The organism is Bacillus sp. MYb78 (assembly GCF_002975115.1).
Taxonomy (GTDB): Bacteria; Bacillota; Bacilli; order Bacillales; family Bacillaceae_G; genus Bacillus_A; species Bacillus_A cereus.
Window position 1 is genome coordinate 138,886 of sequence record NZ_PCOB01000011.1, and the last position, 41,053, is coordinate 179,938.

Below are 41,053 nucleotides of genomic sequence, written 5' to 3' on the forward strand. Positions count from 1 at the left end.
ATTCATAAGAAGTTTGCTCCACTGTTTTCCAATTGACTTTTACTAAACCATTTTTTATGAAAGGTTGTACTTTCTGTCTAGATAAATGTAACATTTCAGCTAACATAACATCTAAACGAAGTGAAGAAACCGTTCCAGATTTCTCCCCCCACGTTTCATGTATTTGTAGAATTTGTTCTCCTTGCACTGCTGATAAGGAGACTTTTACTTTTCCTATTGCTTGTAAGTTCATCTCAATGTACGATACGATTTCTTTCGCAACTACAATTTGGGCACGATTTTCTTGCAGCAAAATATCACCACATTTTTCTCTCGTTAAACCAAGAGACATAAATGTACCTAATATTTGCCTATGTTCTAGCGTATAAAACTTGGAAGGATAGTCAATTTCTAATACTTCTACTTGAAATTCTTCTTCATTTAATTCTAGATAGTCTGGATAAATGAGTGCTCTTTTACGCTCTGCATTAGGCGTTGCACCACCAAATTGCACAGCGCCATCTCCTTGTCCAATTACCATAGAAACAATTTGTTGCTGTCTTGGATCAAGGAAATCTGTTAATTTCACTTGATGGTACTCCGCTGTTTGCTTCCACTCCAGCACTTTATCTACAAAGACCTCTTCATCAGGCCTAAAATGTTCGTAAATGCTCATGTATTTAACCTCTTACTATAAGAAATAGCTGAACAAACTGAACAAACCACTTTTAGCAAGTTTTAACGCAAAAATCGCAACGAGTGGAGAAATATCAATCATACCAAGCGGCGGAATAAATCTGCGGAATGGTTCTAAATACGGTTCACAAATTCGCGCCAAGAACTCTCCAAAAGATGATTCCTTTGCACCAGGAAACCATGATAGGAGAATGTAAATAATTAGTGCCCACGAGTAAATCTCGATAGCAGAACTTAACACCATTAAAACTGTTGTCATGGCGTATTACCACCTCTTTATATTTGTTTCTTCTTCTTCACCGAATAACTCTGAAATTGCACCAACAATATCAACATTTTCAGGTGTACACATAAATGTTTTCGGTCCTATTTTTTGAATGTCCCCGCCTATAGCGTATACAGTACCACTTAAAAAGTCAACGATACGTACCGCTTGATCAGTAGACATTCTCTGCAAATTAATTACAACAGCTCGTCTACCTTTTAAGTGGTCCGCAATCCCTTGTGCTTCCGAATATGTGCGTGGTTCTAATAAAACAACTTTTGAAGATTGTTTTGCTGTTTCAATACTCACAACATTTTGCTTCGGTTGCGCTTTTGGAAACGTAACATCTTGTTGTTCTGGTGGATCTTGCTGCTTTTTCATGTCTGTTTGCTCCTTTTCATAACCATATTGAGCTGCTTCTTTTTCTTCCGGTGTATCAAAAAAGAAGTATTTTACTTTTGACCAACTCATAATAAGATTCTCCTTCCTTTTACGCTTTTCCTACTAAAATCGTTCCCAAACGAATATATGTAGCCCCTTCTTCAATTGCAATCGTGTAATCGTTGGACATTCCCATTGATAATTCTTTACATGGCGCATGTAATAACTCTAGCTCCTGCACCTTTGTTTGCAACATACGTAATTCCTTAAAACAGCGTCTGATTTCTTCCTCTTCTTCTGTAAATGGAGCCATCGTCATTAGTCCAACCACTTCAATTTTATCGAATTCTTGCAAACTTTGAATAAAAGAAACAACCTCTTCTATTGCTAATCCTTGCTTCGATTCTTCAGATGAGGTTTTCACTTGAATAAAGCATTTCACTTTCTTATCAGCACGTTTCTGAATTTCTTTCGCCAGGGAAAGACGATCTAACGAATGTAAATAATCAATTTCATTAATGATTTCTTTTACTTTTCTCGTTTGTAATGAGCCAATAAAGTGCCAATTAACTTTTGAACCGAAATGCTCATATTTCTGTAAGAAACCTTCATTTCTATTTTCACCTAAATCGATAATTCCAGTTTCAATTACTTCGTTTGTTTTTTCAATCCCTACAGTTTTTGTCACTGCAACAAGTTTAATATCTTGCAACGAACGTCCAGCTCGAACGCAAGATTCTTTAATAGCTTCGTTTACAATTACTAAATTTTCTTGTACTGTCACTTGCTTCCTTCCTCCTTAAAACCTATGAAACTCAACATTCTTCCTGTCTTACCTTGATCACGACGATGAGAGAAAAATAGTTGCTCTTCACAGCTTGTACAAAGAGATGACATTACAATATGCTCTTCTTTTATGCCTGCTTGTACACATAATATACGATTAATTTCTTTTAAATTAATTGCGTACTGCCCGTCAGAAATTTTTTGATGAGGAACAGCACCGTTAATTACTTTCTGTGCTGCTGTTAATACTCGATCATCCACAACATAACAACAAGATCCAATCGACGGTCCAATTGCAACATGAATTTCATCACTTGAAATACCTTCTGCATTCCACTTTTGAATCATTTCCTTTGCAATCTCTTGTACAGTGCCTTTCCATCCAGCATGCGCAAGTCCTATCATACCATGTGATGGTGCATAAAAATAGAGCGGAACACAATCCGCGTAACAAGACGTTAACAGAACATCTTCATTACTCGTATAAATGCCATCTGTTTTTGAAATGCCGTCCTCATATGAATAAACGCCACTTCCTTTTTCCTGTTGCCCTACTTTTTCAACATGATGATCATGAACTTGTTCAGAGCAAATCCAGTTTTCTAATGGTTTTTGTAACTTATTTGCTAAAATGCGTCTGTTTTCATGAACGTTCTCCACGATATCATTCACATGTAATCCTAAATTCATCGCATGAAAGGAGCCCGTACTTATCCCACCATCTTTTGTCGTAAATCCAGCAGTAATGTTTCCAAGTTCTTTCCACGCTTGTAAATACAGTATACCGTCCACATATTTAAATGGTTCTCTCATAATAAAGCGGCTCCTTTTAATTAAAATAACAGAAAAAAGCATGGTACTTCCTGTCTATTTTACCATACTTTTATTTTTTCATAATCCTAACAGAAAAAAAAGAGGAATTTGTAATATTCTTTATGAAATTGTCGGTGTTTGTATTGATTCTGTTACAGTATTAACAGGATCTACTCTTACAAGTATGACATCCTCCCCAATTTTCACAACTTCCTTCCAAGGAATTACAATCTCAACATCTTTTCCAAAAATACCCAGCATACGTGTCTGTTTGGAAATAATAACAGAACAAACTTGCCCTGTGTTCATATCAATTTCAATATCTCCAATATTCCCAATCCTTTTTCCATCTGAAATATTTATAACATCCTTCATCTGTAACTCTGAAATTCGTATCACCATTTTTACCCTCTCCCTTATATGACGAATTGGAAGCTGTTTCTCATATTTACAGGAAGCCACCTATACGAAACACCATGCTAGTTTCATTATATGAACACTAATCCCCTACTATGAGCACAAACCATATTACATATAAAAAGGTCTCACCATAATTGGTGAGACCTTATCCTTGAATCGTTTTATTCATTTGTTTAATGGCTGACTTCTCTAAACGTGATACTTGAGCTTGGGAAATCCCAATTTCTTCTGCAACTTCCATCTGTGTCTTTCCTTGGAAGAAACGTTTTCTAATAATCATTTTCTCTCGATCATTTAAACGCTTCATTCCTTCTTTCAATGCTAGTTCTTCAACCCACTGCTCGTCCTTTTGTTTTTCATCACTTAACTGATCCATAACAAAGATAGGATCTCCTCCATCATTATAAATCGGTTCAAATAATGAAACTGGATCTTGAATTGCATCTAAAGCAAATACTATCTCTTCATGAGTTACTTCTAGCACTTTTGCAATATCCATTGCTGTTGGTTCTTTTGAATTTTCTGCAATTAACTTCTCTCTTACTTGCAAAGCTTTATACGCAATATCTCGCAATGAGCGCGATACGCGAATCGGATTATTATCACGCAAATATCTGCGTATTTCCCCAATAATCATCGGCACAGCATACGTTGAAAATTTTACATTTTGGCCTAAATCAAAATTATCAATTGATTTCATAAGTCCGATGCAACCAACTTGGAATAAATCGTCAACATATTCTCCTCTGTTATTAAATCTTTGGATGACGCTCAGTACAAGACGTAAGTTTCCATTCACTAATTTTTCTCTTGCGCTTATCTCTCCACTTTGCATTTCACGAAATAATTTACGCATCTCTTCATTTTTTAATACTGGAAGTTTAGCTGTATCAACACCGCAAATTTCTACTTTGTTTCTCGTCAAAGTGTTCCCTCCTATCGGGAGTTGCTGTACAGTGTAAAGTATTTCCTTTGAAGGGGATTTTATGCATATGGTTTTTTCACGATTTTTCATTTAAATTATCTTTCCTAATACAACTAAATAGAATAAGACCAGCCTACATAACGGCTGGTCTTATTCTTCACACCATTTTATTAAATTCTTTTCGTAATCTTTTTATAATTCTTTTTTCTAAACGCGAAATGTATGACTGTGAAATCCCAAGCATATCCGCCACATCTTTTTGCGTCTTTTCCTCTCCTCCAGCAAGCCCAAACCGAAGTTCCATAATTTGTTTTTCACGATCATTTAATTGGTGTAATGCTTTCATTAAAAGGTGACGATCTACAGTAGCTTCTAAATCTTTTGTAATAATATCATCATCTGTACCTAACACGTCAGACAACAATAGTTCATTCCCATCCCAATCAATGTTTAGCGGTTCATCAAAAGAAACTTCCGAACGATTTTTGTTATTCCGACGTAAATGCATTAAAATTTCATTTTCTATACAACGCGATGCATATGTTGCTAATTTTATTTTCTTTTCTGGATTAAATGTATTTACCGCTTTAATAAGGCCGATTGTTCCTATACTAATTAAATCTTCAATATTTATCCCTGTATTTTCAAACTTTCTTGCTATATATACAACGAGCCTTAAGTTGCGTTCAATAAGTAATGACCTTGCTGCCTGATCTCCTTTTGGCAATTTATTCAAAAGAACTTCCTCTTCTTCTTTCGTTAACGGTGGTGGCAACGCTTCACTTCCACCAATATAATAAATTTCATCGGTCTTAATTCCTAATTTCAGCAATACTTTATACCAAAGGTATACTAAATAAAATTTTAATTTCATCATATTATCCCGCCTCTCATTATTAAGCGATCACCATTTTTTGTGAAATCAACATTTTTGGATGCACAATACATTGATACTCCCCATTAGTAGACAGTTGTTGTGTATTTAATCCAATTAATACTTTGTTTACAACAATAGAACTACCTTCATGATCAACTTGCACACTGTCAGGCTTAATTGCCCACAAAAATTGACTTTCTACTCCTACTGCACGGAAAGGAATTAAACGTAATTTTGTCGCCCAACCAGAATCATTTTCTGGTATTTGAGGAATTTCTGTTTTGGAATAAATTTGTTCTGTTAACCAAGATGGTAAGCAATGTTCTAATGATGAAACATGCATAATCATAACGGGTGTTTTTGTTAATGGGTCGTAAAGTTGGTTCCCACTGTCAATAAGACCTGCCAGTTCTAGTTCTTCTTCCGCTAATTGAATTTTTACTTTCACAATTTGGTCATAGTGTATTTTCGTGACCTCTACGCTTTCAATACGCTTTTTAGAAAAATAATAAATTACCGGAAAACCAAAAATAACAAATAACCAACTAATTGGATCGCCGTAAGAAATTGACTGAGATTGAACCAATCCATTTACCATTTCATTCGTTTGCAAAAAGAAATGAGTTCCAATTAATCCTCCGCCAACCATAAAGGTTACAAAGTAAAAAGTAAAAACAGTTTGTGCATAATTTCTAAATGTTGTAAACCCAAATGCTGTATACACAATAAGTAACGAGTACAGTAGTTTCATAATTGGATGTGTCATCATAGAAGCAAAAGGAGTAAAGGCAAAAATAACAATAGTTGAACCTATAAATGCCCCTAACACAAGCCTCCATCTTTTGATCTTCTTTTTTAACACGGTAGCTGTTAATAAAAGCAAAAGAAAATCAATGCAGGCGTTTAACAACCAAACAACGTCGGCGTAAACAACCAAACAATTCACCTCTTTTTTCAAGTTGAGACTAGTATAATGCATATCCAATAGGAAAGTGTGTCAATTTGCGGAGGTGTTTTTTTGTTATTTTGTGATTTCTAGACATAATCTGTCGGTAAAAAATAAAAGTACAAATTCATAGAATGATATACTCTTATTTTCACCAACAAAATATATTGAAATATACGAAATAAAAAAAGACCTGCTTAGCAGGTCTTTTCCATTTAAAAAACAAAAAAGGAGCATGAAAGCTCCTTTTTTTATCGTCTACGACGGTTACGTAAAAATGCTGGAATATCGATATCATCTGAATCTGAATGACGCTCATGTACAACTGGCTCTTCACGCTTCATTTCACGTTTTACTTCACGTTGTTTTGAAGGTTGAGCTACTGGTTGTTGCTGTTGTTGCGTGTGGTTCGCATTCGGACGAATAATTGGTTTTGGTGGTTGAGTTGCAATGCTATCATCAAAACCAGTTGCAATTACAGTTACAACGATATCATCTTTTAATCCTTCGTTAATAACAGAACCGAAGATCATATTTACTTCTGGATCTGAAGCTGAAGCTACGATATCTGCCGCTTCTTGTACTTCATATAAGCTTAAGTTAGCGCCACCCGTAATGTTCATGATAACACCTTGAGCTCCATCAATAGATGTTTCTAGTAATGGACTAGAAATCGCTTTTTTCGCAGCTTCTGCAGCACGATTTTCCCCGTTACCAGAACCAATACCCATTAAAGCAGAACCTCTATTAGACATAATTGTCTTTACGTCTGCAAAGTCTAAGTTAATTAAACCTGGCGTTGCAATTAAATCCGAAATACCTTGAACACCTTGACGTAATACGTTATCAGCTTCACGGAATGCTTCTAACATTGGCGTATTTTTATCAACAATCTCTAATAAGCGATCGTTTGGAATTACAATAAGAGTATCTACATTTTCTTTAAATGCTGCAATACCAGATGCTGCTTGCGTCGCACGCTTACGTCCTTCAAAAGTAAATGGACGTGTTACAACACCAACTGTTAAAGCACCTAATTCTTTTGCAACTTGAGCAACAACTGGAGCTGCACCAGTTCCAGTTCCACCGCCCATACCGGCAGTTACGAAGACCATATCCGCACCACGAAGTGCTTCTTGGATCTGTTCTTTACTTTCTTCTGCAGCTTTTTTCCCTACTTCAGGGTTTGCGCCTGCACCAAGTCCACGCGTTAATTTTCCACCAATCTGCATTTTCGTTTCAGCTTTTGATAGATTTAATGCTTGTGCATCAGTGTTCACAGCGATAAAGTCTACACCTTGTACACCGTGTTCAATCATACGGTTTACAGCATTGTTTCCGCCACCGCCGACACCGATAACTTTTATATTCGCTAATTGATCTTGAGTAGTATCAAACTCTAACATGTCGAAATCCCCCTAGAACCTCATTTTTCGTGTCCAATTTTAATCCCATAAATAACGGAATACACGTTTTACTTTTGACATCATGCGGTCATCATTTTGATTATTATTGTTTTGATTACGAGTTTTTTGTTTTGCAGGTTGCTGTTGTACCGGCGTTGGTGCTGGTGCTGGTACTGGTTCAAAATGCTCTTGCTTTTCCTGCACATTTTTCCCACGTAATTTAGCTTTTTGATAAGAATGTTTAATTAATCCAACTCCACTTGTATATTGGGGCTCACGCACACCAATATAATCAGGAGTTGCTACACGAACATTTTCATGTAAAATATCATATGCAAGGTCAAGAACACCTGGCATAGAAGCAATTCCACCAGTTAGTACATAACCAGAAGCCACTTGCTTTACTCCTAACTTACGCACTTCATCTTGAACAAACATTAAAATTTCCTCTACACGAGCCTCTATTATATCCGATAATTCCAACTGAGAATATTGTTCTGTTTGATCACTTCCCATAATAGGAACCGTAAACATCTCTTCTTCAGATGCTGTATCATAAAAAGCATGTCCATATTTCAACTTAATTTGATCTGCATTTTCTGTTGAAGTTTTCAACCCAATCGCAATATCCTTCGTTATATGGTCTCCACCTAATGGTAATACGCTCGTCGCTTGTAACTCTCCATCTTTAAAAATAGATAAAGTTGTAGATCCTCCCCCCATATCAACAAGGGCTACTCCTCTATTTTTTTCATCTGAAGATATAGCAACTGTTGCAGCCGCTAAAGGTTGAAGACAAATATCAACAATTTCAAGACCTGCTTTTTCTACACAACGAAGTAGGTTATGTAGTAAAGTTCTCGAGCCTGTAATAAGTGTACCTTCCATTTCTAATCTTACACCGATCATCCCGCGTGGATCGTTAATCTCGTCAAGACCGTCTACGATGAACTGTCGAGGTACCACATCAATAAACTCACGTTCTGGAGCAATTGACACAACTTGTGCTGCATCTAGAACGCGTAAGACATCTTCATTCCCGATTTCACGATCTTCATTTGAAACAGCGACTACTCCGTGACAAGGAAGTAGCTGTACCTGGTTTGCATTGACACCTACTACAACTTGCTCAATGTGGATTCCCACCATGCGCTCAGCTTGTTCAATTGCTTTTTTAATTGATCGAACAGTCTCGTCTATATCAACTATCGATCCCTTCTTTAAACCATTTGATTTTACATTTCCAACACCAATAATGTTTAAGCTGTCATTAACCATTTCACCAATGATGACTTTAACATTGGATGTACCGATGTCAAGACTAACATATATTTCATTGCTGTTCATTCTTTGGCACCTCCTTCTTTATTTATACCATACAACTCAATATATGGAACAACAATCGCAACTTTACTATTTATAAGAAAAATATTCAACGTCTTTATACGTTTCCCTTTTTTAACCCTATATTTTTCTTATTTTTATTTAGCATTCAATTAAGAATATCGCAGTAAACTATGAATAACTGCTTATCTTGAAATAATTCTATTTCGAGTGTAAAGTTTACCGCCAAGTATAAGTCTACACTAAGATGTACTCATAGAAAAGTGAAACTTGTACCAATACTAGTATGAATCTAAGAATTTTTACATATTTTTCATCAAATGAACCATTCTTCTAAATTCGTATACATATAATAGAACATTCGTTTTGTTTTTTCTGCTATAATCAACGAAAACTACCATTCTATTCTTTTTTTTCTTCCGCACCTAATTCTTTCGTATATGCACCTACTTCTAAGTCAATTAATACCTTCTTACCTGGCTCAATTGTTTTTAAAATAAGCGGATAGGCTTCCATACGTTTTGCAAAATTTTGAATCGTAGTGCTCACTTCATAACCTTCATTCATATATAAAGTAAGATGATCTTCATTCGCATTCGTTGGTGAATAGCGAATCTCCGAAATAGATTTTAAAATAGCTGGTGTTAATTTTTCTAGTTCAGCGATTAACTCCTTCATTTTCTCTTCTTTAAAAGGTTCGAAAATCGGTGCTGCAACAGGAAGTTTTCCATTAGGTAGTACATCAAGCGTTTTTCCATTTTCTAATAACGGTTGTAATTTTCCCTCTTTATTTATATAACCAATCGTTAAATATTCTTCGATATGAATATCAATCTTGTTTGGAAAACGTTTTTTTACATTTACTGCTTTAATTTCTTTTCGCTTCGTTAAGTTTTCTTCAGCTTTATGTGCTGTCACTCGGAAATAACTTGTATCATATGTCACGCCTGAATCCTTCATTACTTGCTCATCCGTCATATAGTGATTTCCAAACACACTAATCTTTTTTATATTACTAAGCGGAGACCGAAAATAAATTAAAAAGAGCACTAATAAAAATAAAATTGATATGTATAAAATCAATCGATGATTAACATTTTTTTTGTTTTTTTTCTTTTGATTTTTCAATTTTGGTACACGATCTTGTAGTTTAATCACTTTACTATTATTCATGTACGATCCCCCTATGTAACATAAAGAACGGCATGTTCCTCATGCCGTTCTTATCTTCTTATTATAACATAAATGATAATGAGCGGAACGAATAACCGTTATCTTCCAATGATTTCTACTTCTGTATGCATATCTACATCAAATTTATCCTTAATTGTATGTTTTATTAATTCAATTAAGGACAATACATCTTGCGCTGAAGCTCCCCCGGTATTAACAATAAAATTGCCATGCATTTCAGAAATTTGAGCTCCACCAATCCTATAACCACGAAGCCCTGCTTTTTCTACTAAATCTCCTGCAAAATGTGGGATTGGATTCCGAAATACACTTCCTGCACACGGGTGATTCCATGGTTGCGTTTCACGGCGGTAATCTTTATTATTTTGCATGCTACGTACAATTTCTTCACGTTTTCCCGCCTGTAATTGAAACTCCGCCTCTAAAACAATACCAGGACGTTTCGTTTGCAATACAGATGCCCGATAAGAAAACTCCAGTTCTTTATTCATTAACCAGTCAATTGTACCGTCTTCAAACAGAATGAGAGCCTTCGATAATACACTCGATATATCCGATTTATGTGCACCTGCATTCATATATACTGCACCACCGACACTTCCTGGAATACCGCTTGCAAACTCCAATCCAGCTAACCCTTGACGACTAAGTAAAGTTGACAATTTAATAAGAGGATATCCACTACCAACTCTTACCTTATGTTTTTCGACCTCTAAGTGATCTAATCCTTCTCCTAAACGAATAACAACACCTTCTATGCCTTGATCAGATACAAGAAGGTTTGAACCGCGCCCAATTACAGTCCACTTCGTTTTGTATTGCTTTACTAACTGTAATGTTTTTTCAATACCGGCTACATGCTTTGGCACAATTAAAATATCTGCTGGTCCACCTATTTTCATAGTTGTATAACGTGCTAACGACTCGTTAACTAAAACACGACCAACGTCTGCTTCTATAAGCTCATTTACTAATTGTTCCATAGACAATCTCCCCCATATTAAGTCTCCTTATGACAATAATATGCAGGACGTTCACCTAACGTTATCCCTCTATTTACGGGCAGTACAGCTCCTAAATCAAAATTCGGCGGTAACAAAGAAGTTAGGCGAGAATCGGGATGCCAGTAAACATCCGATTAGTGAAAGGTAATAATCAACAAGAAAGAATCACTCCCCACCGATTAAAGCCTCACTTTATTTTTTTACAAGCTTATTCATTACTTCATACAGCTTATTTGCTGCATCTGGAATACCTAGTTGCTTAGCAGCTAGCTTCATATTTTGTAATGTTTGTGCATCCAATAAAATCTCATCAATATCACGAATAAGCGTTTCAGCTGTTAAATCTTTTTCAAGTAACATTTTTGCCGCTCCTTTATCAACAACTGAACGTGCATTCTTTTCCTGATGATTATTTGTTACGTACGGACTCGGTATTAACACACTTGGTTTTCCTAACGCTGTTAATTCTGCAAGTGTTGTTGCCCCAGCCCTTGAAACAACAAGGTCTACACCAGTTAGTACCTCTGGCATATTATGAATGAACGGCTTAATAATAACATTGTTCGGGTTCCCTTTTTGCTTCACGGCTTCCATCACTTTGTCATAATGTACTTCACCTGTTACATATAGTATTTCGTAGCTTTTGTTCCCAAACTGTTCAATTGCTTCAACGAAGGCATCGTTAATTGGTCTAGCTCCACGACTTCCACCAAATATAAGTACAGACTTTTTAGGAAGAGAAAGCCCAACTGAACGTTTCCCTTTCATTCCATTTTGATCCATTACCTCTGATGCTCGCGGATTACCTGTCATTACCACTTTTGACTCTGGAAAATGCTCTGTAGCTGCTTCAAAACAAACAGCAACTTTATCAACATAACGACTTAAAAATTTGTTCGTTACACCTGGTACACTATTTTGTTCATGTACAATAGTTGGAATACCTAATTTGGCTGCAGCGTATACAACTGGTCCACATACATATCCACCCGTTCCAATTACTATATCCGGATTAAAACGACGAATATATCGTTTACTATCCTGTACACCTTTTAGAAAACGCATTACTGTTTTCACATTATCTAATGATATTTTTCGTTTAAATCCACTTATAACAATAGACTGAAATGGTATACCTGCTTTTGGAACGATTGTACTCTCTAGTCCATTTTCCGTACCAATATATAAAAATCTTGCTTCTGGATTTAACTTTTTTATTTCTCTAATTAAAGCAAGAGCTGGATAAATATGACCACCAGTACCCCCACCACTAACTAATACACGCACTACTAACTCCTCCGCTTCTCTTTTCTTATTTCCATTATATTTATTTCTATATACATATTGCATTTTTACACACATACGAAAAACCCTGTCTTATAAACAGGGTTTAGTAGCGAGAATGGCGACTTATATTTAATAATACACCTACTGCCATTAACATTAATGTCAAACTTGATCCACCATAACTTAAAAACGGCAAGGTAATACCCGTAACAGGCATCAGTCCTGTTACAACACCAACATTAATCATTACTTGAATCGCAATCATCGCCACAATACCTACTGCTAAAAACGTACCATATAAATCTGGCGCTCCTAATGCGATACGAATCCCGCGCCATAATAATAGACTAAATAATAATAACACAAATGAACCACCAATAAAACCTAATTCCTCGGATAAGATTGCAAATATAAAGTCAGTTTGTGGTTCAGGTAAATAAAGAAATTTTTGTCTACTTTGTCCAAGTCCAAGCCCAAATAATCCACCAGGTCCAATTGCGAGTAATGATTGGATAATTTGAAATCCACTTCCAAGCGGATCTGACCACGGATCTAAATATGATGTAATGCGTTTCATTCGATACGGTGCTGATGCAATTAATCCTACAAATCCCGCTACACCAATCAAACCAAACATTGCAAAGTGAAAGACCCTCGCTCCCGAAATAAATATCATAATGATACATGTCCCAACCATTACCGTTCCTGTCCCAAGGTCTGGCTGTAACATAATCATCCCAAAAGCAAGAAACACAAAACTAAGAGCCGGTAATAAACCACGTTTAAAAGATGTGATCAATTTTTGCCGTTCCGCTAAAAACTTTGCCAAGAAAATAATCATCGCAAACTTCATAAATTCTGATGGTTGAATCGAAAATGCTCCGATCCCAATCCAACTTCGTGCTCCTCCTCGAACAAGACCTACTCCAGGAATAAGAACGAGAATAAGAAGAATGAAGCAAACTAGCAAAATTACTTTTGAATACGTACGCCACACCCAATAATCAATTTTCATAATAAAAAACATAGCTACTACACCAAGACCCGCAAACAGTAATTGTCTTTTTGCAAAAAAGAATGAGTCCCCCATTTTATAAGAGGCCCAAACTGCACTCGCACTATAAACCATAATCATTCCGATTGTCAACAATGAAAGTGTTACGATGATGAGCATAAAATCAGGCGTTTTCTTCATTACCCACAAACACCACCTCTTTAGGCAGAACCTTTTGCCCTATGTAACAAAACATCAGTAGGTGTTAGCCTACTGATGTTTTGATTTACTTTATATAAGTTTATGCACAGCTTGTATAAAAATGTCTCCTCTTTCTTCAAATGTTTTAAATTGATCCCAGCTTGCACACGCTGGAGAAAGAAGAACAACATCACCTTCTTTAGAATGAGCATAAGCTTTCACCACTGCTTCATCTAAAGTATCGACACTTTCAATTATATCTAATCCCGCTTTTTCTGCCGCTCTTACTAGTTTGGGAGCTGTTTGTCCAAATGTTACAATCGCTTTTACATTTTTGAAATACGGAATTAAATCATCGAATTCATTTCCGCGGTCAAGCCCACCTGCTAGTAACACAATCGGTTGTGTAAACGCAGATAGTGCTTTCTCAGTCGCTAACATATTCGTTGCTTTTGAGTCATTATAAAACTTACGGTTGTTAATCGTTGTTACATATTCTAAACGATGTTTTACACCCGTAAAACGTTTTAACACGATCGTAATTGCTTCATTAGAAGTACCTAATAATTTCGCAATACTCATCGCAGCTAAAATATTTTCTAGATTATGTTGACCAGGTAAAACGATATCGCTTACTTCAACAACTTTTTCACCTTTGAAATAAAGAGCGTTATCTTTTATACACGCGCCATCTTCAATTTCTTTCGTTGTCGAAAACAAGATTTTTTGACCTTTAGTATCCGCAGATAAAGCCATCACATCTGCATCATCCGCGTTTATTACACTATAATCGTTTTCTGTTTGGTTTTTAAAAACATTTGCTTTTGCTAAACCATATTCCTTCTTCGTCCCATGATAATCTAAGTGGGCTTCAAATAAGTTTAAGAACGCTGCAATTTTAGGCTGGAACGATTCTACTCCCATCAATTGGAACGATGAAAGTTCTGTAACTACAACTTCATTTTCTTTTGCATCCTGTGCTACTTCACAAGCTACAGTTCCTATATTCCCTGCAATAACAGGATGCTTTTGTCCTTCTTTTAACATTTCAAATGTCAGCATTGTTGTCGTCGTTTTACCATTAGATCCTGTAATTCCAACAAATGGCGCTTTTGAAATACGATATGCTAATTCAACTTCCGTAACAATTGGAATTTGCTTTTCTTTCGCAGCAACTAATATTGGATTAGAATACGGGATTCCTGGATTTTTAACGACAAGAGAAATATTTCTCTCTAATAATTCTAAAGGATGGCCACCGCATACAACGTCCATTCCTTTTGCTTGTAATTCTGCAGCAAGTACATTGTCTGCTAAAGGCTTTCCGTCATTTACAATGACATTCGCCCCTAACTTTTGTAACAATGTAGCTGCTGCATAACCACTTTTTGCAATGCCTAATACAAGAATATTCTTATTTTGAAATTCAGTTACAGTTTTCAATTACATCCACACCCCGATATAAATTCCTAACACAGCTAATAAAAATCCTGCAGACCAAAACGTCACAACAACACGCCACTCTGACCAACCACATAATTCATAATGATGGTGTAATGGACTCATTTTAAAGACACGTTTTCCTGTTGTTTTAAATGAAATGACCTGAATAATAACCGATAAAGTTTCCATGACGAATACTCCGCCAATAATTACAAGTAGCAATTCTTGTTTTAATAAAATCGCTACAGCTGCAATGGCTCCACCTAAAGCTAATGAACCTGTATCTCCCATAAACACTTTTGCTGGATTCGCATTGAATACTAAAAATCCAAGTACAGCTCCTACCACTGCCATACAGAATATCGCTACTCCAAATTGCTCTTGTGCCACAGCAATAATACTAAATGCTCCAAATGCAATAGCAGCTGTTCCTGATAATAAACCATCTAAACCGTCAGTTAAGTTAACTGCATTTGATCCACCAATAAGCATAAATAGTACAAGTACAAAATACGCCCAACCTAATTCAAACTTAACATCCGTTCCCGGAATCATGATGTATGTGTGGAACGCTTGCCCTTTTCCAATTAAAAAGAATGCAATAGCAATAACAAGCTGCCCTACTAATTTTTGTTTTGATGTTAAACCAAGATTTCTCTTCTTAACTACCTTTATGTAGTCATCTAAAAATCCGATTAATCCGTAACCAAACGTCACTAATAGTAATAACGAAACCTCTGCACCTAAATAATTAAACTTAATCGCCATAATAAGTGAAGTTACCATCATAGATACGTATATGACGATACCACCCATTGTCGGTGTCCCTGATTTTTTTTGATGTGACTTTGGTCCCTCATCACGAATACTCTGTCCGAACTTTAATTTTCTTAAAAATGGAATAAACAATGGCGAAAGGGCAACAGAAATTAAGAATGCTACCCCAGCCGTTACTAATAAACCTTGCTCAAGCACATGTAGTCCTCCTCTCACGTTGTTACTCTTCGTTGTTTAAACGCCTTGTAATTGCTTCTTTCGCAACTTCTCGATCATCAAAATGATGAACTTCTTTACCAATAATTTGATACGTTTCATGACCCTTACCAGCAATAATAATGATATCATCTGCTTTTACTTTAGTGATTGCATGGTGTATCGCTTCTTTTCTATCAATAATCACTTCATAATTATTTCCACTTGCACCATGTACCATATCATCTAAAATAGCCGCTGGATCTTCACTTCTTGGATTATCTGATGTGTAAATTGCATGAGTTGCATATTTTGTTGCAACACTTGCCATTATCGGTCTCTTCGTTCGGTCCCTATCGCCACCACAACCAACGATACAATACACATCACCTTTTGCAAATTGTTTTGCAGTTTTTAATACATTTTCTAAACTATCCGGCGTATGTGCGTAATCAACAATAACTGTATAATTTTGTCCTCCATCAACAACTTCAAAACGCCCTGGAACCCCAGCTAGTTCCTTTATAACAGCAATGATTGTTTCTAATTTCACACCCGAAACAAGTCCTGCTGCTGTTGCTGCAAGTACGTTATATACATTAAATTTACCTATTAATTTCATCGTAACATTTACACTTTCATACGGTGTGACAAGGGTAAATGTAGTTCCGCCACTCGTCATAACGATATTTTTTGCCATAATGTCACTTGTTGTATCAATACCATATGTTACAACAGTTGCTGCAGTACTTCTCATATACTCTTCTGTTACATTATCATCGCTATTCAGCACAGCGTACTTTTCACGATTATGATTATAACTATTGCCAAGCTGTGCAAATAGTAACCCTTTTGCATGTTTATATTCTTCCATCGTTTTATGATAGTCTAAATGATCTTGTGTTAAGTTCGTAAACACCGCTACATCGTAATCACATCCGTGTACACGACCAAGATCTAACGCATGTGACGAAACTTCCATTACCGTGCTGTCCACACCTTGTTCAACCATTTTTGAAAACGTCTGTTGAAGTGTTAGTGCATCTGGTGTTGTATTTTTCACCTCAAATGTTTCATCACCGATTTTCATATTAATCGTTCCAATTAGCCCTGTTTTATGACCATGTGCTCGCATAATCTCATCCATAATATGCGATGTTGTTGTCTTTCCATTTGTACCTGTAATTCCGATTAAATGTAACTTGTGTGTCGGTTGACCATAAAAATAATCAGCTAAAACCGCTAACGAACGAAAAGTATTTTTCACAAGTACAACTGGAACGTCAACATCAATTGGTCTTTCCGCAACAATAGCAGCCGCTCCTTGTGCCGCTGCTTGCTTAGCAAAATCATGGCTATCAACCGTATATCCTTTCATACATACAAATAAGCTTCCTTCTTTCACTTTACGTGAATCAGCTTCTATAGATGTGATTTCTGGATTTTCTTTTGGAACAACTGGAAAATCATGCAAACATGATAAAAGTGTATGCAACTTCATTTCACTAAACCCTCTCTACATTGTTTATTTATCTTTTTTTCAGTAAGCAACACATTACCTCCTATATAAGGAGGTAAGTGCTACTGGCCTATTTATGACTGAGACACTTATTGTCTCAAGTTAAGTAACTGTTCTATAAAGAACTCACTTCCACCAATTGTACCATAAAACGTACTATGTTACCTTTAATTCCCGAAGTAAATTCTAATTTTCGAGCCTTCTTTTACTTTAGCTCCCGCTTCTGGTGATTGCTTAATTACTTTCTCTCCATCTCCACTTATATCAAGCTGCAAATCGACGAGTTGTGTTTGTAAATCTTTCTTTTTCATTCCAATTAAATTCGGAACTTCCACAGTTGGTGTATCGCCCCATTTATATTCTTTTTCAACTTGTTCTTTTCTCGGTTTCACTCCCATAACAGGAAGCGCATCTCGAAGGATATTCCCGACAATTGGAGCTGCTACCACTCCACCAAACTGTGTAACCCCTTTTGGATTATCAACAGCAACATACACAACAATCTCTGGATCATCCGCTGGAGCAAATCCGATAAAAGATACAATATAATTATTCTCTAAATATTTACCATCTTTCACCTTTTGAGCAGTACCCGTTTTTCCACCTACACGATATCCATCAATATAAGCACCTTTACCAGAACCTTTCGCTACAACATTCTCTAATGCATAACGAACTTTTTCTGAAGTTTCCTTGGAAATAACTTTTCTTTTCTCAACAGGTGTCTTTTTACTAACAACTTGATTATTTTTCGGATCAATAAACTCCTTAGCTATATACGGCTGATACAATGTTCCACCATTTACAGCCGCCGCTACAGCTGCTACTTGTTGAATTGGTGTAACAGAAACCCCTTGGCCGAATGAAGTTGTCGCTTGCTCTACTGGACCAACTTTATCTAAATTAAATAAAATCCCACTGCCTTCACCTTGCAAGTCAATCCCAGTCTTCTGCCCAAAACCAAAATTACGAATGTATTTAAATAATCGGTCTTTACCAAGGCGATCACCAAGTTCAATAAATCCCGGGTTACATGAGTTTTGAACGACTTCTAAAAACGTTTGACTGCCATGACCTCCTGCTTTCCAGCATTTCAATCTAGCTCCACCGACTTCAGCTGCTCCATCATCATAAAACGTATCCTTCTCTAAGTCTACTAAATTTTCATTCAATGCTGCAGCTAGTGTAATGATCTTAAATGTTGAACCAGGCTCATACGTACTCCACACAGGTAGATTTCTGTTATACACTTCTGGAGAGACACTTTGAAAATCCGCTGGATCAAAACTCGGCCGACTAGACATACCTAAAATTTCACCATTTTTAGGATTCATTGCAATTGCAATCATACCGTCTGGATTATAAGTTGACTCCGCAATATTCATTTCTCTTTCCATAATCCTTGTAATACGCGCATCGATTGTTAATCCTAAATTTAAACCGGCTTCTGGCTTTTTGAAATCATCACCAACATTAGGCATCCTTTGTCCTTTCGCATCTGCAAAAAAACGCACATGACCTTTGTCCCCATTTAGCTCTTTATCATAATATTTTTCTAGTCCCATAAGACCTTGGTTATCGCTACCTGCAAAACCTAATACATGTGATAAAAAGTTTCCAAATGGATAGTACCGGATAGAATCCTCTGCGATATACACGCCCTTCAAACTTAATCCTCGTACTTCTTTCGCTTTGTCATGTGATATTTTCCTTCCGCCTTTATCTAACCTTACAATCGATTCTTTTTTTGTAATTCTTTTATAAATCTCATCTTTTTCCACACCTAATACTGCAGCTAACTTCTCTGCAGTCTCTGCTGGTTTTTCAATTTGCCTCGGTACAACAAAGACAGTTGGAGCACTTTTATTCGTGGCAAGTTCCACACCATTTCGGTCTAAAATTTTCCCACGTTCGGGTTCAAAAGTAATATTACGACTCCATGAATCTTTCGCACGATCCGTTAACATATTCCCAAGAAAAAATTGCACATATCCAAGACGAATATCGATAATAGTGAAAATAAGTATACCTGATATAAGTATAAAAATAAGTCGTTTTCTAACTGTTACATTTGATACACGCATATCGGAACAAGCCTCCCTTACGCCTAGCTTGTTCCAATATATGCTTGTACTTATTTAATTAGAACTTCTTCTCTTTTACCATTACGGCTTTTCTGCTTCTTGTTGTGGTTCGAGTGGCGGTACGAGTGTGACACCTAATTCTGTACCAGGTTGTAATAATGTTCCTTCCGCCACACTTTGTTCTGTTACGTATCCTGTACCAGAAGGTTTCAAGTTAAGCTGTAATGTCTTCGCTAAATTCATAACATCACGTAGTGCCCATCCTTGTATATTTGGCATTGTAGGCTTATCTCCTACCAAGAAGACTCGGTCGCCTTTTAATGTTTGTTCAGTCGCTTTTGGTACTTGTTGCTGTACTTTCCCTTCACCTAGTACGATTGGACGAAGTTTTGCTTTATCAATCGCTTTCCCCGCTTCAGCCATCGTTTTACCAGTTACATCTGGAACAGTAGTTTGTTGTTCTTTCAGATGTTTTTTCGGATCTTTCACTTCATTTGGCTTAATCTTTAAATACTCTAAACTATTTTTTGTTACATATTTAAAAATATCAGCTAAAGGTTGTGCGCCGTTCTCATCATCTTTTAATTTCGGCTGTTTAACAGCTACATACACAACAAGTTGTGGATCGTCCATTGGTGCCATACCTAAGAATGAGAATATATAATTCTGTCTTCCTGTCATATAGCCGCCTTTTCCATCCGGAATTTGCGCTGTACCTGTTTTACCACCAACTGAATATCCATCAATTTTATAAGCTGTCCCTGTACCTTTCGGAGATGTAACAACACGTTCTAATAACTGTCTTACTTGCGCTGCTGTTTCCTTTGTAACAGGTTTTCCTACTTCTTCTGGCTTATGTTCTAATTTTACTTTGTCTGTTATCGGATCTACAATTTTATCAATTGCATAAGGTTTCATCATTTTCCCATCATTTGCAATGGCCGTTGCAGCTTGTACAAGCTGCATAGGTGTTACAGTGGAACCTTGTCCAAAAGCTGTTGTCACCTGTTGTATTTGCTGATCAAATAAAATTGTATTCGATCCTTCACCTGATAAATCAATGTTCGTTTTTTCATCTAATCCAAAACTATGAATATATTTTCGGAAACGTTCTGGACCAAGTTTTTGATCTCCTAAAATTGCAAACGCTACGTTTGAAGAACGCTCTACCCCTTCATCAAACGTGATAGAGCCCCAACCAGCACCACCGTTATGATCTTTTATTTTCCTATTTCCGACTTGATATGTCCCGGACTGATAATAATCTTGCCCTTTGTACACACCTTCATTAATAGCTGCCGCTAACGTGAAAATTTTCATTGTTGATCCAGGTTCAAATGCATTGGCAATTGCGTCATTGAAGAAATATTTAATTTGACGATCATTAGGGTCATAACTAGGTTTAGTAGACATCGCTAATATTTTTCCGGTTTTCGGATCTGCAACAATCCCTATTAAACTTTCTGGCTCATATTGCTTACTTGCTGCTTTCATCGCGTCTTCTAAATAACTTTGGACACGTTGATCAATTGTTAAATAAGCGTTATCTCCATTTTTAGGTGCCTTTACATTAACTTTTCCACCATCAAGGGATACACCTTTACGATCACCTGTATACGCTACTTCTCCATTAGAAGCACTTAAGTATTTATCCAAGCTTTTTTCTATGCCAAATTGACCTACCGAGGTTCCATTCTCATTTGGTTTTGCATGACCTATAACGTAAGATGCAAAATCACCGTTTGGATACACCCTTGCATTTTCTGTAATAAAAGATATTCCCGGCAATTTCAACGCTTCTATTTGTTCCTTCTTTTCTTTCGTCAAATCCTTGCCTAACGTTCCAAATTCGACTTGACTTCTACCTTCCTTATTTAAAGAAGCTAAAATATCCTCTTCGCCTTTTCCAAGTACTCCTGCAATTTTCTTTGCAGTATCTTCTTTATTCTCAACAGAGTTAGCACCTTTTAGCGCAGCTACTATTTTATAAGAGTTTGCGTCTTGTGCTAACACATGACCGTTTTGATCATAAATGGTTCCTCGGTTCGCTTCAAGAACTCCTTTTTTACTATGCTTTTGTTTAGCAAGTGCATCTAAATCCTGATTATGAACTGTTCCTGTTGATTGTATGTAAAAAAATCGGGCTAATAACAGCAAAAAGAGCAGGAGGAAAAATATCATAAAATAACCTGCTCCCTTATTGGTATGAAATTTAGTCATATTCTTCTTCATCGTTCCTTCACACCTATTGCCTTATTTGAGGCCTTTCACATTATTCGCATTAATTTCTAGCCCATGTTTTTTTGCAACTTCAGCGATTCGTTCATAGCGACTTAACTTCTCTACTTCAGCTTGTAATTCTTGATTTTCTTTTTGCTGCTGTACAATTTTTTCTTCTATCGTCGCTGCTTCTACATTAACTTGATAAAGGCCTGCTTTATTTCCAATAAACGCGACACAGGCATACAATAAAAAGCCAATAAACGCTACATACAACAGTTTTTCGATTCTTGTAATTTTCGCTTTAACCTTCGGCTTAGCCATCTGCTGTGGGGGCGTTTGAATTTGCACCTCTTCTTGCGCTTGTTGTTTGTACTTTACAGCTAAATTAGTCATACCTCTCTCTCCCTTTTATCGTTTTTCAGCGATTCTCAACTTCGCAGAACGCGCACGATTATTTTCTTCTAGCTCTATATCAGAAGGTAAAATCGGTTTTCTTGTAATAAGCTTTAATTTCGGCTTAAATTCATCAGGAATAATCGGTAATCCTGGTGGCAATTGTGGCGTTGTACTATTTCGCTTAAACGTTGTTTTACAAATACGATCTTCCAATGAATGGAATGTTATAACACTAACCCTTCCACCTGGCTTAACCATCTCAATAGCAGATTCCAATGCTTCTTCAAATACTTTTAATTCATCATTTACAGCTATACGAATTGCCTGAAACACCCGCTTAGCAGGATGCCCACCAGTTCTACGAGCAGGAGCCGGAATACCTTCTTTAATTAGCTCTACTAATTCTCCTGTCGTTTCAATAGCTTTATTCTCACGATAAGCTTCAATTTTTCTTGCAATTTGTTTTGAAAATTTCTCTTCACCGTATTGGAAGAAAATCCTTACAAGTTGTTCATATGACCAGCTATTTACAACATCATATGCTGTTAATGGGGCATCTTGATCCATCCGCATATCTAACGGTGCATCATGATGATAACTAAAGCCTCGCTCTGGTGTATCTAATTGTGGGGATGAAACACCTAAATCAAATAAAATACCGTCTACTTCTGTTATACCTATTTCTTGCAGTTTTTCAGCTAAATAACGGAAGTTACTCTTTACTGTTATAAACTGTTCACCGTATGAAGAGAACTTTTCTTTCGCGTTTTGAATCGCTATCTCATCTTGATCAAACGCTATTAATTTTCCACCTTCAGTTAATTGAGATAATAAATAAGAACTATGTCCTCCTCCCCCCAGTGTACAATCTACATATGTACCATCTGGCTTTATATCTAAGCCGTCTACTGTTTCCTTTAAAAGCACTGTTACGTGTTTAAACATTGTTGCACCTACTCTTTTTCCAATTAATTATGTTGAATGTATCCCTTCCTCTAAGCACATATTTCACGCTTAGAGAATGAAATAATACGAAAGAACGACTCATTTAACTTACCAACAAAGGCAACATACTATACAAATCGCTATTTTCTTTTATTATATACTAAATTTTATCATCTTTTGCGGGAATTTAAATAAAAAACTGTCGAAAAAGCGAATAATACGTTTACATTTTGTGCTATTTTGTCATATATTTAAGTATCCAACACAATTACCATATCCAACACTTTTTTTGATTGATAATTCAGAAAAAAATCACTTCACAGTAAATTCAACGGAATAAAAATAAAATCCTGCTCCAAAGAGCAAGATTTTATAGTTTTATAACATGATGTTTTCCGTCCCAAGAAAAAGGGTTTTCCATTACACGATCAACGAAATCCAAACCAAACTGATTTAAATAATAACATACATTCCACACACGTTCTTGCGGCGCACCTAATGGACGAAGTGCGAATTGTATACGGCGGAATTTATTTAGCTGAACCTCATACTTTTTCTCAACATTTCTTTTCAACATTCTTTCCAGCAGTTCAATTTGTTCATTAATTTTCAATTCGTTTTTCCCTGCAAACGCACCTAATCCTGGCTCTATTTTCTTTACAAATTGCTGTAAAGATATATGAATATCGGCAATTTCTTTTTTCGCCTTTTCAAAATGATCATCAATCGGTTCCTCTACTCGATTAGACAACCAGTTTTCACGCAGTTTATCGACATCATTTAAAAACGGATCACTTTCTCTCAATTGCAGATCGAATAAATCTGTCGCTATATCTCTCTCCACATAAGTAATTGTAAGACGAGGAACGACAGGTGGCATTTGAAAACCGACAGTATGGAATACTTGTTGTAATTCACTCCAATAAGCTAATTCCCCTGGACCTCCAATAAATGCGAGCGTAGGAAATACATACTCTTGCATAAGAGGACGCGTTACAACATTATTACTAAAACGTGCCGGATTTCTCTCCATTTCTTCAATCAACTCTTCATATGAAAAGGAATGCGCCCCATCCTTTCCAACAAACTTACCTTGATGCTCTTCAAGCAATACTCGTTCATTATCTATTTCCATGAATATATGCACTGCATGAGACTTCGTTTCAATAATCGGTTTGTATCCTAGTTCTTTAATTACTTCCTGCTGATTACGAAGCCCCTCTTGCACCTCTTTATACTTACTTATAATTCGCTTAAAAAATGGAATTTCTAACTTTCTTAATTCAGGATGATGTGAATCAACAAGGATTAAACCAGAATTAGCAAAGATTTTCGTAATAAGATGAGCAAAGAAATCTACATACGTATTCGATTTTTTCAAAGCATCATCAACAAATTTTAATACATCCTTTGTAAAATTTGTTTCTGGGTATGTTTTAAAAATCTCTTCAATCCAACTTCTACAATCTTCAACAGAAAGTTCAGACTCAGAAGCACTCGCCTTTTTCGGATTACGATCATAAAAAATAGTTTTTTTCATCTTTTTATTTTTCGCTACAAAAGTATGGTTAATCTCATCCATATCATGATCTTCACCCGCAATCCAGAAGACAGGGACAACTTTAACCCCTAAACTTTCTTCCTTTTCCTTTGCAAGCTGTAAAATTGAAATAACTTTATGAATTGTATAAAGCGGTCCAGTTAATAACCCCGCTTGTTGTCCAGCTATAACAACATATGTATTTTCATCTCCAAGCGCTTTTACATTTTGAAGTGTAGATTCTCCCGCTTGTAATTTTGTATTATATTCTAATAAATGCGCTACTAAATCTTGGCGGAAAAACTCCCTTTCACGCAAATCATGTAAACGTTGTTTAAAAGCATCTTCTGTTAACATATAATCAAAACATGACTGTATCTCTTTTTTACCGTTCATATAGTCCGCTACAACACCTTGTTGCGGAACAGAGATTTCTTTTATCTCCATATAATTCTTCCTTTCGTATCCAGTTCTCTCACCAATCCACATTGTAGTCAATGTTTCACTTAAAAGCAAAGAATAACACTTATACTCTTGTTTCTAACCCCTTTATTGCATCGAACAAAAATTGAAGTGTCGGAACTGGTCGTTGCTGTTTCTTAGCCTCTTCTAATACATACCCAACAATCGCATTAATTTCCGTCTGTCTATTCGCTCTTACATCCGCTAACATAGAGGATGTATTACGAGACGTTCCTTCACACACATTTCGTACCATTTGCCATACCATTTCTTTTTCTCCTCTAATAAGAAATGCGACCTCCTGAAACACTTGCTCCATCATTTGATAAAAAAAACGATTCGTGATTAATTCACCATTCTTTACTCCCAATAACGCTGTCAACGGATTGATACATACATTTACTACTAATTTTTTGCGCATAATCTCTTCCCAATCTGTTTCTATTTGAACTGGAAAATAAGCAACAGGAAAAGAATGAAATATTTTTTTAAAATGTATAGATTGGCCACAAACCACTCCAAATCTCGTTACACCTACTCCAGTATGATGAACGATGTGCCCTCCCTCTTTTTTCGCACCATGTTCTACAATACCAACAGCTATATTTTCACTCCCTATTTGCAGCATCTTTGGGAGATGCGACATTCCGTTTTGCAAAAAGATTAATGATGATGCACCTTCCACAAACGGTAGTATGTCATCTATATGATATTGCTTCACAGCAATAAATATATAATCTAAATTTTGCGCTACCATACTTTCTATCGGTAAAACAGGCGGATATACTGTTTCCCATCTTCCATCTCTAATACAAGTTACACCTGTTTCATTTAATTCTTCAGCCTGCTTAGCTGTTCTTGTAAACAACGTAACATCTTGGTTACTTTTTTGTAAATAAAATGTATACAATAGACCAATAGCACCTGGTCCGACAATTCCAATTTTCATTTTCACACAAGGGATTCACATTAAGTGCCCTTGCCTCCCCCCTTTTTCATATCTTTTTAAAGTACATGAGCACGCCCTATAATTTCGTTGTCCTCTGCCAAACAAATACACTCTCATTTTTCACTATGTATATACTGCCTATTAATACACTTATACTCTTAGTTTAGCAAATCCTCAAAAAAATAATAAAAGAAATATACTATCTTCTTCATAAAAATAAAAAAATGAGTTATACTATTATTATAAATATTTTTACTTTTCTGCATTCAACGAGATAAGAAAAGGATGTGATGTAATGGGATTCCCAAAAGTTGAGCGCTTGCTCATCAATTATAAAACGTTAGATGAATTCAAAAAATTTAAAGGGTGCGGAGCCCAGGAACTATCTATGCTGGAAGAATTGCAAGCAAACATTATTGAAAACGACAGTGAATCTCCATTTTACGGTATTTATTATGGCGGATCACTAATCGCACGTATGAGTCTATATATGAAAAGAAACGGCGGAGAACCATTCGAAATTACAGGTCCTTACCTAGAACTTTATAAACTTGAAGTATTACCAACTTTTCAAAAACAAGGATTCGGACAAATGCTTGTAAATCATGCGAAACAACTGCAATTTCCTATTAAAACGATAGCGCGTATTCATTCAGCTGGTTTTTGGGATAAATTAAATTTCAGCCCCGTATCAGTAACTGATGGAGATTTTTATATTTGGCATCCAGAAACAAATTTGAATGCGGTTACAAATGAAGAATCGGCTTAAGAAATAAAAAAAACAGCTGTATAACAGCTGTTTTTTTATTTCTTAAGCTTCTCTAACTTCTCAGTCGAGCGAGCATTGTTTCTTTCCGCTACCATTACACTTCTTTTTTGATCGATATAATCAAGCAATGTTCTATACTCTTCCTCATATACTGATAATCGCTCCAGAAGACGCTCTCTTTCTGTTTGTAATGATTCAACTTGTTGTTGCAACACCGTTAAAGAGTTTTCATCTTTATAATTTTGCAAGAAATCAATAACATCATTCAACGTAATTGACGTAGGTTCTAACACTTTTGTCTCTTTCACTTCATAATTTTCTACTTTACGAAGTTGCTTCGCTTCCTCAATACGTTCTTTATATTGCTTTCTTACGTAAGAATTCCACCTAAATCCACATGCTGCTGGTGTACGAGATAAATTTTTTCCCACTTCCTTAAAGGCAGAAAGTTGTGTTCCACCTTCTCGAATATGCCGGAGTACTACTTCTGCCAGAAGCAAATCTTCATCATCAGTCCAAGCATCTTGTCTTGTTGTCGCCATTTCTCTAGTCCTCCCTATGCATTTTTTATTAAGCATATGCAGTTACTAGAAAAGATAGAATACAACAACTAAAGATTAAGACAAAAAAAATAAACGCAGAAGATATCTTCTGCGTTTATTTCCCTGCAATTACTTGCTGATTACTTCTTTACCTTTGTAAGTACCGCATGCTTTACATACACGGTGAGCTAATTTCGCTTCACCACAGCTTGGGCACTCTACCATACCAGGTACTGATAATTTGAAATGCGTACGACGCTTTCTTTTTACTGTTTTAGAAGTTCTTCTAAAAGGTACAGCCATTCTTCCCACCTCCTTAAAAGAAATAGTTATTTTCATATGAAGGCCTGAACCAGTCTTCCGATTATTTGTCAAAAAACTTTGCAAGTCCTGCCAATCTTGGATCAACAGTCTTTTCTTTGTCTTCTTCCGAAATCACTTGCCAGTCTTGACCTTGCGTCGGTGCTCCACCAGAAACATCATCACTGAAAATTTGCATTGGAATCTCCAAAAGTATATTTTCCTTGATTACGGGCAGTAAGTCAAGTACTTCTCCTTCTAAACAATGAATTTCAGCTTCAGTTTCAAATTCTTCTTGTGAAGTTTGGAACACCTCAGTTGTTTTAATGTCAAATGGTAATGTCACATCTACTAAAGAACGAGAACATGGTAAAACCATGCTTCCAGTTATGTGTAGATGAAACGTAAACTTACCGGAGCCAAAATCAACTCTTCCCGTTACATGAACAGGATTAATTTCACGAATATCTTTCTCGACCTCTTTTAGCTCACTTACATCTACCATCTCATCCAATGTCAATCCTTTATTTCTCAATTTATTCAATTGATGGATGGACCATTTCATATCATATCACCTCAAGGCAACAAACAAAATTATAGCTAGCCATTTTATATTTGTCAATGTTTTTTCTTTACACTATAATGAAGTCATCATAGTAAATAATATATAGAGTATCACGTTTTTCAAAAAGATGCTACATCGAAAGGAGAGATTACCATAAAAGCTGGTGGTATTGTTGTTGAATATAACCCTTTTCATAACGGTCATCTTTATCATGTGCAAGAGACAAAAAAGTTAACACAATCCGATATAATAATTGCCGTTATGAGTGGTCCTTTTTTACAGCGTGGTGAGCCCGCACTCATTTCCAAATGGTATCGCACTAAAATGGCCTTAGCAAACGGCGTAGACCTTGTTGTAGAGCTTCCATACGTCTTTGCAACACAAAAGGCTGAAACCTTCGCAAATGGTGCTATTTCCATTTTAAATGCCCTACGTGTTTCTGAAATTTGTTTCGGTAGTGAGGATGGACAAATCGAAAATTTTTATAATACCATCTCCGTACAAAAAAACGAAGAAGAGACTTTTAACTGCCTTGTAAAACAATTCATGGACGCTGGAAATAGTTATGCAAAAGCAACATCGGATGCTTTCTCACACATTTTAACATCCGAAAAAAACATAGATATGTCACAACCAAATAATATTTTAGGCTTCCAATATATTAAAGCAATTCTGTCACAAAATAGCTCTATACAAGCTCAAACTATAAAAAGATTCGCCTCTCATTATCATGATGAAACATTTAATGACCAACATATTGCAAGCGCGACAAGCATTCGGAAACAACTCTTTAGCGAAGAAGGATCATTTACAACAATTGAACCTTTTCTCCCACAGGCAACCACTTCGCTTTTAGCAAATTACAAACAAAACTACGGGATATTACATAATTGGGAACAATACTTTTCATTTTTTAAATATAAACTCATGACGATGTCTTCAGGAGACTTACGACATATATATGAAATAGAAGAAGGTTTAGAGCATCGTATTTTATCAAAAATACAAAACAGTTCCTCCTTCTATTCATTCATGGAAGCATTAAAAACAAAACGCTATACATGGACTAGACTACAAAGAGCTTGTACACACATTTTAACAAACATAACAAAAGAGGAAATACGTAGCGCAAATATAGAACAACATGCACCATATATCCGCCTGCTAGGCATGTCACAAAAAGGACAAACTTATCTTTCAAAAAACAAGAAAAAAATCGAACTTCCAATCCTTACTCATACAAAAACATTTGACCATGCTGCTTTAGATATAGAGAAAAAAGCAAACTCTGTATATTTCTCCATCATGCACGAACCGTTACGCACGCAACTATTAAAACAGGATATAACACACCATCCTATTCGCTATGATGAAACAACTACAAAATTCCTATAAAAAACCTCTCTATTTCAGAGAGGCTTTTTCCTTATCCATCTTTTCTAAATATGTTAACGCATCATCCAGCGTATCCACTGGTACAATTTTCATTTTTGTTTTAATGTCCTTTGCAGTCTCAAGTGCATCTTTATAGTTCGATTTCTCCGCTCCTTTTTCATTTGGCGCAAAGAACACCTCAGCCCCAGCATCGCTAGCAGCCACCACTTTTTGATTTATACCACCAATCGGGCCAACTTCTCCTTTTTCATTAATTGTACCTGTTCCAGCTATTTCATGTCCTTTTGTTAAGTCTTCTTCCACAAGTTGATTATATATTTCTAATGTGAACATTAAACCTGCGGATGGTCCACCAATTTCATGAGAATTAATTTTCACTTTCGGATCGACCACTAATTCTCTTTCCGTAACGATAGAAACACCTATACCGACACGTCCATTCCCATTAGGAATCGTCTTTACATTTAAATTTTCTTTCAATTGTTTTCCATTTCTCATGTACTCAATACTTACAGCATCGCTTTCTTTTTTCCCAGTCATATATTCAATAAATTGCTCCGTCTTTTCAAATGTTTTTCCATCAACAGCTATAATAACATCACCAAGCTTAAGCTTTCCTTCTGACGGCATTCCTTTTGCCACACCAGCAACTAATACACCTTTATTTTCAAAAGAAACGGAGCGATTTGCACGTTTATATGCATTATAAATTGCTGCATTTTGTGAATCTTTCATCGCATAATTTTGGCGAAATTGATATTCTTCATTACTCTCACCTTTTTGCAATATTTCTTCCGCTTTTGAAATATGTGTATATTTATTAAACTGTGCCGCTATTAAATTCACCACATTTGCGGGTCCCATTGAAACCGTAACAAGCATAAAATCACCAGATTCTTTCGTTCCACCCTCAACTTGAACGTAAGGCTCTAATTTGGCAGCCATTCCTGGTTTTGTTACATAATACGGTAAACGCACGTAAACAAGTAACATCGCCAATATAACCCCTATTAAGATTGCATATATAAACCGAAAACGCTTAAACATTATGTTTCTCCTTCCACTGCTCAATTAATAAATAAATATTTGAAACATGTTTTTCCGCTTCTACTTCTCCAACTCGAATAATGTCTTCAATGTTTGTAAAAGCACGTGAACTAAATTGCTCTACAGCTGGTCGCATCATTAAATCCGATGCAATTTGCCGATTCATTACAAGCTCATGCTGCATAATTTCTATACTTTGCATGATTACGTCATAAATGGACGTAACATCGCCATTCACCTTAATTGGAGACACATCCACAGCGATAACAATATCGGCCCCTAATTCTTTCACAACCGATACTGGGATACGATCAATAACCCCACCATCCACTAATAATCGTCCATCTATTTTTTCTGGTACAAACACTCCAGGAACAGATATGCTAGCCCTCACCGCATCTGCAACTGGTCCACTTGTAAAAACCACTTTTTCCCCCTTCAATATGTCAGTAGCCACAACAGCCGTCGGGATATCTAACTCTTCTAAATTTTTATTATATGTAAACATTTTAATCATATCTTTGACACGTTTTCCAGCAATAAATCCCATTTTCGGTACCGTGAAATCTAAATAATACTTCCGCTTGAAAACAGATGCCAATTTATACAATCTTTCAACGTTACTACTTGCCGCATAAAACGTACCTATTAGCGCCCCCATACTACTTCCTGCAATCATATGAATAGGGATACCAGCTTCCCTTAAAACCTTTATTACACCAATATGAGCAAACCCTTTCGCTCCTCCAGACCCAAGTGCTAAACCAATCTTTGGTTCTTTCATTTTTCTCACCCTTTAATTTTTTTCATTCCTTTTTCATACTTATGGTCTAAATTCACTACGTATCCACGTATACTGAAATGAACGTTTTTTGGGACAAAGGGGGATTTACTTACATGTATGAAAAATGGAAAACCGCTTTCCTTACCATATCAACGCTTTTTTTAACCTTTTCTCTTGTATTCCACCCCCAAGCCGCTTTACAAGCTTCTATTCGCGGGTTAAATATATGGTGGGAAGTTGTATTCCCTTCACTACTACCGTTTTTCATCATTGCGGAACTTCTAATTAGTATCGGTGTTGTAAAATTTATTGGCGTTATATTAGAACCACTCATGCGCCCACTTTTTCGCGTTCCAGGGATAGGTGGATTCGTTTGGGCAATGGGAATGGCTTCAGGTTTCCCTGCAGGCGCCAAACTAAGCGCTAGACTACGAAAAAGCAACCTTTTAACTCAGATTGAAGCGGAGCGCCTCGTTTCTTTCACAAATTCTTCTAATCCACTTTTTATTTTCGGTGCTGTGTCTATCGGTTTTTTTAATAATCCGAAATTAGGGATTATATTAGCGGCTGCCCATTATTTAAGTAACTTTGCTGTCGGATTAATTATGCGTTTTTACGGCCATAATACCGCTTACAAAAATAATACACACACTACAAAAAAACGCCGCTTTCAAAACCCTTTTTTAATTCTTCACGAGACACGCTTACAAGAAAAAAGACCAATCGGTAAATTACTTGGGGATGCTATCGTTTCTTCTATTCAAACATTACTTATGATTGGCGGATTTATTATTTTATTCTCTGTGTTAAATAAAATGATTACTGTATTCCACATTACAGCAGCTCTTTCTTTTATTATGCAACATATTTTATCATTCTTCCAACTAAGTACAGATTTTAGTATACCTATATTATCAGGTGTTTTCGAAATGACACTCGGAAGCCAAATGATTAGTCAAATAAATGAAACACCCCTCTTACAACAAGCTATGGTAACAAGCTTCATTTTAGCATTTAGCGGTCTTTCTATTCAGGCACAAGTTGCTAGCATATTAGCTGAAACAGACATCCGATTTAAACCCTATTTTTTCGCACGAATTATTCAAAGTATTCTTGCCCCTATTTTTACATTTATATTTTGGACACCATTTTATGAGAAAGTAAGTTCTTTCTCACCTATGCAAAAAGATATTCCTGTATTTTTATCCAAGCATCCTTCTATACTACATGAAATTTGGACATCTTTTATACATTACGGACCAATTTTCACATTATTTTGTCTATATTTATATGTTATTTTATTATTTTTTCGCACGTATAAAGAAAAACCCCGTTCACTTTAACGGGGTTTGAAACTTTTCTTTTAAAGCACGCTCTACAATAGGAGGCACAAGATCTACTACACTTCCTCCATACCTCGCAACTTCTTTCACAATACTCGAGCTTAAAAATGAATATTGGTTGTTTGTCATAATAAAAAATGTTTCAATATTTTCATCTAATTTTCGATTCATAGAAGTAATTTGCATCTCATATTCAAAATCAGAAACTGCTCGTAAACCACGTAATATTGCATTTGCATTACGCATTTTTGCATACTCTACTAACAGCCCACTATGCGAATCTACTTTTACATTCGGGATATCCTTTGTCGCTTCTCGAATTAGTTCTAATCGCTCTTCAACTGAAAAGAATGGTTTTTTAGATGAATTGTTTAAAACGACTACGTACACCTCATCAAATACTTTTGCTCCCCTTTTAATAATATCCAGATGCCCAAGGGTAATTGGATCAAAACTTCCTGAAGAAATAGCTATACTTGTCATTCTGTCCCCTCACCTTCATACTTATAAATCGATATTGCAGTAATCCCATAATTCTCAGCTCGTACTTTTACAAGCTTTCCTATTGAATCAGGTAAAACCACATCATTACCATGCTCTGCCATAATTAATCCATCACTATGTAGCAATCCATGTTGATCCATTACACTAATTAAAGATACAATTTTTTGCTCTTTATATGGTGGGTCTATTAATATAAGATCGAATGACATTTCACGTTTTATAAGCGCCTTTACTGCACGTTCCGCATCATTTCGATATACTTCAGCTTGTTCCTGTATTCTACAACTTTCTAAATTTTGATGAATTACTTTTATCGCTTTACTATCCCTATCAACAAAAATCGCTTTATCGATCCCTCTGCTCAAAGCCTCAATTCCAAGGCCACCACTACCACCAAATAAATCAAGGGCGATACCACCATCAAAATAAGGACCTATCATATTAAAAATAGATTCTTTTACTTTATCTGTCGTTGGACGTGTTGTATTACCAGGAACCGCTTTAAGTGGGTGTCCTTTACATTTTCCTGAAACTACTCTCATCTGTTGTCACTACCTTTATTTCAATCTATCGAGCGATTATAGAAAGCCATTCCCACTTCGGTAACCGTTACCAAATTACATTCACCAAAATATTAGAAAACTCAGCATCAAATAACCACTCATTATTTTTATGTATTCATCTCATCATTCACTAATATGAATCCAATATGTATATTAGTTCCACTTTATCTTTTTTATCCTATCACAAAATAAAAAAAAGAAAAATAAAAAGCCTGACATAAAATTTAATTTCATTATGTATATCTTCATTTAGATTGGACATAAATAATTATAACAACATCACCTTCGATGTTGTTGCCAACCGCGGAGAAGACTTACGTTTCCCCATAAGTTCTTCCTCCGGTTTCTCCTCTCCCTTTGCCTTCTTACTAGTACATGCTAGTATAAGAAGGGCCCTGCTATGCAGGGTTTTTTTTCTTTGTGTGCTTTTCATTTAAAAAGTGAAATGGTACAGTAAAAGAAAGAGGAGGAAAAAATATGATTCAACGCTTTATAGAACTCGGAGAAGGCTACTCTGATTTATATGAATTACTTGAAATTGCCAAAACAAATCAAGAACGTATAGCACATATGTTACAATTTGAAACGATAAAAAACGATAAAAAAGTGTGTTCGCTTGTTGTAATATTAAAACCAACTACTACTGGTGATTTCCAACCATTATACATATGTCGTGAAGGCATTCCTGTATTTGAAAATAAAAAAAGTAAACGTGTCATTTTATTTGAAGAAACGGCAGAGCAACTCGGAAAAAAAGTGGCTACTTTTACTGTAAAGCCATCTACAACTTTCCCAGAAAAAGAACTATTTTTTAATCATTTAATTGGTATTTTACGAATGAACAATTTCATTCCTCCGATGAAATAACACTTTATTTCAATTAAAAAATCCCCCGCTAAATTTAGCAGGGGATTTTTTCTATTAGCTATAATCGTATTCTTTTGCTCGATCAGGACGGGAATTTTCAAATTCCGTTTTTAAATACGGGCGATACGACTGTTCTATCTTTTTCACAAAAGGAAGTTTGTTCAATTTATGCATCATATGCTCAATTTGTTCCATGTCACAATATACTACAGCATATTTTAATCGTTTTGATATGTAATGTATGTTACCATATTTCCTTAAAATCTTGGCATGTTTCAATGAATGTAAATAAACAATCATACTTTGTCGTTGCCCGAACATAATCTTCTCCATCTTCTCCTTTTAAAAACATATATTTTATATTCTATGAAAACCAATCAGAAATTTATAACATTACAGGACAAACTCTGTATACGTTTCCTTCCAACTTCTAAAAAACGGGGTACATCACCCCGTTTTTTTACAACCACAACCTCCGCCAGTACCACAACCTCCACCACAGCCACCAGCATCAAAGAATGGATTCCCTGTTGGCACTTTAATGGAAGAAGACACTTCCGAACCGATTGCTACACTAACTTCATCTAATAACTTCTGCAAAGCAGTTTCTGCTCTTTTAAAAGCTGCAACCTTATCATGTAAGTCCACAGAACGCTTTAATTCTCTCATTTTCATCGATACGGTAGTGTAGTCAGGATGGTATTTTCCAAAACGCTGTACTTCCTCATACCGTTCTTTCATCGCTGTAAATTGCTGAATTAACGTCTGAAGTTCCATATCTTCATGTAATTCTCTATAATACTTACGATAATCTTCTGCTATATCTGAACAGATAATCGCTTTTGCAAGCTGCTCTGCCTTATCTAATATTAATACGCTTTCTAGCGTCGCTACAATCATGAGAGACACCTCCGAGTATCCATCATACCACATTTAGATTAGAACTACTAATTGAAGTGACTTACTCAAAAGAAAGATATAATGAAACTATTTTCACACTATATCCGTACACACTTATACATTAATATGTTCCGCTATATTATATTTAAGAACATCCCATTTCCCACTATTTTGTTTCACATAACTAATACACGCATTTTTTAATGGTGTCTTAAATGTAATTTCATCTGGTTCAATGGCATGTAAAATTGCTTTTATCGCGTGTGAGTGAGCAACAATAATAATACGTTTGCCAAAATGAGTTGTTGCAACATCTTCTAAAGCAGCAAAGCAACGAGCTACAATCTCTTCATCTTGCTCCATACCTTCTACTTTACCCTCAGCAATCAACTCTCTAACAGTCGCAACTGGCTTCCCTGAAGCTTCTCCAAAATTCCGTTCAACAAATCGATCATCTAATAAAATCGATTGTAATCCAGCCGCCTTTGCGATTTCATTAGCCGTTTCTTGCGCTCTAATTAACGGGCTACTTATAATGATATCCCACGTTTCTTCTTGTAAAGCAGCTGCACTTTGACTCGCTTGCTTCTTACCAACTTCATTAAGCGGAATATCTTCTCGCCCCTGAATAATTTCTTGAAAATTCCAATCAGTTTGTCCATGTCGTACTAAACAAATTTCCGTCATGCTGCAACTCCTTTTTAAATAATCAATCTCTATTGTAACAAAAGTTCTGCATGACGGACATATTTTTCACTTGTAATTAGGTTGCATTTTGTTGCTTCATATACTGAAACATATCAATCATGATCGAAGCAACAGCCAATTGATTTTGAAATTTTTCCACTTTATCTGGTATTGTTTTTTTGAAATGTTGCATCGCCGCTAACTCAAAAGCCTCTTTTTCTTCAGGATTTCGTGTTAATTTTCTATACCAGTACGGTTGCTCTCTAATATAGCGAGATAAATCCTCATCAGCCTTTATAAACTCCATAATTTCTGCTCTCATCATCTTTCCCCCTAATCCTTTTGAAAGAAAAACGGGTTATTTTCTGAAGTACTTTGTTCTTGCTGCGTACGGTTACCTTGAAATTGCTGAATAACTTGTTGCACGCTCCCAATAGCACTCGTCACATTAGCTAAATGGTTCTGCATTTGTTCCACGTCCAACTTTTTAAAAAAAGAAAGCATTTGCCCCATCACATCAGCAGTTTTTTCCTCTTCAGTTCGATTATCTTTTTCTTTTTTATTTTCTTTTACCGAAGAAAACGCAGGCGCTCCATCCGGTCTATAAGTTGCCCATATTGGATCTTCTTCACCAAGTAAGTACCATTCTTCATAAAATTGTTGCCAAGTTTTGTGACCACTTCTAACCTCATGAACCATTTTAGGGTGATGGTTTACAAATTCTTTAAACTGTTGAACCGATGGATGTAACGGCCCTTTTGTTGTTGGCATAATCCTCACCTCTCCATGTATATCTACTATATAGTAAGAAAAAAAAGGCGCATGGTTCGCCTATTTTTAGACGATTCATGCACCTTTTTTTCTGCTATTTGCATACGGTCAGATTCCCACCTACAATTCAGTGAATACGAAGTAACTAATTAGGTGATGTAACACCCCATTGCTTACAGTTTCGCTTTATTTTCGAATAAAGTTTTGTGTATAAAATTTATCGTATACACCAACACCTAATCCCGTAAATTGTTCATTTAATAAATTCTTTCTATGCCCCTCACTATTTAACCAACCTTGCACTGCCGCAATTCCATCACTATGTTGCGCCGCTATGTTCTCACCAGCAAGTTGAAATCCTACTTTCCCGCGCTGCAAACGATCTCCTAGCGTACCTAATGTAGGTGAGTCATGAGAAAAATAATTATTGTCTTTCATATCTTTACTGTGACCAACAGCAACATCTGCCGTTTCCTGATCCCATGTTAATAATGGTAATTTATGACGACTTCGAATGATATTTGTTAAATCAAAAATTTGTTGCATATTCCCATTTTCTACTTGTTTTATCTTTTCTGGAGTCAATGGTTGTTCTGCTATTAATTCACCTGAATAAACGAGCTGATACGGTCTTTGGCGTAATAAAGTTTCATCATCCATATAACGAACACCCACAAGCTCATGTGTAAATTGATCAAAATACAATTGCGCCCATCCATCTTCTACAGGTATTAACGGTTGTTCCATGACTTCGGTATCAGATAGTTCAAATTGATAACTATTTTTCCCTCTTTTTAATGAAATTTCATGCGAAAGCGGACTTTTTTTATATACTTCTTCATATTTTTCATTTATATAATAAGGTGGAACCTTAACTTGTTCACCAGCAGCGTACGCCGTTATAACTTTACGTTCAGAAACTCCGAATTGAACATACTGAGTTAAATCCTGATTGTATACCCACCATTCATATCCGTATGCAGATGGCTCTATTCGAGAGGGTTCTCCCCACTTCGCTAATAAATTTTCAGAGTCTTCACCAATCATATTTAAAACAGTGTCTGAGGAGTCTTCCTTAATTTGCTTTTTCTTTTTCACAATTTTATTTTCTTGCTTTGATTGAGATGGGGTTAATATATATTGTGAAACGAGTAATTTCCCGTATAAATCAACAGCTAAAATTAAAATTGTAATCATTACGATACGCAATAATTTCTTCAAACGATATACCTCCTGAACAAAACATAAAATTGAGATATACACAAATCCTTTTCTTTCTTTTTGTGTGTACCGTACTCTTTTCACTATATCATATTTTTGTGAAAAAAGTCTGGATTATCCCTTTTCTCTCAATATGAATTGCACTTTCTTATTATTCATACTATTATAAAAATAATGGTGTAACATTAAAAAAGGAGGTATTATATGCAATTTACAAATACGAAATTTAATGGAGCCGTCGTTGAATTAACTCTTTTAACTGAAATCATGGAAAACAACCACTTCGTACTTGCTGGACAGTGGGATTATGAACGGGTTACATACGATTATAAATTTGAAATATTAAATGATGTTTATTATTTGCGAGTGCAAGGAGTTGCTGTTGAAGGTGACATCGGCAGTAGACACGCTGAAGTAAAACTACTCCCTCCCTTATTAGGAAAACATTATTATCCTCACGGCGTTGAATATGGCGATGATGAGACTTTCCCAACGAATGTACTTCAAAAAAGTGAACAACTCCTACAAAATGTCGAAAAAGAGTTAAAGGAACTTCAAATTATTGATTAACAAAAACAAGCGCATCAATATGAACTGCACCCCAATTGTTAGACACAGTCTAACAATTGGAGGTGCAGTTTTTCTATGGCTAAATTTACAGCTGATGAAAAAATACAAATCGTTCTACGTTATTTGAACGGAAATGAAAGTTATCGAGGAATAGGTAAAGTCATTGGTATAAGAGACACCGTAATTTTGAATTGGGTAAACCAATATAAGCAGAATGGTGCGGAAGCTTTTCTAAAACGGTATACAAATTACACCCAACAATTTAAACTAGACGTACTAAATTTTATGATTGAAAACGGTACGTCCTTGTTTGAAACGGCAGCTATCTTTAACATCCCTGCCCATTCAACGATTATTGTTTGAAAAAAACAACTCGAAGCACAAGGAATTGATGCCCTTCAATCAAAGAAAAAGGGGCGTCCATCCATGAAAAAAGAGTCAAATAAACAATCAAAACAAGCACCAGTTGAAATTTCAGTCGAAGCACTTGAAGCACGCATTAAACAGCTTGAGATGGAAAATGAGTACTTAAAAAAGTTAAATGCCTTAGTTCAAAACAAGGAAAAATCACAAAACAAGACAAAGCGCAAGTAGTCTACGAATTAAGGCATAAATATTCGGTGAAGGCACTCGTGGAGCTAGCTACTATTCCTCGAAGCACATATTATGATTTAGTAAAGAAAATGAATCGTCCAGATCTAGATGCCGATTTGAAAGCTGAGATTAAAGCGATTTATGAGGAAAATGAAGGTCGTTATGGTTACCGTCGCATTCGTGATGAGTTAACGAATCGTGGGCAGAAAGTGAATCATAAGAAGGTTCAGCGCATTATGAAAGAGCTTGGATTAAAGTGTGTTGTACGTATAAAAAAATATAAGTCTTATAAGGGGAAATCCGGTAAAATTGCACCAAATATTTTAGCTCGGAATTTTCATGCAGATGCACCGAATCAAAAATGGGTAACAGACATCACAGAGTTTAAATTATTTGGAGAGAAACTTTATTTATCACCTGTATTAGACTTGTATAATGGTGAAATTATTACCTATACAATAGGCTCTAGACCGATGTATTCACTTGTTTCAGAGATGTTAGAAAAAGCATTAGAACGTTTGCCTGAACATCACCAACTAGTGATGCATTCAGATCAAGGATGGCATTATCAAATGAAACAATATGTCCGTACACTTGAATCAAGAGATATTGTGCAGAGTATGTCTCGAAAAGGCAACTGTTACGACAACGCAGTAATGGAGAATTTCTTTGGGATCATGAAATCGGAATTCCTCTACATAAAAGAGTTTGAAAGTGTAGAACATTTTAAAATAGAATTAGAAAAATATATAGAGTATTATAATACGAAACGGATAAAGGCAAAATTAAAAATGAGCCCGGTGCAATACCGGACTCACTTTTATCAAGCTGCCTAATGAAATAACCATGTCTAACTTTTAGGGGTCACTTCAATATGATGCGCTTGTTTTATTTCCCTTCCCTAAGAATGAATCGTTTTTTTTACTGGATATCCATAAATAGATCCATCTTTTACTTTAATCTCATCTTCCCAAGGAACCTTATATTTACCTTCAGCTAAATCTTTTACAAACGTATATGGGTTTTCTTTCACCCCACCAGGAGTTGCTACATATCCTCTTGAACCTAGATTATATATATTATTTTCTAATCCCCATCCTAATCTAGCCTGATCTGCTAGTTCTGGATATACTTCAGCAGTAACAATCTCCCAAGGATTTCGATGCCCCTGTACTAAAGTAGTCCCATCAAAATTACATACTTGTCCTTCACCAAAGTAATAAAATACACCATCATAACCCGCTAAGTTTACCGACAATGTATACATTAAATTCTGCCATGCATTTGAACGATTGGTTAGCATCCATTGTTCACTAACTTGTGTGCTATACCCAGAAATACGAATCAAGACATTTGCACCTTTATAGGCTGCTTCACGAGCTACTTCAGGGAACATGCCATCATGACAAATACAAACAGCTAATTTACTTCCTCCAGGTCCATCACAAACAGGTAAGCCTAAATCTCCAGCTTTCCAAGGCTCGACTGGCACCCAAGGATTTAGCTTACGATACTTCAAAATCATTTATGATGATAGGTAAGGCTTTGATGTAATCTCCACCTTTTCCCCCACCTCACAC

At 36.0% G+C, this 41,053-nt stretch carries 42 protein-coding genes and 2 pseudogenes (1 of these 44 cut by a window edge); 6 read left to right on the forward strand and 38 right to left on the reverse strand.

Annotated features, from left to right (window positions below; translation table 11 throughout):
• From CQ064_RS20490 to panE, 24 genes are all read right to left on the reverse strand, one after another.
• Window positions 1-655, reverse strand: partial view of a YlmH family RNA-binding protein gene (locus tag CQ064_RS20490; protein WP_000029702.1) — the 5' portion only. Its footprint begins 113 nt before the window's first position; the window shows 655 of its 768 coding nt (coding positions 1-655); its start codon is at window positions 653-655; the stop codon falls past the left edge of the window.
• Window positions 656-670: 15 nt separating this feature from the next.
• Window positions 671-934 (reverse strand): YggT family protein, encoded by a 264-nt coding sequence (locus tag CQ064_RS20495; RefSeq protein ID WP_000214324.1) that lies wholly within the window; start codon window positions 932-934, stop codon window positions 671-673.
• A 6-nt stretch (window positions 935-940) separates the two neighbouring features.
• Window positions 941-1,411 (reverse strand): cell division protein SepF, encoded by a 471-nt coding sequence (locus tag CQ064_RS20500; RefSeq protein WP_000119129.1) that lies wholly within the window; start codon window positions 1,409-1,411, stop codon window positions 941-943.
• A gap of 19 nt (window positions 1,412-1,430) precedes the next feature.
• Complete coding sequence (locus CQ064_RS20505; RefSeq protein WP_000218011.1) at window positions 1,431-2,105, reverse strand: YggS family pyridoxal phosphate-dependent enzyme; 675 nt, start codon at window positions 2,103-2,105, stop codon at window positions 1,431-1,433.
• Complete coding sequence (gene pgeF / locus CQ064_RS20510) at window positions 2,102-2,920, reverse strand: peptidoglycan editing factor PgeF (RefSeq protein WP_001209012.1); 819 nt, start codon at window positions 2,918-2,920, stop codon at window positions 2,102-2,104. Before pgeF ends, CQ064_RS20505 begins: the two co-directional genes overlap by 4 nt.
• Before the next feature lie 120 nt (window positions 2,921-3,040).
• Complete coding sequence (locus CQ064_RS20515) at window positions 3,041-3,322, reverse strand: YlmC/YmxH family sporulation protein (RefSeq protein ID WP_000236751.1); 282 nt, start codon at window positions 3,320-3,322, stop codon at window positions 3,041-3,043.
• Between the two features lie 163 nt (window positions 3,323-3,485).
• Entirely contained in the window at window positions 3,486-4,265 is a 780-nt protein-coding gene (gene sigG, locus CQ064_RS20520) for an RNA polymerase sporulation sigma factor SigG (RefSeq protein WP_000197755.1), read from the reverse strand.
• Between the two features lie 157 nt (window positions 4,266-4,422).
• Window positions 4,423-5,142: an RNA polymerase sporulation sigma factor SigE gene (gene sigE, locus CQ064_RS20525; RefSeq protein WP_000976948.1), complete on the reverse strand. Its 720-nt coding sequence runs from the start codon at window positions 5,140-5,142 to the stop codon at window positions 4,423-4,425.
• A gap of 19 nt (window positions 5,143-5,161) precedes the next feature.
• The gene (spoIIGA, locus tag CQ064_RS20530) at window positions 5,162-6,079 is read right to left on the reverse strand and encodes a sigma-E processing peptidase SpoIIGA (protein WP_000261975.1); all 918 of its coding nucleotides are present in this window, start codon (window positions 6,077-6,079) and stop codon (window positions 5,162-5,164) included.
• Window positions 6,080-6,339: 260 nt separating this feature from the next.
• Window positions 6,340-7,494: a cell division protein FtsZ gene (gene ftsZ / locus CQ064_RS20535; RefSeq protein ID WP_000888984.1), complete on the reverse strand. Its 1,155-nt coding sequence runs from the start codon at window positions 7,492-7,494 to the stop codon at window positions 6,340-6,342.
• 39 nt (window positions 7,495-7,533) lie between these two features.
• Window positions 7,534-8,841: a cell division protein FtsA gene (gene ftsA, locus CQ064_RS20540; RefSeq protein WP_001087557.1), complete on the reverse strand. Its 1,308-nt coding sequence runs from the start codon at window positions 8,839-8,841 to the stop codon at window positions 7,534-7,536.
• 399 nt (window positions 8,842-9,240) lie between these two features.
• A complete protein-coding gene (divIB, locus tag CQ064_RS20545) occupies window positions 9,241-10,011 on the reverse strand; it encodes a cell division protein DivIB (protein WP_001065789.1) in 771 nt (256 codons plus the stop codon).
• Between the two features lie 98 nt (window positions 10,012-10,109).
• Window positions 10,110-11,015 (reverse strand): UDP-N-acetylmuramate dehydrogenase, encoded by a 906-nt coding sequence (gene murB / locus CQ064_RS20550; RefSeq protein WP_000437027.1) that lies wholly within the window; start codon window positions 11,013-11,015, stop codon window positions 10,110-10,112.
• Window positions 11,016-11,228: 213 nt separating this feature from the next.
• The gene (murG, locus tag CQ064_RS20555; RefSeq protein ID WP_024927913.1) at window positions 11,229-12,323 is read right to left on the reverse strand and encodes an undecaprenyldiphospho-muramoylpentapeptide beta-N-acetylglucosaminyltransferase; all 1,095 of its coding nucleotides are present in this window, start codon (window positions 12,321-12,323) and stop codon (window positions 11,229-11,231) included.
• A gap of 103 nt (window positions 12,324-12,426) precedes the next feature.
• Window positions 12,427-13,518 (reverse strand): stage V sporulation protein E, encoded by a 1,092-nt coding sequence (spoVE, locus tag CQ064_RS20560; RefSeq protein WP_000753524.1) that lies wholly within the window; start codon window positions 13,516-13,518, stop codon window positions 12,427-12,429.
• Window positions 13,519-13,608: 90 nt separating this feature from the next.
• Window positions 13,609-14,961 carry a UDP-N-acetylmuramoyl-L-alanine--D-glutamate ligase gene (gene murD, locus CQ064_RS20565; RefSeq protein WP_000860102.1) on the reverse strand — a complete coding sequence of 451 codons (1,353 nt, stop codon included), beginning with the start codon at window positions 14,959-14,961 and terminating at the stop codon, window positions 13,609-13,611.
• Entirely contained in the window at window positions 14,962-15,936 is a 975-nt protein-coding gene (gene mraY, locus CQ064_RS20570) for a phospho-N-acetylmuramoyl-pentapeptide-transferase (protein ID WP_000893060.1), read from the reverse strand. It abuts the gene before it with no gap.
• A gap of 22 nt (window positions 15,937-15,958) precedes the next feature.
• The gene (murE, locus tag CQ064_RS20575) at window positions 15,959-17,434 is read right to left on the reverse strand and encodes a UDP-N-acetylmuramoyl-L-alanyl-D-glutamate--2,6-diaminopimelate ligase (RefSeq protein WP_000766290.1); all 1,476 of its coding nucleotides are present in this window, start codon (window positions 17,432-17,434) and stop codon (window positions 15,959-15,961) included.
• A gap of 185 nt (window positions 17,435-17,619) precedes the next feature.
• Entirely contained in the window at window positions 17,620-19,536 is a 1,917-nt protein-coding gene (locus CQ064_RS20580; RefSeq protein ID WP_001266235.1) for a stage V sporulation protein D, read from the reverse strand.
• Window positions 19,537-19,617: 81 nt separating this feature from the next.
• The gene (locus CQ064_RS20585; protein ID WP_000739956.1) at window positions 19,618-21,768 is read right to left on the reverse strand and encodes a penicillin-binding protein; all 2,151 of its coding nucleotides are present in this window, start codon (window positions 21,766-21,768) and stop codon (window positions 19,618-19,620) included.
• Window positions 21,769-21,789: 21 nt separating this feature from the next.
• A complete protein-coding gene (gene ftsL, locus CQ064_RS20590) occupies window positions 21,790-22,152 on the reverse strand; it encodes a cell division protein FtsL (RefSeq protein WP_000182804.1) in 363 nt (120 codons plus the stop codon).
• 15 nt (window positions 22,153-22,167) lie between these two features.
• Window positions 22,168-23,100 (reverse strand): 16S rRNA (cytosine(1402)-N(4))-methyltransferase RsmH, encoded by a 933-nt coding sequence (gene rsmH, locus CQ064_RS20595; RefSeq protein WP_000472508.1) that lies wholly within the window; start codon window positions 23,098-23,100, stop codon window positions 22,168-22,170.
• 370 nt (window positions 23,101-23,470) lie between these two features.
• Window positions 23,471-25,087 (reverse strand): bacillithiol biosynthesis cysteine-adding enzyme BshC, encoded by a 1,617-nt coding sequence (gene bshC / locus CQ064_RS20600; protein WP_000403042.1) that lies wholly within the window; start codon window positions 25,085-25,087, stop codon window positions 23,471-23,473.
• 79 nt (window positions 25,088-25,166) lie between these two features.
• Complete coding sequence (gene panE / locus CQ064_RS20605; RefSeq protein WP_014482115.1) at window positions 25,167-26,051, reverse strand: 2-dehydropantoate 2-reductase; 885 nt, start codon at window positions 26,049-26,051, stop codon at window positions 25,167-25,169.
• 295 nt (window positions 26,052-26,346) lie between these two features.
• On the opposite strand from panE, the gene CQ064_RS20610 reads away from it, so the two are divergent.
• Window positions 26,347-26,820 (forward strand): N-acetyltransferase, encoded by a 474-nt coding sequence (locus tag CQ064_RS20610; protein WP_000506690.1) that lies wholly within the window; start codon window positions 26,347-26,349, stop codon window positions 26,818-26,820.
• Between the two features lie 35 nt (window positions 26,821-26,855).
• On the opposite strand, the gene CQ064_RS20615 is transcribed toward CQ064_RS20610, so the two are convergent.
• The 3 genes from CQ064_RS20615 to CQ064_RS20625 all read right to left on the reverse strand — a co-directional run bounded on the left by CQ064_RS20615 (window position 26,856) and on the right by CQ064_RS20625 (window position 28,227).
• The gene (locus tag CQ064_RS20615) at window positions 26,856-27,362 is read right to left on the reverse strand and encodes an RsfA family transcriptional regulator (RefSeq protein WP_000246469.1); all 507 of its coding nucleotides are present in this window, start codon (window positions 27,360-27,362) and stop codon (window positions 26,856-26,858) included.
• A gap of 129 nt (window positions 27,363-27,491) precedes the next feature.
• Complete coding sequence (rpmF, locus tag CQ064_RS20620) at window positions 27,492-27,665, reverse strand: 50S ribosomal protein L32 (RefSeq protein WP_001984764.1); 174 nt, start codon at window positions 27,663-27,665, stop codon at window positions 27,492-27,494.
• 61 nt (window positions 27,666-27,726) lie between these two features.
• Window positions 27,727-28,227 carry a YceD family protein gene (locus tag CQ064_RS20625; protein WP_000872146.1) on the reverse strand — a complete coding sequence of 167 codons (501 nt, stop codon included), beginning with the start codon at window positions 28,225-28,227 and terminating at the stop codon, window positions 27,727-27,729.
• A 213-nt stretch (window positions 28,228-28,440) separates the two neighbouring features.
• Here CQ064_RS20625 and CQ064_RS20630 point away from each other — a divergent pair, with 213 nt between their 5' ends.
• Window positions 28,441-29,622, forward strand: a complete 1,182-nt coding sequence (locus CQ064_RS20630) for a nucleotidyltransferase (protein WP_003271282.1) — start codon at window positions 28,441-28,443, stop codon at window positions 29,620-29,622.
• 9 nt (window positions 29,623-29,631) lie between these two features.
• On the opposite strand, the gene CQ064_RS20635 is transcribed toward CQ064_RS20630, so the two are convergent.
• Together CQ064_RS20635 and CQ064_RS20640 are read right to left on the reverse strand one after the other, a co-directional pair.
• A complete protein-coding gene (locus tag CQ064_RS20635) occupies window positions 29,632-30,669 on the reverse strand; it encodes a SepM family pheromone-processing serine protease (protein ID WP_000476314.1) in 1,038 nt (345 codons plus the stop codon).
• Window positions 30,662-31,453: a patatin-like phospholipase family protein gene (locus tag CQ064_RS20640; protein ID WP_000662590.1), complete on the reverse strand. Its 792-nt coding sequence runs from the start codon at window positions 31,451-31,453 to the stop codon at window positions 30,662-30,664. The genes CQ064_RS20635 and CQ064_RS20640 overlap by 8 nt, the downstream gene beginning before the upstream one ends.
• Window positions 31,454-31,566: 113 nt before the next feature.
• On the opposite strand from CQ064_RS20640, the gene ylbJ reads away from it, so the two are divergent.
• Window positions 31,567-32,796 carry a sporulation integral membrane protein YlbJ gene (gene ylbJ / locus CQ064_RS20645; protein ID WP_000273075.1) on the forward strand — a complete coding sequence of 410 codons (1,230 nt, stop codon included), beginning with the start codon at window positions 31,567-31,569 and terminating at the stop codon, window positions 32,794-32,796.
• Here the strand turns inward: ylbJ and coaD are convergent.
• Window positions 32,788-33,279 carry a pantetheine-phosphate adenylyltransferase gene (coaD, locus tag CQ064_RS20650; protein WP_000200601.1) on the reverse strand — a complete coding sequence of 164 codons (492 nt, stop codon included), beginning with the start codon at window positions 33,277-33,279 and terminating at the stop codon, window positions 32,788-32,790. The genes ylbJ and coaD overlap by 9 nt on opposite strands.
• Window positions 33,276-33,842, reverse strand: coding sequence for a 16S rRNA (guanine(966)-N(2))-methyltransferase RsmD (gene rsmD, locus CQ064_RS20655; RefSeq protein WP_001266976.1), 567 nt, complete (start codon window positions 33,840-33,842; stop codon window positions 33,276-33,278). Before rsmD ends, coaD begins: the two co-directional genes overlap by 4 nt.
• Window positions 33,843-34,340: 498 nt before the next feature.
• On the opposite strand from rsmD, the gene CQ064_RS20660 reads away from it, so the two are divergent.
• The gene (locus tag CQ064_RS20660; protein ID WP_000616017.1) at window positions 34,341-34,730 is read left to right on the forward strand and encodes a DUF7147 family protein; all 390 of its coding nucleotides are present in this window, start codon (window positions 34,341-34,343) and stop codon (window positions 34,728-34,730) included.
• Between the two features lie 54 nt (window positions 34,731-34,784).
• Here CQ064_RS20660 and CQ064_RS20665 read toward each other — a convergent pair whose 3' ends face one another.
• From CQ064_RS20665 to CQ064_RS20690, 6 genes are all read right to left on the reverse strand, one after another.
• Complete coding sequence (locus CQ064_RS20665) at window positions 34,785-35,051, reverse strand: YlbG family protein (RefSeq protein WP_002082261.1); 267 nt, start codon at window positions 35,049-35,051, stop codon at window positions 34,785-34,787.
• A 126-nt stretch (window positions 35,052-35,177) separates the two neighbouring features.
• A complete protein-coding gene (locus CQ064_RS20670; RefSeq protein ID WP_000634366.1) occupies window positions 35,178-35,630 on the reverse strand; it encodes a YlbF/YmcA family competence regulator in 453 nt (150 codons plus the stop codon).
• Window positions 35,631-35,744: 114 nt separating this feature from the next.
• Window positions 35,745-36,317 carry a histidine phosphatase family protein gene (locus CQ064_RS20675; protein ID WP_000134944.1) on the reverse strand — a complete coding sequence of 191 codons (573 nt, stop codon included), beginning with the start codon at window positions 36,315-36,317 and terminating at the stop codon, window positions 35,745-35,747.
• A gap of 76 nt (window positions 36,318-36,393) precedes the next feature.
• Complete coding sequence (locus CQ064_RS20680; protein WP_001200990.1) at window positions 36,394-36,639, reverse strand: YlbE-like family protein; 246 nt, start codon at window positions 36,637-36,639, stop codon at window positions 36,394-36,396.
• Window positions 36,640-36,650: 11 nt separating this feature from the next.
• Window positions 36,651-37,088, reverse strand: coding sequence for a YlbD family protein (locus CQ064_RS20685; RefSeq protein WP_001143346.1), 438 nt, complete (start codon window positions 37,086-37,088; stop codon window positions 36,651-36,653).
• 186 nt (window positions 37,089-37,274) lie between these two features.
• A complete protein-coding gene (locus tag CQ064_RS20690) occupies window positions 37,275-38,309 on the reverse strand; it encodes a CAP domain-containing protein (protein WP_000735387.1) in 1,035 nt (344 codons plus the stop codon).
• Window positions 38,310-38,513: 204 nt separating this feature from the next.
• On the opposite strand from CQ064_RS20690, the gene CQ064_RS20695 reads away from it, so the two are divergent.
• A complete protein-coding gene (locus CQ064_RS20695) occupies window positions 38,514-38,879 on the forward strand; it encodes a YugN family protein (protein ID WP_001160949.1) in 366 nt (121 codons plus the stop codon).
• Window positions 38,880-38,954: 75 nt separating this feature from the next.
• A pseudogene (locus CQ064_RS20705) lies at window positions 38,955-40,309 on the forward strand (IS3 family transposase).
• Between the two features lie 65 nt (window positions 40,310-40,374).
• Here the strand turns inward: CQ064_RS20705 and CQ064_RS20710 are convergent.
• Window positions 40,375-40,998: pseudogene (locus tag CQ064_RS20710) on the reverse strand (formamidase); the annotation flags it as partial.
• Window positions 40,999-41,053: the final 55 nt, after the last annotated feature.

Bases quoted from the DNA above. Each gene is read 5' to 3' on its own strand.
- CQ064_RS20495 (WP_000214324.1), bottom strand. From the start codon at position 934: ATGACAACAGTTTTAATGGTGTTAAGTTCTGCTATCGAGATTTACTCG.
- CQ064_RS20500 (WP_000119129.1), bottom strand. From the start codon at position 1,411: ATGAGTTGGTCAAAAGTAAAATACTTCTTTTTTGATACACCGGAAGAA.
- pgeF (WP_001209012.1), bottom strand. From the start codon at position 2,920: ATGAGAGAACCATTTAAATATGTGGACGGTATACTGTATTTACAAGCG.
- CQ064_RS20515 (WP_000236751.1), bottom strand. From the start codon at position 3,322: ATGGTGATACGAATTTCAGAGTTACAGATGAAGGATGTTATAAATATT.
- sigE (WP_000976948.1), bottom strand. From the start codon at position 5,142: ATGATGAAATTAAAATTTTATTTAGTATACCTTTGGTATAAAGTATTG.
- ftsZ (WP_000888984.1), bottom strand. From the start codon at position 7,494: ATGTTAGAGTTTGATACTACTCAAGATCAATTAGCGAATATAAAAGTT.
- ftsA (WP_001087557.1), bottom strand. From the start codon at position 8,841: ATGAACAGCAATGAAATATATGTTAGTCTTGACATCGGTACATCCAAT.
- divIB (WP_001065789.1), bottom strand. From the start codon at position 10,011: ATGAATAATAGTAAAGTGATTAAACTACAAGATCGTGTACCAAAATTG.
- murB (WP_000437027.1), bottom strand. From the start codon at position 11,015: ATGGAACAATTAGTAAATGAGCTTATAGAAGCAGACGTTGGTCGTGTT.
- spoVE (WP_000753524.1), bottom strand. From the start codon at position 13,518: ATGAAGAAAACGCCTGATTTTATGCTCATCATCGTAACACTTTCATTG.
- murE (WP_000766290.1), bottom strand. From the start codon at position 17,434: ATGAAGTTGCATACACTTTTATCATGTTTGCATGATTTTCCAGTTGTT.
- CQ064_RS20580 (WP_001266235.1), bottom strand. From the start codon at position 19,536: ATGCGTGTATCAAATGTAACAGTTAGAAAACGACTTATTTTTATACTT.
- CQ064_RS20585 (WP_000739956.1), bottom strand. From the start codon at position 21,768: ATGAAGAAGAATATGACTAAATTTCATACCAATAAGGGAGCAGGTTAT.
- ftsL (WP_000182804.1), bottom strand. From the start codon at position 22,152: ATGACTAATTTAGCTGTAAAGTACAAACAACAAGCGCAAGAAGAGGTG.
- rsmH (WP_000472508.1), bottom strand. From the start codon at position 23,100: ATGTTTAAACACGTAACAGTGCTTTTAAAGGAAACAGTAGACGGCTTA.
- bshC (WP_000403042.1), bottom strand. From the start codon at position 25,087: ATGGAGATAAAAGAAATCTCTGTTCCGCAACAAGGTGTTGTAGCGGAC.
- panE (WP_014482115.1), bottom strand. From the start codon at position 26,051: ATGAAAATTGGAATTGTCGGACCAGGTGCTATTGGTCTATTGTATACA.
- CQ064_RS20610 (WP_000506690.1), top strand. From the start codon at position 26,347: ATGGGATTCCCAAAAGTTGAGCGCTTGCTCATCAATTATAAAACGTTA.
- CQ064_RS20615 (WP_000246469.1), bottom strand. From the start codon at position 27,362: ATGGCGACAACAAGACAAGATGCTTGGACTGATGATGAAGATTTGCTT.
- rpmF (WP_001984764.1), bottom strand. From the start codon at position 27,665: ATGGCTGTACCTTTTAGAAGAACTTCTAAAACAGTAAAAAGAAAGCGT.
- CQ064_RS20625 (WP_000872146.1), bottom strand. From the start codon at position 28,227: ATGAAATGGTCCATCCATCAATTGAATAAATTGAGAAATAAAGGATTG.
- CQ064_RS20635 (WP_000476314.1), bottom strand. From the start codon at position 30,669: ATGTTTAAGCGTTTTCGGTTTATATATGCAATCTTAATAGGGGTTATA.
- CQ064_RS20640 (WP_000662590.1), bottom strand. From the start codon at position 31,453: ATGAAAGAACCAAAGATTGGTTTAGCACTTGGGTCTGGAGGAGCGAAA.
- ylbJ (WP_000273075.1), top strand. From the start codon at position 31,567: ATGTATGAAAAATGGAAAACCGCTTTCCTTACCATATCAACGCTTTTT.
- coaD (WP_000200601.1), bottom strand. From the start codon at position 33,279: ATGACAAGTATAGCTATTTCTTCAGGAAGTTTTGATCCAATTACCCTT.
- rsmD (WP_001266976.1), bottom strand. From the start codon at position 33,842: ATGAGAGTAGTTTCAGGAAAATGTAAAGGACACCCACTTAAAGCGGTT.
- CQ064_RS20660 (WP_000616017.1), top strand. From the start codon at position 34,341: ATGATTCAACGCTTTATAGAACTCGGAGAAGGCTACTCTGATTTATAT.
- CQ064_RS20665 (WP_002082261.1), bottom strand. From the start codon at position 35,051: ATGTTCGGGCAACGACAAAGTATGATTGTTTATTTACATTCATTGAAA.
- CQ064_RS20670 (WP_000634366.1), bottom strand. From the start codon at position 35,630: ATGATTGTAGCGACGCTAGAAAGCGTATTAATATTAGATAAGGCAGAG.
- CQ064_RS20675 (WP_000134944.1), bottom strand. From the start codon at position 36,317: ATGACGGAAATTTGTTTAGTACGACATGGACAAACTGATTGGAATTTT.
- CQ064_RS20680 (WP_001200990.1), bottom strand. From the start codon at position 36,639: ATGAGAGCAGAAATTATGGAGTTTATAAAGGCTGATGAGGATTTATCT.
- CQ064_RS20685 (WP_001143346.1), bottom strand. From the start codon at position 37,088: ATGCCAACAACAAAAGGGCCGTTACATCCATCGGTTCAACAGTTTAAA.
- CQ064_RS20695 (WP_001160949.1), top strand. From the start codon at position 38,514: ATGCAATTTACAAATACGAAATTTAATGGAGCCGTCGTTGAATTAACT.